Source organism: Serratia sp. PL7, from assembly GCF_945957435.1.
Map to the genome: position 1 here is coordinate 1 of NZ_CAMFLB010000033.1, position 56,286 is coordinate 56,286.

Below are 56,286 nucleotides of genomic sequence, written 5' to 3' on the forward strand. Positions count from 1 at the left end.
TTTGGGAGAGGGTTGGGGTGAGGGGCAGAACGCAACCTCCCATATTGGAGAAAAGAGATGACACCTGAATCGGTAATGGCGCTGGGTACGGAAGCGATGAAAGTGGCGCTGGCGCTGGCCGCCCCGCTGCTGTTGGCCGCGCTGTTCAGCGGGCTGATCGTCAGCCTGTTGCAGGCCGCCACGCAAATTAACGAAATGACGCTGTCGTTCATTCCCAAAATTCTCTCCGTGGTCGCTACCCTGATCGTTGCCGGGCCGTGGATGCTCAACCTGCTGCTGGACTACATGCGCATGCTGTTCAGCAACCTGCCAAACCTGATCGGCTAACCATGCTGACCTTTGACAGCGCCCAACTCAGCGTCTGGCTCAGCCAGTTCTTCTGGCCTCTGCTACGCGTCCTGGCGCTGCTTAGCACCGCCCCGCTGTTCAGTGAAAAGCAGATCTCCAAGCGGGTGAAAATCGGCCTGGGCGGTCTGATCGTTTTGCTGATCGCTCCCACTCTGCCCACCAGCAATATCCCCCTGTTTTCCGTCACCGGCCTGTGGCTGGCCGTGCAGCAGATCCTGATAGGTGTGGCGATCGGTTTGACGATGCAGTTCGCCTTTGCGGCGGTGCGCCTGGCGGGTGAGGTGATCGGCATGCAGATGGGGTTGTCCTTTGCCACCTTCTTCGATCCCTCCGGCGGCCCCAATACGCCGCTGTTGGCGCGCCTGCTGAACCTGCTGGCGATGCTATTGTTCCTAACCTTCGATGGTCACCTGTGGCTGATCTCGCTGCTGGCAGACAGTTTCCATACCCTGCCGATCCAGGCGCGGCCGCTGAACGGCAACGGTTTCCTGGCGCTGACCCAAGCGGGAACGCTGATCTTCATTAACGGTATGATGCTGGCGCTGCCGCTGATCTGCCTGCTGCTGACGCTGAACCTGGCGCTTGGCCTGCTCAACCGCGTTACCCCACAGCTTTCAGTGTTTGTGATCGGTTTCCCGGTCACATTAACCATCGGCATGTTGACCCTTGGCATGATGATGCCGATGCTGGCCCCCTTCTGCGAGCACCTGTTCGGTGAGTTTTTCGATCGACTGGCGGCGGTGATCGGCGGCATGACCCCTTAACGCTGAGGTTACCCGCGAGACAAACTAGCAGGGAAAGATATTTTCCGAGATAAAAAGTTGAAAAAGCGAAATTAACCAGATTTAGCGGCGATTATTCTGCCGGGCTTGAATAATAAAATACCCCCCTTAGAATGGCCTCATTAAATAAATCCCATGCCGTATAAAAAAGCGGTAAAAGACCATTAAATGGGTCACGTGATTTATTAACACTAACGGAACACCAAGAAAATAAAATAACCGCACTTTAGGGCGGCGGAATTTTATTTATCTCAATATAGCCAGGAGCATCAAATGAAAGCGAAAACTAACAGGAAAGCACGCAGAGCCTTGGGCATGGCGCATTGGACCACTAATCGCATTCAGATCACGGCGTCCGCCTGCGGAAAAATCTGGACCGTAGCCAAAAAGAAAAAATAATCTGTTTTTAATGCGTGACGTTAAAAATAGCATGATCGCTTATCCAGCCTGAATATCCTGACGTTTCCCGCCGTTAAATCAGGCTGTGCAAAAACGGCACTGCGCTCTATATCCACGTTATAGGGCGCAGTGCCCTATACCCTGAATATAGACATTATCTAGAATTAATACCCTATGGATTTCAAGCTGCAGCGTTGTTACCTGCAGCTTGAAAGACGACGGGTATTATCGATTCATTTGAAATAGCGACATCCCTTGCATATCGCTGAAGGTCTTATACGATGCCTGCAAGGCCGCCTGTTGCATGTAGTAAGACGAGATCGCCTCCACCACATCCGCCTCAACCAGCGCGGTCAGCTGATTTTTGTTAGCCGTATTGTTTTCGATACCGATGCTGTCCAGCACGTCCAACTCTTGCAGTTGAGTCCCCAGCACCGCGTTGGTGCTCAGCACGTTGTTATAGCTGTTATCCAGACCACGGGTTGCCTTATCGAGCGCCGCCGTCACCTGTGCGCGAGTAGCCTCATCGGCCCCTTGCAGCGGGGTTTTCAACGCTTTCAGCGCCGTGTCGATACTCTCGAACACGTTTGTTTCGGAAACGCTGCCGTCCGGCTCCGGTTTGATATTGCTGGTCAGCGACATAAATATCGAGCTGCCGGTGTGTCCCACTGTCATGGTGCGGTTGGCATCCACTTTCTGCTCAATGGCCGAGTTGCTGCCCTGATAAACCACCTTGCCGCCCTGCTCGACAAACGGGGCTTTGTCATTGGCAAAACCAGCAAAAATGAAACGGCCGTTACCGTCGGTACTGTTGGCCTGGCTGAGTAGCTGATCTTTCAGCCCCTGCAACTGGGTGGCCAAAGAGTCACGGTCATTATCGCTGAGCGTGCCGTCACCGGCGTTGACGATCAGCGTTTTCATGTCCTTGATGCCGTCGGCAGCGCTACGCAGCACGGTTTCTTCCATCGAGATATTCTGACGGGCAAAGGTGCGCGCCAGCGCGTACTGGCTGTTTTCTGACATCGACTGCGAGATCATCACCGCCTGTGACGCCGCTAACGGATCGTCCGAAGGGTAAAGCACGCGCTTGCCGCTGGAAAGCTGCTGCCCGGACTGCATCCACAGAGACTGATTATTGGTGACCCCCGACAGATTCTGCTGGTAGATCATGCTGGTGCTCATGCGCATGGGTTGGATTCCTCACTAAGGGCATCCGCAGCCGGTATACCGGCTGCAGTTAACGGTAAAATCAACGAATATTCAGTATGGCGTCAAACAACGAGCTGGCGGTCTGGATCACCTGCGCATTGGCCATGTAATACTGTTGGAAACGCAGCAATTCGCCGTACTCTTCGTCCAGGTTAACCCCGGAGATGGACTGCTGTTGGGTTTGCAATTGGGTCACAATATTGGTTTGTGCGGTGGCGTTGACCTTGGCGGTAGCGGTCTGGTTACCCACGCTGCTGACCAATCCGGCATAGGCCCCGCTCAAGGTTGCTTTACCCTCCACCACTTTGGCGGTTTGCAGATCGAGCAGTTTCTTGACGTTGTCGTTATCACCCTTACCGCCATCTTCCGTTCCTGCGGCTGCAAACTTGGCCGAGTCGCTGATCGCGACCTTCAGGGTTCCGGCCACATCGCTAACCGGCTTCACGGTAAAGCTGTCATTCTTTTGCGCGTTGCCCGTCACGCCGACCTGCAGGCCATCAAAGCTCAGCGTCGGTTTGCCATCCGCATCAGTGCCTGCGGTGGCAGGCACTTTGACGTTGTCGGACAGGCGCGTAACCTGCCAGTTGGCACCGTCAAACTCCATGCGGTAGTCGCTGGCCTTGACCTTGCTGGTATCGGTAAAGGAGACCGACAGCGAGGCATTGCCGGTGTTATTGGTATTGTTGACCGTACGCCCACCCGAGAAGCTGAAGAAATCTTCCCCCGGATCGCCGTTGATATCAAAGCCTTCGCGATGCTGCTGGTTAAAGCTATCGGCCAGCGCCAGGGCCAATTGCCCCAACTGGTTACGTGCGCCGTCCAGTGATTCACTGCGGAACTTCAGCACGCCGCTGACGCTGCCGCTACCAATCTGACTTTCCGGAATTTCGCTAGCGCCATTGCCGCGATCGTAACCCAGCGTCAGGCGGGACGGGTCTTTGCTGGAAGGCATCGCCGTCACCTGATAGGAGGAGTTGCCTTGCACCAGCGTCAAGCCGTTGGCGAAGGTCACGGTATAGGCATCACCGTCCTGCTGAGTGACCTGAACGCCGACCACTTTGTTAAGCTCTGTCACCAACTGATCGCGCTGATCCAGCAAGGCGTTCGGCTCGCTGCCGCCGCTGCTGGCCCGCACCTGGGTGATTTCGTTATTCAAACGGGCGATCTGCTGGCTGTAAGTATTGATCTGGTTGGCGCTGTCGCTCAGTTGCTGATTGACGCCCGCATCCATATCGCGCAGATATTTATCCGCATTGTTGAACTGATTCACCAGGCCGTTGGCCTTGCCTAACACGGTCTGACGGGCTGCGTCATCCCCGGCATTGCTGACAACGTTTTGCAGGTTTTTAAAGAAGTCTTCCATCCCCGATGCCAGGGTGTTGGTTTTGGACGCCAGCAGGTTGTCAATCTGGGAGACTTTTTCGAAGTAGCTGCTCTGGGCCGAAGCTTCGCTTTGCGCTCCGCGCAGCTGGGTCATGATGAACTGGTTATACTCGCGATTGACCGTAGTCACGGTGGCTCCGTTGCCGATAAATCCGTTCATGGTACCCAGGCCGCCGTTTTGCGCCAGGATCGCGGTCTGGCGGTTATAGCCCGCCACGTTGTAGTTGGAAATGTTATTACTGACGGTGCTGAGCGCAACCTGCGCCGCATTCAGGCCACTCATCGCGGTATTGATTAAGCTGTTGGACATAGAGGTTCCTTATGCTGCGGTGCCAGCGGCCCACAGAGGTCAAAAATTGTGCCGGGCGTTGCCATCCAGCCTGTTTGGGTTATCGGCCATCTGACGGCAAACTTGAGTAAAAAAATGGGCGCTGCATGCAACGCCCGACAGCTAAAACAGATCCTGCAAATCGTGGGTATAGGCTTTGGTTACCTGCTCCCCGGCGTTTTTCATCTGCTGGATCATGCTGACCAGCTTTTTGGCATACAGCGGATCGGTCGCATAACCGGCCTTTTGCAGCGCATGTGCCGCCTGCTCGGGGCTGCTGGCACTGGCAACGTTGGCGTAACGCGGGTTGTTGGTCAGCAATTTGACGTAATCCCCAATCGCTTCCATATAAGAGCCATACACGCGGAAGCGTGCCTTGACCTTCTTCGCCACCCCTTCCTCGAACTCGGTAGTGGTGATCTCCGTCACCGGGCCGTCCCAACTGCTACCGGCCTTGATACCAAACAGGTTATAACTGCGTGAGCCATCCGCCGCCGGGATCTCGCGTTGCCCCCAGCCAGACTCCAGCGCGGCCTGCGCCACAATCAACTGGTGCGGAATACCGCTTTGCTGGCTGGCAACCCGTGCCGGAATGGACAACTGCGCCACAAAGTTGCCGTTGCTCAATGGCAAGGGAGGCGCCGAAGGTATTTTGGGCACTGCCCGGCGGACCATCTGCTCCAATGCCTGACGCGGCAAGGTCTGCAACACTTCGTTGTCCAGCGCCATCGGCACCGTCCCTGCGGTTTCGCTTGGGCGGCTGTTTCCGGCGGAGAGCTGCTTGACCATCATGTCCGCCAGCCCCAGGCCTTTCTGCGACATCTGTTGGGCGATCTGCTGATCGTACATCGAGGTATACAGCCGCGTCTGGTCGCTGCTCAACACGCCATCCTGCGGCAATGCCGCACGCATGCTTTTCAGCATCATCTGCACGAACATACCTTCCACCTGCTGGGCCACCTGCTTGATATTGCCCTGCGGATCGGCGGCAACATCGCGCTTCAAGCCGTTTAGCGACTGGGTGTCATAGGCAGCACCCGACATGGCCATCAGATCGCTGCTCATCAGATAATTTCCAGTTTGGCACGCAGGCAACCAGCGCTCTGCATTGCCTGCAAGATAGACATCAGGTCGATCGGCGTCGCCCCCAGCGCATTCAACGCGCGAACCACGTTATTGAGGTTGGCACTGGCGTTCACTTTTTGCAGCGACCCTCCCTGCTGCTGCACGGAAATCTGGGTATTCGGCGTCACCACGGTCTGGCCACCGCCGAATGGCGTATCCGGCTGGCTGACGGTGTTTTGCCGATCGACCACCACCGACAGGTTCCCTTGTGCCACCGCGCAGGAGTCCAGTACCACATCGCGGTTCATTACCACCGAACCGGTCCGGGAGTTGATGATCACTTTGGCATCCATCGCCCCAACGTTAATGCTGATATTCTGAATATCCGCCAGGAAGCGCACTTGCGAACTATTGCCGCGCGGCACCAATACCTGCACGGTACGGGAATCGAGCGGAGAGGCGGTGCCGCCGCCGCGCTGGCGGTTGATGGCGTCGCTGATCTGTTGTGCCAGGGTGAAATCATCGTCGTTCAGTTGCAGGTTGATCACGCCATCCTGGCCGAAGGTGGTCGGCAATTCGCGTTCGATGGAAGCGCCGTTGCTGATACGGCCACCGGCCAACTGATTGACCTGCACGCTGCTGCCCCCGGAGGACGCACCGGCCCCGCCGACCAGCACGTTACCCTGTGCCAACGCATAGACCTGATTATCAACACCTTTCAGCGGTGTCATCAGCAGTGTCCCGCCACGCAGGCTTTTGGCGTTACCCATTGAGGACACCACCACGTCGATATTCTGCCCCGCACGGGAGAACGGCGGCAGCTTGGCAGTTACCATCACCGCCGCCACGTTTTTTAACTGCATGTTGGTGCCTGGCGGAACGGTGATCCCCAACTGCGACAGCATGTTGCTCAGGCTCTGGGTGGTAAACGGGGTTTGCATGGTCTGGTCGCCAGAGCCGTCCAATCCCACGACGAGGCCGTAACCAATCAACGCATTGTCACGTACGCCTTGTACCGTCACCAGATCGCGGATGCGTTCCGCCGTCGCGGGCAGGCAAACCAGCATCATGGACAGTGTGAGAAGTAACTTTTTCAGCATCGGTCAATCCTTAGAACGGTGAAACATTTAAGAAGAAGCGCTGTAGCCACCCCATGGTCTGCGCTTCATTGATATAGCCGTTGCCGACGTATTCAATGCGTGCATCCGCCACCTGGGTGGACGTGACCGAGTTATTGCCACTGATGGTGCGGGGGTTAACCACACCGGAGAAACGGATGAATTCGGTGCCCTGATTGATGGCAATTTGCTTTTCGCCCACCACGTGCAGGTTGCCGTTGGCCAAGACCTGATTGACCGTGACGGTAATGGTGCCGTTAAAGGTGTTGTTGGCGTTCGCCCCCCCCTTGCCGCCGAAGGTGCTGTCGCCGGAGATATCCATGTCGGCTCGCGCGTTACCAAGCAGCCCTTCGAGGTATCGCGGTGAAGTGGCTACGCCAAATTTGCTGGCCCCATTGCGGCTGGCGTTGGCGGATGAACTCTTGCTGGCACTGACGTTTTCTTGCAGCACGATGGTCAGGGTGTCGCCGATATTACGCGGGCGACGATCTTCAAACAGCGGCTGATAGCCGTAGTTCATCGGCTGTACCGTCTGGAAAATCGAACCGTTCGGCACCGGAGCGCCTGCCGGAGCGGGCTGAGCCGTGGTAGCTCCGTCAACCAGGGGGGTATGCGGAATATAGGCACAGCCGCCGACTGTCAGCATCAGCAGCCCGGCCAGGACGCGTTTGCCTTGCTGCGGCACGCTGGCCGCTAAAAAGGTGGTTACCACGGGTATCGCCTTTGTTGCTCAGGATAAGGATTACGGGCGCAGCCTGCTGCGCCCGTCGATTACAGTTGCGTCAGCTTTTGCAGCATCTGGTCAGACGTTGATACCGCTTTGCTGTTGATCTCATAGGCACGCTGGGTCTGGATCATGTTGACCAACTCTTCCGCCACGTTGACGTTAGAGGTTTCAACATAACCCTGATACAACAGGCCTGCCCCGTTGAGGCCAGGGGTACTTTCGTTAGGTGCGCCGGAGCTTTCGGTTTCCTGGTACAGGTTTTCACCCATGCTTTCCAGTCCGCTATCGTTGATAAAGGTGGTCAACGTCAGTTGCCCGACCTGCTGCGCCGCCGTCTGGCCCTGCTGGGTCACGCTGACGATGCCATCACGGCCCACGGTAATGCTCAGGGCGTTGGCCGGAATGGTGATCGCCGGTTGCACCTGAAAACCACTGGCGGTCACCAACTGGCCATTCTGATCGATCTGGAATGAACCATCGCGGGTATAGGCCTGAGTGCCATCCGGTAACACCACCTGGAAGAAGCCCTGCCCCTTGATCGCCACGTCTTTGCTGTTGTTGGTCTGCGACAGATTGCCCTGGCTGTGGATGCGCTCGGTCGCCACCGGGCGTACGCCGGTACCAATCTGCAAACCGGAAGGCAGCGTGGTCTGCTCGGAAGACTGAGCTCCGGGCTGACGCATGGTCTGGTACAGCAGATCTTCAAACACCGCACGCTGGCGTTTAAACCCGTTGGTACTGACGTTCGCCAGGTTGTTGGCGATCACGTCCATATTGGTCTGCTGCGCATCCAGACCGGTTTTGGCAATCCATAAGGATGGGATCATGATTTATTCCTCTGCACTCAGCTCATTGACAGCAATGAGTTGGCGCGCTGTGCGTTTTCATCCACGCTGTGGATGACCTTCATTTGCATTTCGAACCGGCGAGCGTTGGCGATCATATCCACCATCGTCTCCAGCGGTTTGACGTTGCTGCCCTCCAACACTCCCGGCATGATCCGCACTTCGGGATCGTTCGGTAGTTGGTTGCCACGCTGCTGCTGAGCCTCGGCAGTCAGATGGAACAGGCCGTCGTCCCCGCGCACCACTTCCCGCGCATCGGCCTTCACCAGCTTCAAGCGGCCAATCTGGGAAATGGTGTTTGGCGGATCGCCCGGATTTAACGCCGAGATGGTACCGTCCGCCGCCAGCGTCAGTTCTGCCTGCGGCGGGGCTTCGATCGGCCCGCCATCCCCCATCAGCGGCACGCCCTGCACCATCAACTGCCCGGTGGAGGAGATCTGGATGCTGCCGTTACGGCTGTAAGCTTCAGTGCCGTCCGGCAGCCTTAGCGCCAGAAACCCGTCCTGCTGCAATGCCACATCCAGTGGCCGCCCGGTGTAGTTCAGCGGCCCTTGGCTCATGTCTGCCCCAGGCGTCGAAGCTGCCACCAGCGTACGGGTCTGCATGCTTGGCCCATCAACCGGCACTGCACGCAGTGCCGAAAGCTGTGCGCGGAACCCCGGCGTGGAGGCATTGGCCAGGTTGTTGGCCGTGACCGACTGCTGCTCCAGCGTCTGCCGGGCTCCACCCATCGCGGTATAAATCGCGTGATCCATAAATCAATCCTATTAGCGCAGGCTGACCAGCGTTTGCAGGATCGAATCCTGGGTTTTGATGGTTTGCGCGTTTGACTGGTAGTTACGCTGTGCGACGATCATGTTTACCAGTTCCTGACTCAGATCGACGTTGGAAGACTCCAGCGCTCCGCTGGTCAGTGAACCGAAACCGCCACCGCCCGCCAGGCCTACACGTGGCTGACCTGAAGCACCGGTCTCCTTCCAGACGTTATCACCCTGTGAGGCCAGCCCTTCCGGGTTGGAGAAGTTGGTCAACACGATCTGCCCCAACAATTGGGTCTGCTGGTTGTTGTATACCCCGACCACGGTGCCGTCTTTGTTGATCTGGAAGCCCTGGTATTCCCCGGTGGCATAGCCGTCCTGGGAAATCTTGCTGACAGAGTCACTACCAACGTTCTGTTGCAGGCTACCGGCAAAGCTCAGGTTAAAGTTTTGCGCCAGCGCGCCGTCTTTAGCCGACATTGGCACGACCAGGTTGAATGGCGTGGCGCTTGGTTGGCCCTGCGCATTCAGCGTCCCGGTCAGCGTACCGCTGTTGTCAAAGTTCAGGCTGCCCGCTTTGGCAGACGGAGCACCTGTCACGCTGCCGTCCTGGGTGTAAACGTCCCACTTGTTATCAGCCGTTTTAACAAAGTAGGCGTTGATGTTGTGTGCATTGCCCAGGGTGTCGTAGGTGGTAATGGTGTTGACGTAGTTAAACGAGTCGGTCTTGTTGGGATCGAAAGGCGTCACCGCCGGTGGCTTATGGGTCGATTTCAGGTTGGCCACCATATTGCCGCTGGTGCTGGCTTTGGCGTTCATCATGCCTTCAGGGATGCTCAGCGGTACCGGATCGGCCCCCTGCTGGATGGTTGGCGGCGAACCCGCCGCCGGGTAGCCGGTCAGGCTCAACCCTTGCATGTTGGTGATGTTGCGGTTGGCATCCATGATGAACTGCCCATTGCGCGTATAGAAGATGCCGCCATCGGCGTCTTGCATACGGAAGAAGCCGTTCTGGCTGATGGCGATATCCATTGCCCGGTTGGTGTTGGTGGTAGTACCGCCGTTGAAGTTCTGGGTGATCCCCGCCACTTTCACCCCCAGCCCGACCTGCGAGCCAGCAAACATATCGGCAAAGGATACGCTGCCGGATTTAAAGCCATAGGTGGCGGAGTTGGCGATGTTGTTACCAATCACATCCAGGTTGGTTGCAGCCGCGTTTAAACCGCTGACCGCTTGAGAAAAAGCCATGTCGTTCTCCGAAATAGGTCATTTAAAAAGGTGTCTTCAGGATCGAGCGATCCATTGCCAACGTGGAAAATCACTGCGCTTAGTTTGACGAACCCAGTTTGGACAGGATCAGGCGCACGTCATCCAGCGTTGAGGTCCCCGCCACGCCCAGATCCAGTTTTGCTCCATCCGTACCGCGCGTGACGCCGTTAACCATGGCGAAACGCAGTGGCTGCGCCACCAACTGCTCACCACCGTTTTTGGCGTTGATCGCCACGGTGTAAGAGCCATCGGGCGCATTGGTGCCATCCTCCAGCGAACCGTCCCAGGAGAAGGAGTGCACACCGGCGGTCAGCCCGCCCAGATCGATGGTGCGTACCACTTTGCCGGTGGCATCGCTGATGGTCGCCGTGACCGCATCGGCGGTGCGTTCCAGCTCGATGCCAAACGGCGTGGTGCTGACCTTGCCAGCGTCATTTCCCACCAGGATCTCCTTGCCCGGCACCATCACGCCGTGGCCAATCAGCGAACTGGCCTGGATTGACTGGTTGCCGCTGATCTGGCCGGAGATCGACCCCAGCGTGGTGTTGAGCTTCTCGATCCCGCTGACCGTATTGATCTGGGCCAGTTGGGTCGTCAGTTCGTTGTTTTGCATCGGGTTGGTGGGGTCCTGGTTTTTCAACTGGGCCACCAACAGCGTCAGGAAATTGTTGCTCAGATCCTGGCTGGTATTGCCATTCGCACCGCTTTTGGCGCCGGTACCGGCAATGCTGTTGTCGAGTGATTCATTGGTGGTGGCGGCAATGGCCATAAATAAAAGCTCCGGTTACTGACCCAGCGTCAGGGTTTTCATCAACATGGATTTGGTGGTATTCAACACTTCGACGTTGGCCTGATAGCTGCGCGAGGCCGAGATGGTGTTGACCATTTCCCCTACAACATCGACGTTGGGCATCCGCACGTAGCCTTTGGCATCCGCCAGCGGGTTGCCCGGCTGAAACACCAAGCGCTCCGGCGAGGGATCGTCTACTACCTGCGCAACGCGCACGCCACCGGTCGACTGGCCTGGTGCCGCCGCGACCTCAAACACCACCTGTTTGGCCCGATAAGGCTGGCCATCCGGGCCGGTGGCGCTGTCGGCGTTGGCCATATTGCTGGCGCTGACGTTCAGACGTTGGGATTGTGCGGACAGGGCCGAACCGGAAATATCAAAAATATTCAATAACGACATGGAAATTATCCTCCTTGCAGCACGGACATCATGCCTTTGATCTGGCCGTTCAACAGCGTCAGGTCGGTTTGATATTTCAGGCTGTTATCAGCAAAGTTGGTGCGCTCACGGTCCATATCCACCGTGTTGCCATCCAGGGAAGGCTGATCCGGTACGCGGAACAGAAGATCCAGCGACGGTGGCTGCATATTCTGCGCCGGGATATGGCGAGCCGAGGTCAGGCTCAGCGCAACGCCGCTGCCGTTGACGCGCCCCTGTTCCATGACCTTGTTCAGTTGGCTGGCGAAATCGATATCACGAGCCTGATAGCCCGGCGTATCTGCGTTGGCGATGTTGGCCGCCAGGATTTCCTGCCGCTGGGCGCGCAGGTTCAGCGCCTCCTGGCCAAAACGCAGAGCAGCGTCCAATTTGTCGAGCATGCTCCCTCCGCGAGGTTAGAATTTGGAGCCGACAGCATAAACGCCCTACCTGTCAGCCTATCGTGGGAATAAGGGCAAAATGCGTCGCTATTTGTCTGCTTAGCCTGCGCGCGTAACGGTTACACTTGTCCCCCTGTGGTCGCTGCGTCTGTGAGGCAAAATATGAAAAGGATCCTGCTGTGGGTCGGCTTGCTGATCGGCCTGAACGCGCACGCCGAGGGCCTGGACGGACAGGTGGAGAGCTTTATCAAGTCTCAATTTGCCACCAGTACCAACGTGACCGACGTCAAGGTGCTGGTGCGCACGCCAGCAAGCCGTTGGCCGCAGTGCGAATTGCCGCAGCTTTCGATGCCTCAGAATGCTCGCCGCTGGGGTAACATCAGCATCTCGGCCCGTTGTGGCCAGGAGCGACGCTTTATTCAGGCGCAGGTGCAGGTAGCGGGACATTATCTGGTGGCAGCACGGGGGATCAGTGCTGGCAGCAAAATCACGGCCAATGATATCAAGCTGAAAACCGGCCGATTAGACACCCTGCCGGCGCGTACCCTGACCGATAACGCCAAGGCGATCGGAGCCGTCAGCCTGCGCAATATCAGCCCAGGGCAACCCTTGAACATGGTCATGCTGAGACGGGCCTGGGCGATCAAGGCCGGGCAAACGGTACAGGTGATGGCGCAGGGCGATGGATTTAATATCAGCGGCGCAGGGAAAGCGATGAATAACGCCGCCGCCGAAGACAGCGTGCGCGTGCGCATGGCCTCCGGGCAGATTGTCAGCGGCACCGCCAATGACGATGGCACAATTCGTATTACTCTATAAAAAAATAAAGCTTTGCCAATACTTGTCGATAACCAAGTCATAGCAGCATTTATCCGGCCACCAGGGCCACAGATTTGAATTCCCCGTTGCCTCGGCGACGGTGGTACAGATGGAGATTGAACATGAGTATCGATCGTACCCAACGGTTGCAACCCGTACCCACGGTGCATCCGCGAGAAACACAGACAGACAGCACGTTGCAAGCACGTAAAAAGGTATCGACGGAAACTGCGGTCAGCGGCACCCAGGTTAAGCTGAGTGATGCACAGGCTCGCCTGATGCAGCCGGGTAGCCAAGATATCAATATGGAGCGAGTGGAAAGCATCAAGCAAGCGATCCGCAACGGCGAATTGAAGATGGATACCGGCAAGATTGCCGACGCCTTGTTACAAGACGTGCAAAGCGAATGGCAGTCCGGCGCCGATCGGGGTTAACACCAAGGGTGAGTCATTGATATGGAAAACCTGGCACAACTGCTGGATAAGCTGCTGGACACCTTGCAGGCATTAGGCACGGTGCAGACGGAGGAGCACACTTTACTGTGCTCGAAAACCTTGGCTGGCGTGGCTCTGCAACGCGTGACCGATGCTAAAAGCCAACTGCTGGCGACGGTCAATTATCTGGACCAACAGCGGCTGGAGATGGAGCGGCTGCAATACTGCCAGGCACCTTATGATGGCCAACCGCAGTTGGCGACCCGCTGGCAGCAAGTGCAACAGCAAAGCCTGCAACTGCGCGAACAGAATCACCATAACGGCATGCTGCTCAATCATCATATTGAGCACAATACGCAGGCACTGGCGATTTTAAACAAGCAAAATAAATCGCTGTACGGCCCCGATGGCCAGTCCCGCGCGGGGAGCCTGCTGGGCCGTAAGATTGGGGTTTAAGCACGGCCCCTCACCCTAGCCCTCTCCTAAAAGGAGAGGGGACAGAACGTGCCACAACTCTGCTACTGAGTCTGCATCTCATACCATTTTCCCACAATTTCATTTGCACCTGAACTAGCGCCAGCTGGAATTGGCTCCTGTACCTAACTGTACGAGGATCGCTTTATCGTGGTTGCCAGCCAGTTGCTGGCGCGAGATTTGTTACAACGCGGCGTATTAACCGCGCCGTTCGAGATGTCATTACCCGGTGCCCGCGATTACCTGGTCACCACGGAAGAAAACGCGCAGCGCGCCGATATCATGAAGTTGCGTGACTGGCTGTTAAGGCAAATCGCACCAGGGTGACCGCTCGTCCTCACTCATAATTCACAATCACCTGATTAGAGATCGCCCGCAGCGGAGGATTTAACGCGCCGCGAGACTGCACGTAATAAATGAAGCGGAACTCGCTGTCTGCGGGAAGACCGTTGAAGGCCTCACTACGGCCGCTGCCCGCACCTAGAGGCAAGCAACGTGACGAGGTACAAAGCTGTACCTGTAATCCGGCTGGCGCACCTGCCAGCAACTGATAACGCCAGCTTACGCTGGTCACCCGAGCATCCGCCGCCGGTGGATTAGCTGGCCGCAGGCTGGGGGAAACATCACGCACGCTCCCCGTTTCCAGCGTGACGCCGCTGGCATCGGCGGCCCAAGAGCCCGACACCGCCTGCGCAGCCAATGGAGCGAACAACACTAACAAAGGAAGGAAAGTTTTCATCAGGCGGCTCCTATGGTTGAGGTCATGCGGATCTGACGTTCGTCGTTGATTTCCAGGTTCGACAGCACCACCAACTGCGGCAAGGTGCGGCGCAGGAAGCGGGCCAGCAGGGCACGTAACGCATGGTTTACCAGCAGCACCGGCGGTGCACTGAGCATTTCCTGACGCTGCAGCGCCTGTTTGGCCTGATCCAACAAGCGGTCCGCCAGACCCGGTTCAAGACCTCCGCCCCCCTGCAGAGCCTGCAACAGCAGGCGCTCAAGCGGCGTATCCAGACCAATGACCTGGATCTCACCGTTACCAGGGAACCACTGCTGGGTGATGGCCCGCCCAAGAGCCACGCGCACCACGGAGGTCAGTTCGAAAGGATCGCTTTGCGTTGGCGCATGTTCCGCCAGCGTTTCTATAATGGTACGCATATCGCGAATCGACACTCTTTCGGCCAGCAGATTCTGTAGCACCTTGTGCAACGTGGTCAGCGAAACGACTCCTGGTACAAAATCCTCCGTCAGCTTCGGCATCTCCTGCGAGACACGATCCAACAACTGCTGGGTTTCCTGGCGGCCAAACAGCTCGCTGGCAAACTGACCAAGCAAATGGTTAAGGTGAGTGGCGACTACGGTGCTGGCTTCCACCACCGTGAACCCCTGGATCTGCGCCTGTTCACGCAGTGCGCTATCGATCCACACCGCCTCCAGCCCGAAGGCCGGATCGACGGTTTGGTCACCGGCCAGCTCACCCACCGCATTGCCCGGATTTATCGCCAGCCAGCGCCCCGGATGTGCTTCACCGCTGCCGATCTCCACCCCTTTCATCAGAATGCGGTAACTGGCCGCCGACAGTTCGAGGTTGTCGCGAATATGCACCACCGGCGGCAGATAGCCGGTATCCTGAGCAAATTTTTTACGGATGCCACGAATACGCCCCAGCAGCTCGCCGTTTTGCTGAAAGTCCACCATGGGGATCAGGCGGTAACCGACTTCCATGCCCAACGGATCCTCCAGCTGTACATCTGACCAACTGGCCTCCACCGCCTGCGGATTTTCCTGCGGCAGCGGCGGCTCTTTGACTTTCGGCGCCTGCTGTTCACGCCCGCGTAACCGCCAGGCCAGCGCCAGCAGTGCCGCCGTGAACAGCAGGAACACCAGGTTTGGCATACCAGGAACCATCCCCAACAGCCCCAATACCCCAGCACTCAACACCATCACACGCGGATTGTTGAACAGCTGGTTGACCATCTGCTCGCCAACGTCTTCATCGGTCGCTACGCGGGTGACGATCACACCGGCCGCCGTCGAAATCACCAACGCAGGGATCTGGGCGACCAGGCCATCACCGATGGTCAGTAAGGTATAGGTTTCAGCCGCGGTACCCAACTCCATACCGTGCTGGATCACGCCGACCAACAGGCCACCCACCACGTTAATCACCATGATCATCAAGCCTGCTACCGCGTCACCGCGCACAAACTTGCTGGCACCGTCCATCGAACCGTAGAAATCCGCTTCCTGCGTCACTTCGGAGCGGCGCTTTTTAGCCTCGTCTTCGCCGATCAACCCGGCGTTCAGATCGGCATCGATCGCCATCTGTTTGCCCGGCATCCCGTCAAGGACAAAACGAGCGCCCACTTCGGCAATACGCCCGGCCCCTTTGGTGATCACCATAAAGTTGATCAGCACCAGAATGATGAACACCACGATACCAATGGCAAAGTTGCCGCCCACCAGGAAGTGACCGAACGCTTCAACCACCCGCCCCGCGGCCGCCGCGCCGGTATGCCCTTCCATCAGGATGATCCTCGTGGAAGCGACGTTCAGCGATAGGCGTAACAGAGTTGAGAACAGCAGAATGGTCGGGAAGGCGGCGAACTCCAGCGTCCGCTGGGTAAACATCGCCACCAACAGCACCATAATCGACAAGGCAATATTGAAGGTAAACAGCAAATCGAGGATAAATGCCGGTAACGGCAGCACCATCATCGACAGGATCATCAGGATCAGTATCGGGCCAGCCAGCACCTGCCACTGCGTATCTTTAAAATTACCCGGCAAACGAAGCAGGGAGGCCAAATTAGCCATCTGAGTTATTCTCTCCAGCAAAATCCAGTGCTTCAGGCACCGGTAAACGTTGAGGTTTTTTCGGGATCAGGCCACCTTCACGCTGCCAACGGCGCAGCTGGTAGACCCAGGCCAGGACCTCGGCCACGGCGGCATACAAGGTCGTGGGAATGTGTTGCCCAATCTCACTGTGACGGTATAGCGCCCGCGCCAGCGGCGGAGCTTCCAGAGTCGGGATACGGTGTTCATTCGCCAATTCGCGGATACGCAAGGCGATCTCCCCAGCCCCTTTGGCAAGGACTTTTGGCGCGCTCATGTTCTTGTCGTTGTATTGCAATGCCACGGCGTAATGTGTCGGGTTGGTGACAATCACGTCGGCCTTCGGCACGTCGGACATCATGCGGCGGCGAGAGATGGCCCGCTGTTGCTGGCGAATACGCCCTTTGACATGAGGATCGCCCTCCTGCTGCTTATGTTCGTCGCGGATTTCCTGCTTGGTCATCTTCAATTTCTTGAAGTGGCTCCATAGCTGATAAAACACGTCGAAGGCCACCATCGGCACCAGCCCAAGGACGATCAGCATGCCGCAGAAGATCACAATCTGTAGCGCATTGCGCAGTGCGTCCTGCGGTTGCTGAGTGACCAGATGCAGCATCGCCGCCCAGTTGTGCCACAGGTAAAGCCCGGCTACCCAACCCACCAGCGTCGCTTTGAGAATGGCCTTCAACAACTCTGCCAACACCTGGGTGGAGAACATCCGTTTTAATCCGGAGATCGGGTTCATGCGCTTGGCATCAAACTTAAGGCTGAAGCCCACGCCACCCAGCAGCATCGGGGCCGACAGCGCCACCAGCACCAATCCAGCGAGGATCGGCATCAGCGCCCACACCGCCTGACGCAGCAGCATGGCAAACTGGCGCAGCATCTGCTTATCGTTGCTGACCATGTTGTGATCAAAATGCAGCCCTTCCGATAACATCCTCGCCAACTGTTGCGCGATATGGCCGCCCGCTACCCACAAGATCGACAACCCCGCGATCAGCATCAGGATCGAAGTCAGTTCACGCGAACGCGCAATCTGGCCCTCTTCACGCGCCTTTTCCAGCCGGTGGGGTGTGGGGGCCTCAGTTTTTTCCATATCACTGTCTTCGGCCAAGGCGAGGGTTCCCATGCGTGCGAAGAATAGAATTGCCGCCAGCATGCCAAAAAAATGCAGATTTCATTGCGGGAACAACGGCGCAAAAGGCCGGTTATTTCGGGGATGGGCTAGCGAAAAGATTTAGGGCGCAGGGTGCGCCCTAATAAATGATCAAAAACCCAGGCTGTCGAGCAGATCGTCCACCTGGGCCTGATTGGCAATTACGCCAGCCCCGTTCTGATCCAGCTGCGGGCCATTGAGCAGACTGTCGTTCGGCCTTTTCTCTTTGGCAGGCTGATCCGGGATGTTTTCCATCAGTACCATCAGCAGCTGCTTTTCAATCTCCTGCACCACGTCCATCATGCGCTTGATCACCTGGCCGGTGAGATCCTGGAAATCCTGCGCCATCATGATCTCCAGCAACTGGGCGTTGGTGAATGCGGTGTGCTCCGGCACCCGATCCAGATACTGACGGGTATCCGTCACCAGTGAACGGGCATCTGCCAGCTCGATAGGGTTGGCAAACCACTCGTCCCAGCGCCCTTTTAGCGTATTGGCCTGCGACTCCAACTCCGCCTGACGGGGTTGTGCCGCCTCCACGCAGTTGAGCGCCCGCTCCGCCGCCTGCGCCGTCATGGTGACAACATAATCAAGACGGTCGCGCGCGTCCGGGATCGCTTCGGCAGCCTGAGCGATAGCCTGATCTAGCCCCAGCTCACGCATGCTGTCACGCAGCATGCGGGTCAGTTGACCGATGCGGGAGATGATCTCACCCGCTGTCGCTGCATCGCTGGCAGGCATTGGAATATCTCTCATCGCCCTCTCCTTTTTTACATGCCCAGTTTTTCAAAGATCTTGTTGAGCTTCTCTTCCAGCGTCGCCGCCGTGAAGGGTTTCACCACGTAACCACTGGCACCCGCCTGAGCGGCAGCAATGATGTTCTCTTTCTTGGCCTCTGCCGTCACCATCAGCACCGGCATAGATGCCAGCGCACCGTCGGCGCGGATGGTTTGCAACAGCTCGAGGCCATCCATGTTCGGCATATTCCAGTCCGATACCACGAAATCGAAGCTGCCGGCGCGCAGTTTGTTCAACGCATCCGCCCCGTCTTCCGCCTCTTCGACGTTGTTAAAACCCAGTTCTTTCAGCAAATTTCTGACGATGCGGCGCATGGTAGAAAAATCATCCACCACCAGAAATTTAAGGTTTTTGTCTGCCATTATTGCTCCTAAGGTTAATCATTCTTGCCCCGTGGTTAGGGGCATAACATCAAATACGCAGCGCCTGACCACCCGCGATCTGCGCCAACATGCGTTGGCTCATGCGCTCCAATTCCACCACTTCATTGACTCCGCCGGTGGCAATGGCCTCACGCGGCATGCCAAACACCACACAGCTGGCTTCGTTCTGCGCCAGGGTGTACGCCCCGGCACGGTGCATTTCCAACATGCCTGCCGCACCGTCATTCCCCATGCCGGTGAGGATCACCCCCACCGCATTGCGCCCCGCAAACTGGGCCACCGAACGGAACAGCACATCAACCGAAGGACGATGCCGGTTCACCGGCGGGCCATCATGCAGCCGAACCTGATAGTTGGCACCGCTGCGCGTCAGCTCCAGATGACGATCTCCCGGCGCAATATAGGCATGACCAGGCAACACGCGCTCGCCGTCTTCGGCTTCTTTTACCGTGATCTGGCATAGCTTGTTGAGCCGCTCGGCAAACGAACGGGTAAACCCTGGCGGCATATGCTGGGTGATCAATAACGCCGGGCTGGTAGCCGGTAACGGCTGCAAGACGTGGCGGATTGCCTCGGTACCGCCGGTAGACGCCCCGATAGCGATCAGCTTCTCACTGCTCAACAACGGCGTATGGCTGAGGATCTCCGGAGCCGGTGCCGTTGAACGCTGCGGCAGGCGCGCCTTGGCTGCCGTGCGGATCTTTTCGGCAATCAGCTCGCTATAGGCCAGCATGCCTTCGCGGATCCCCAACTGCGGCTTGGTGACAAAATCCACTGCGCCCAATTCCAACGCCCGCAGGGTGATCTCCGATCCCTTTCCGGTCAGCGACGACACCATCACCACCGGCATCGGCCGCAGGCGCATCAGTTTTTCCAGAAAATCCAGCCCGTCCATACGCGGCATTTCGACGTCCAGCGTCAGCACCTGCGGGTTGAATTTTTTGATCAAATCACGCGCCACCAGCGGATCGGGGGCGGTCGCCACCATCTCCATATCGGGATGGCTATTGACAATCTCGGTCATCAGCTGCCGCATCAGGGCAGAGTCGTCTACGCTTAATACGCTGATTTTATTCATTACCTCTCCTTGGTCAGGCCATACACGGTCTGCCCACGCAAGTAGAAATCCCGGCTGAGCTGGCTAAAGTTTTCGGAATGGCCAGCAAACATCAGGCCCCCCGGTTTAAGCAGCGGCACAAAGCGCCGCAAAATGCGCTCTTGTGTTTCCTTGTCAAAATAGATCATGACGTTACGGCAAAATATCGCATCAAATTGCCCCGGCAACGCCCATTCAGGGGCCAGCAGATTGAGCGGCTGGAAATGCACCTGTGCCGCCAGTTCTGGCCGAACCCGTACCAGACCATGGTGAGGCCCGGTCCCTCGCAGGAAATAACGCTGCATCTGCGCCGGTGTCAGGGTGCGCAGATCTTCCTGGCGATACACCCCCGCTTCGGCCTTTTCCAATACCTGAGTATCAATATCGCTGGCCCACACCTGCGTCCCCGTCGCCCGCTGCCCCAGCGCCTCATTCAAGGTAATGGCGATCGAGTAAGGCTCTTCACCGGTCGAGGCGGCGGTACTCCACACGGAGTAACCGTTGGGTCGCGAACGCGCATGTTCCGCCAGGATCGGGAAATGGTGCGCCTCACGGAAGAACGCCGTCAGGTTGGTGGTCAGGGCGTTGACGAATGCCTGCCACTCGGCGCTGTTGGTGTCACTTTCCAGCAGCACCAGATAACTACCAAAATCGGGTATTCCCAGCAGCCGCAGACGGCGAACCAGACGGTTGTAAACCATCTCGCGTTTGTGCTCGGCCAACACAATACCGGCACGCTGATAGATCAACTGGCTGATCCGTCGGAAATGCACATCCGACAGGGGCAGCCGTTGCACCATCTGAGTCAGTAAAGACGCAGGCTCTTTATTGGTGGGTGAAGAGGAACTACTCATAGCCCTTCACCCAATGGGTTGTTACTTGCCATACAATTCGACACTAGTTGCTTCCTTTGCCACTGATAAAACTCCGTTGTTAAGACTTTCTGATAAGGTGATGTTGTCGTCCGCCAGGCGGAATACCGCTACCGCATCGGCCAGCGTAATAGCCTGCTCTTCCAATGCCGCCGCCGCAGAGGCCGCTTGTTCCACCAGCGCGGCGTTCTGTTGCGTCACCTGATCCATCTGGGTCACGGCCTGAGTGACCTGCTCGATACCGCGGCTTTGCTCATCGGAAGCCGAGGAGATCTCGCCCATGATGTCGGTAACGCGGGTCACCGAACGCACGATATCCTTCATCGTGGCACCGGAGTTTTCGACCAACACCGACCCTTGCTTAACACGGCCGACCGACTCATCGATCAGCACTTTGATTTCTTTGGCTGCCTGGGCGCTACGCTGTGCCAGATTGCGTACCTCTGCCGCCACCACGGCAAAGCCCCGCCCTTGTTCACCCGCCCGCGCCGCTTCAACCGCCGCGTTCAATGCCAGGATATTGGTCTGGAAGGCAATACCGTCGATCACGCTGGTAATGGCGCCAATTTTCTGCGAGCTGCTGGCAATATCGTGCATGGTGGTTACCACATCGTCGGCCATTTCCCCGCCTTTGGCCGCGGTGGCTGAGGCATCGCGCGCCAGCTTTGAGGCCTGGCGGGCGTTGTCGGCATTCTGTTTCACCGTGGCGGTTAACTGCTCCATACTGGCGGCAGATTCTTCCAGCGACGCGGCCTGCTGTTCGGTGCGGGAAGAGAGATCGTTATTACCTTCCGAAATCTCCTGTAGCCCGATCAGGATCGACTCGGCACCTTCGCGCACCGCACCCACTGTGCCAATCAACGAGTTCTGCATGCGGTGCAGGCTGGCAAACAGCTGGCTGATCTCGTTGCGGCCATACACCTGGATCGGCGCGGCCAGGTCGCCGTCGGCGATACGGTCAAAGTGGCTGCGCATAATATTCAGCGGCTGAACCAGCATATTGCGCAACCACCACATGGCGCTGGCGGTCACCAGGATCAGCATCAGCACTGCGCCGCACACCAGCCAACCGGCCAGCGTGAAGGAGCGCTGGTTGGCCGCATTGGCCTGGGCGATATTTTCGTTGACCAGTTGCAGGTACTGGACGAAGTCGGCTTCGAACAGGTCCTGCATTTTCTGCGTGGGTTGATCCATAAAGCCCTGCAGGTTGCCACCTTCCAGGAAGACGACTAACTCACGCAACGCACCGCGTAGCCGCTCATAGCTGGCTTGGGTGGTTTCTGTCAGTTGCTGCTCCTGGTCGCTGTTACGCGAAACGGCCAGGAACTGATTAAAATAGAGATCGGCTTTCTGCAACGAACTGCGGGCGTTGCCCATCAGAGCATCGACCTGCTCTTGCGGCAATTTCAACGCTGCACGGGTGCCGGCCCGGTTCAAGGTGTTGCGCGCCTGTAGCAGGGAAACCCAGCTCAGGCTGAGAGCATCACGCTGCTGGCTACCCAGACTAATCAGATTAAGATTTTGGTTATCGGAGCGGGAAGCGGTATACGACAAGCCGGTGCTAACCAGTTGCATCAGGCAAAAGGTCAGCAGTAATAAAAACAGACTGGTAGAGATACGGACTCGGTTAAACACGATAAACCTCCAGGTAGCCGCGGGTTAACACGGCTTAGGACGGAAAAAAGGGCCACGCCTTCACGGAAGAACGCAGCCCAATGCCGGTTAGAACGTTTCCCAGTTCTCCTGCGGATCGCTGGCGCTCATTTTTTTATGATTGATTACCGGGGTAACGACTTTACTGTTGGCGGATGACTTGAACTCGTTTTGGCCTTCCGCTTTCAGTCGGAATACCGCAACGGACTGGGTCAGGCGGCTGGCCTGCTCTTCCAGAGCTGCCGCCGCAGAAGCCGATTCTTCAACCAAAGAGGCGTTTTGTTGGGTGACACGATCCATTTCTGCTACCGCCTGGCCAACCTGATCGATACCACGGCTTTGTTCGTCGGAGGCCGAAGCGATTTCACCCATGATGTCGGTAACGCGGGTGACGGCATTGACGATATCGCCCATGGTTTCACCGGCGCTTTCCACCAGCACCGAGCCCATATCAACACGGCTAACCGAGTCTTCAATCAGGCCTTTGATCTCTTTGGCTGCCTGCGCGCTGCGGCTTGCCAGGTTACGTACCTCACCGGCAACCACGGCAAAGCCACGGCCCTGTTCACCGGCACGGGCAGCTTCTACTGCCGCATTCAGCGCCAGGATATTGGTCTGGAAGGCGATGCCATCGATCACGCTGGTGATATCGGCAATTTTCTGCGAGCTGCCAGCGATGTCGTGCATGGTTTGCACTACGTTGGCGACCACTTTGCCGCCTTTCTGCGCGGTTTCTGAGGCGCTCAACGCCAGTTGGCTGGCCTGACGGGCATTTTCGGCGTTCTGTTTCACCGTCGCGGTCAACTGCTCCATGCTGGCGGCGGTTTCTTCCAACGAGGCGGCCTGCTGTTCGGTACGGGAAGAGAGATCGTTGTTACCTGCGGCAATCTCGGAAGCACCGCTGTAGATGGCATCGGCCCCCTGACGCACGCCGCTGACGGTGTCGATCAGTTCGCCTTGCATATGCCGGAGGCTGGCTGCCAACACGCCCATTTCGTTGCGGCTATTGACGTCGATCTGGTGAGTCAGATCGCCTGCGGCGATCAGTTTGATGTGCTCAATCATACGGTTGAGTGGGCGCACCAGAATATGGTGGATGCCGAACCAGACCATAGCGATCACCGCAACCACCAGTACCAGCACCACGCCCAGAGTCCAAACGGCGAATTCGAAAGAGCTGTCGCCATCTTCGACCGCGATCTGGTATAGCTTGTCGTTCTGAGTCAGGTAGCGGTTATAGAGCTGTTCAAATTCAGTCTGATAACGCTGAGTGGGCTGTTCAAAGAAGGCATCCAGCTTGCCGTCACCCAACAGCGGGATCAGTTCCGACAGTGCAGTGTGCAAAGTGGTATAACGCTGCTTGAGTTCGTCTGCCGCTGCGGCATCCTGGCGAGCATCCAGAGGGATTTTCTCATAGGCAGCGTAGTGCTGTTCCGCCATGCTCAAGGTGTTTTTCGCCGAGACCAGCAGTTCATCAACGGTGGCACCGGTGCCCGCTTTATTGAGGTCCATCATGTAGCGGATACCGGCACGATTGAGGGTATTGCGGGTTTGCAGCAGGTTTACCCAGCTTTCATTCAGCTCTGACTGCTGCTGTCGGATAGTTTGCAGTACGGTAAAATTTTCTTTGTTATCTTTCAGCGAAGTGAAAAACAGCCCACCGGAAACCAGCTGCAAGGCACCGAATAACACTAGCACCAGCAATAAGCTGGTGACCACCTTCATACGATTAAACATTTTTACCCTTCTTGGAAGCCCGCACAGACAAGCGCTGTGTACGTTAACTGTCTGGGTTATCGGCGTGGCAGAAGAGAACTTTAAGAAAAATCTGTAACTATTTTTTTGTATTGTGCGGGGGGTAAGATTTTAGCTCGGCGAAGGGATGGCCCCCTCACCCTAACCCTCTCCCACAGGGAGAGGGAACAGAACGTGCGACTGATTAGTACCGTATGCGTCCTTCACGTCATCCCGATCACAGCTTTCCCAAAGGGCAAAGGAAACGAAAGTACCACTGATTAACTACAGCCAATATCGCACGTTTTACAGATTAGCTTCTGCACCTGAACACAGCGCCGTACCAGCTCCCTCTCCCTGTGGAAGAAGGAACAGAACGTGCGACTGATTAACTACAGCCAATATCGCACGTTTTACAGATTAGCTTCTGCACCTGAACACAGCGCCGTACCAGCTCCCTCTCCCTGTGGGAGAGGGTTGGGGTGAGGGGAACTGACGCCAATACGCCTCACCAGTTACACCATCACACACAGCAACTTAGTCAATCAGCGGTGCATTTAAGGCAATCAGGCGCTTTTTGCTACGTTGTCTACCAGCGACATCTCTTCGCTGCTCAGCAGCTTTTCGATATCCACCAGGATCAGCATACGTTCACCGAGCGATCCCAGACCGGTGAGATATTCCGTTGCCAGCGTGACCGCAAACTCGGGGGCCGGGCGGATCTGATCCGCCGTTAACGACAGCACATCAGACACGCCATCCACCACGATCCCCACCACCCGCTGGCCAAAGTTCAGCACGATCACCACGGTGTTTTCATCATAAGAGACGTCCTGCTGGGCAAACTTCACGCGCAGATCGATAATCGGCACGATCACCCCACGCAGATTGGTCACGCCCTTGATAAACGCCGGGGTATTGGCGATACGCGTTACCTGATCGTAACCGCGGATCTCCTGAACCTTGAGGATATCAATGCCATACTCTTCGTTACCCAAGGTAAAAATCAGGAACTCCTGACCTACCGTTTCGCCCGCCAGTTTGCTGACGGCTGCCAGTCCTGCCATTTCGATCACCTTTAAATCAGTCGGTTAATAATTATGCGGCAGCGTCCGTCAGACGCTTTTCCCGGTTCAGCGTTTGCAGCGCCGATACATCTACAATCAGCGCCACGCTGCCATCCCCCAGAATGGTTGCGGCGGAAATCCCCGGCACCTTGCGATAATTGCTTTCCAGATTTTTCACCACCACCTGGTGCTGACCGATCAACTGATCGACCAGCAGCGCATAGCGACGGCCTGCACTTTGCAAAATCACCACGATACCCTGGGTGGCTTCGGTTTTGGCTCCGTCAACCTCAAACACCCTATACAGCTCAACCAACGGTAGATATTCGCCGCGAACCTGAAGCACACGCTCCCCACCGGCCAGCGGATGCAAATCCTCGGCCTGCGGTTGCAATGACTCCATCACGGCATTCAATGGCAGAATGAACACTTCCTCATTCACCTTGACCGACATGCCGTCAAGAATGGCCAGCGTCAGCGGCAGTAAAATGCGGATTGAGGTGCCTTTCCCGGCCTGGAAATGGATTTCGACATGGCCCCCCATCTCCTGAATATTTCGCTTCACCACGTCCATGCCCACTCCGCGCCCGGAGACGTCGGTCACCTGCTCAGCGGTGGAGAAACCCGGGGCAAAGATCAACATGCCGACCTCTTCATCGCTCATGTTGTCACTCACCGCCAGCCCCTGTGAGGCAGCCTTGGCGAGAATTTTCTGGCGGTTGAGACCAGCACCGTCATCGGTGACTTCAATGCAGATATTGCCGCCCTGATGTTCGGCGGACAGGATCAGATTACCGACTTCGGCCTTACCGGCGGCCAGGCGCGCAGCAGGTTCTTCAATACCGTGATCCAGGCTGTTGCGCACCAGGTGTGTCAACGGATCGATAATGCGTTCAATCAGGCTCTTGTCCAGTTCGGTAGAGCTGCCCCGTAGCGTCAACTCCACCTGCTTGTCCAGCTTACTGGCCAGATCGCGCACCAGACGTGGGAAACGGCTGAAAACGTACTCCATCGGCATCATGCGGATCGACATCACCGACTCTTGCAGGTCGCGAGCGTTACGCTCCAACTGGCTCATGCTGTTAAGCAGATCGCCGTGGTTGACCGGATCCAGGGAGCCTGAACGCTGGGCCAACATCGACTGAGTGATCACCAACTCACCCACCAGGTTGATCAGTTGATCGACCTTTTCTACCGCCACGCGGATGCTAGTGGACTCGCTAGCCTTGGCTTTGGGCTTCGGCGCTTCTGCCGCCGGAGCAGGCGCGGTGGGTGTAGCAACGGCCACGGGTTCCGGCGTGCTAACTTTCGCCACGGCCTTCGGCGGTGTGGAAAAGGCAATCTGCTCCGGTTCCAACACAAAGCACAGCACCGCGCTGATATCCTCCTCACTGGCAGAAGTCAGTAAAGTCACCTCCAGGCTGCTCTCGGTCTGCTGCGGGTTTTCCACCTCGCCCAAATTGCCCAACTCTTCCAGCATCAGAGGAATTTCATTTGGCTTCAGGCCGCTCAGGCTGATCCGCATCCCGCCTTCGATCGCGGCCGGAGCAGCGGCATGAACCACCGGTGAGGTTACCGTTACCGCCGCCGCAGGAGCATCCTGCTGTTGCGCTTCCAAAGCCAACTGCCGCAATGCCTGACAAATATACTCAAAGCTCTCGCTATCAGGCTGTTGCGACGTTTTATAGGCGTCCAGTTGCTCCTGCATAATGTCTTTGGTTTCCAGAAACAGGTTGATAATTTCAGTGCTCAGGCTCATTTCCTGACGCCGGGCACCGTCCAGCAAATTCTCCAGCAGGTGGGTAGTTTCCTGCAGTACGCTAAAGCCGAAGGTGGCCGCTCCCCCCTTGATCGAGTGGGCAGCGCGGAAAATCGCGTTCAGTGTTTCAATATCCGGGGCCAGCGGGTCCAGCTCCAACAGATGTTGCTCCATATCGGCCAGCAGCTCGTCTGCCTCATCAAAAAAGGTCTGATAAAAAGCGCTAATATCCATGCTCACGGGGTCACCTCTGCTGTGAGTCGCTGTTAGTCGGTGAAGTGGCGGAAGGTGCCGCCGGAATAGCCGCTGTCGGCCCGGTGTCTGCGGCTTTCACCGCTGCCGGAGGTTGCTCTGACGTCCCCTGCGTTGCCGGCAGTTCGGCGGTTGGAGCAGGTGACGACGGCGGTAACTCTGGTGTCGCTATAGCCGGTGCCGTCGCCTGCGGAGCCAGCTGCTTCAGGCCTTCCGGCTGGTCGATTTCCGTGGCGCTGCTCTCCGCATTCTCGTGTTCTATCCCCTGCTGGGTTGCTTTGTTCAGCACCAGAATGGTGATCCGCCGGTTAACGGCATCATCACCGCCGTGCTGTTTCAGGTTCATGGTCGAGGCCATCCCAACCACCCGCAATACTTTGCCTTCGGCCAAACCACCGGCGATCAGTTCACGCCGCGAGGCATTGGCACGATCGGCGGACAGTTCCCAGTTGCTGTAATAACGCTCACCGGTAGCATAAGGCAGATCGTCGGTATGGCCCGACAGGCTGATTTTGTTAGACAATCCATTGAGGATCGGCGCTATCCCGCGCAGGATATCGCGCATATAGCTTTCCACCTGTGCGCTACCGGTCTTGAACATAGGCCGGTTCTGGCTATCGATAATTTGAATGCGTAATCCTTCGTCCATCATGTTGATCAGCAAATGTGGCCGCAGCGCTTTCAGGCGCGGGTCCGACTCAATCAGCTCATCGAGTTTCTCGCGCAGCTTGTTCAGGCGCAGCTCTTCCGCACGCTTTTCCGGTGAATCCATCTGCTTTTTGACCAACCCTTGCTGCTGGGTTGGGTCGTCCCCACCGCCTGGGATTGGGCTGCTTTCCGAGCTGCTCTTGTCGCCGCTGGTCAGCGCCACCTTCAATGGGGTACGGAAATATTCGGCTATCTGCGTCAACTCCTGCGGGCTGGCAATCGCCAGCAACCACATCACCAGAAAAAATGCCATCATCGCCGTCATAAAATCGGCATAGGCAATCTTCCAGGAGCCGCCGTGATGACCGGCATGATGGGCTTTGCGTTTTCTGACCAGAATAACCGGGTGATTCTGTTTCATGCGTCCTGCTCTTCCGTCGCCTGCTGTGCCGGAGCTTTCACCTTACGCACATGCTCTTCCAACTCAACGAAGGAAGGGCGCTCCGTGGTGTACAACGTTTTACGGCCAAACTCGACCGCGATCTGTGGAGCATAACCATTCAAACTCGACAGTAAGGTGACCTTGATGCACTGCATCATCTTGGTGGTTTCGGCACTCTTCTGGCGCAGCAACGTGGCCAGCGGCGAGATGAACCCATAGGCCAACAGAATGCCGAGGAAGGTGCCCACCATCGCATTAGCGATCAGTGCCCCCAATTCCGCCGCAGGCCGGTCAGCCGAAGCAAGCGCGTGCACTACCCCCATCACGGCGGCCACGATGCCGAAAGCCGGCAACGAATCGCCGACCATCGCCAGGCTCCCAGCGGGTACCTCGCTCTCCTGTTCGAAGGTTTCGATCTCTTCATCCATCAACGCTTCGATCTCAAAGGCGTTCATATTGCCGCTCACCATGAGCCGCAAGTAGTCGGTAATAAATTCCACCAAATGGTTATCGGCAAGAATGCGCGGATAATTAGAGAAAATTTCGCTTTCCTGCGGATTATCGATATCAAACTCAAGCGACAACATGCCCTGCTGGCGGGATTTGGCCATTAGCCGATACAGCAGCGCCATCAGATCCATATACAGTTCTTTGTTGTATTTTGAGCGGCGCATCAGCTTGGGAAGAGCGCGCAGCGTGGATTTGATCGCTTTACCGTTGTTGCCGACGATAAAGGCCCCCACACCGGCCCCCCCGATGATCAAAAATTCGGCAGGCTGATAGAGCGCACCGAGGTGCCCCCCGACAATCATATAGCCGCCAAACACGGTTCCCAGAACCACGAGATAACCCAAAATAACTAGCACACGTATTCCTTAAATTCACAATGTGGATGGAAGGTGAGTCAACGCGGATGAAATTCGGCTACAGCACGGGCCGCACCAAAGGGCTCGGAGTACCGAGCCCTTGAGTTTCACCAGTCTGTGTTGTTGCTTAGCCTGCAAACAGGCTCAGACCACGCGTTTAACCTGCTCGTCCAGCAGTTGTGGAATAATATCGGCCAGTTGCGGAGAAAGTTTACGTCTTTTTACTGCGCGGGATGGGGGTTGGCATAAACTGCAGACAAAACTGTTAAGCGGCTGGTGCGCGTGGGTGATAAACGTCCCACCACAGCAACTGCAAGCGGAAAGCTGTAACATACCGCTGTCGACAAAACGCACCAGCGTCCAGGCCCGAGTCAGCGCCAGCAACGGGGGTTCGCCTGGCTGCTGCGGACACTGTTCCAAATACAGTCGATAGGCTTTGACCACGGCTTCAACCCCGTGGCACTGACCGCATTTGAGCAGGAACTGATAAGCATTGAAAAACATCGACGAGTGGATGTTTTGCTCCCAGGTCATGAACCAGTCGGTCGAGAATGGCAGCATGCCTTTGGGCGGCGGACTGCCGCGTAATTCTTTGTACAGTTTGATCAATCGCCCACGGCTAAGCTGCGTTTCGCTCTCCAACATCTGCAAGCGCGCGCCCAGCGTGATCAGTTCCATGGCGAGTTGAATGTCCTTGGCTTCCTGAACAATACTTTTCTCACTCATCATCAGGCTCTTTTCTTCGTCACACTACCGCCTTTACCCGATAGTTCTTTGAGTAAATGGCTCGATAGCAAAATGCCGGTGTGGATCTGTTGCAGATCGTCCACGCGGGATTCTTTCGTCAGACGCTCGATAGTATTGTGGTCGTCGAAACGGAAGTGGCAAACCAGTTGATTAGTTTCTGCCAGTTTTACCATTTGTGGCAACGTGAGCTGCGACAGCGCATCCGCCATCGAGTTATCAATACCCAGACGAAACATTGCCGACGCTTTTTCATCGTTAATCAGACGCTGTGCCAGAAGCAAATATGACAAGTTAATGTCATAAATATGTTTAAGTAGTTCAGACGTACCCATATTCCCATCCCGACAGACTATGTTTAAAAACATACGCTGGGTGATAAATTATCGCCCATGACTTGGGTTCATTCCCAAAGTTGGCAAACAAATCCCTGTACGCCAGCCGCGATAACTGCGCGACTATACACATTTCGGGTTGTTACTCAGTATTTGATATACATGTAATTACATGTATGGATATACAGCATCCTGCTTCAAAAGTGTGTTTTTCGTAAGACTATTTTTACAAAAATAATAAGATTAATCTTAATAACAGCGCAACTCTACCCCTGATCACTTAGCCCACACAACGTAAGTGACACGCAATTTTAAAAACAATGTGACACACATCACAAAAATAAAAAATATCCAGCTTAAAAAGGCCAAAATGTGACCATTTATTAACCTCTGAGCTGTGCAATAAACACACTAAAGTAAGAAAAGGTCTTAAAAACCAGCTTTTATAGCCTAAAAACACCCATTTTTAGATCAATTCGAACAAAAGCTTAACTAAAGCCAAATCGCAGAGAAAAAATCTGCCACCCCGCCACCATGGCAGATTAAAATTCTGTTTATCATTTAAAACCAGTTCCTTATGAATAAAATTACCCACTATCCTCCCCTCGACTGAAAAGTCAGATTTAACTTGGGTGGCTGTTTCAATTTTCGACAGAGCAGATCCTGTGGTTAAAAGGCGCAGTATTATGGGCTTAACAAGTTAATAGAAGTAACAATGTGTTTCGTAGTGAGGGGGGCGGGAAGAACGTCGTTAGGGGCGAGTCAAAAAATTAATGTCAACTCGCCTTGGTCAGTAAGGAAAGCAGCAAATTAATTTTTACTTAGCACTTTAATTATTATTTAGGGCATCCGAACTATTATATGGAAAATTCCTAATCCCAGTGACGTCGTTCAAAAAGTGCATTAGGTCATCCATGCTTTATTTTTTGGCTATTTTTTCAGCGTTGGAGAGATTATGCTTGAGCCGGACATCTCTTCAGCAAAATTTTTGAATGTTTACCATGCAAATACATCGAGTATCCACTTTACGGCGTTGCCGCCAAAACCACTCCCGTTATCATTTGCTTTGCCATAGCCAAAGAAGCGCAGAGCTATGCTGGCAAACTTTCCCCCAGAGCCAATAAGGTAAGATTCCCCCTAATTGATAGTTTATCTGTCGAGATATATTGCCCAGACGCTCGGCACATATTATCATTCGGTAGTGCCTCCCCCCTGGCAAGGGTATTTTGGCTACGCGAGTTCCATTTACTCACTTTTCTTTTATTTTGCCTGGCGACATCTCTTCATCTTATCGCGATTTCTGCGAACATGTGAGATTCTCTTTCCGCTTTAATACTATTAATAGGCTATGCTTCAACTATGACAAGTACCATCGATTACCTGATGACGTTTCGCAAATGTTCCAGCCTGGACAGCCTGGAAAAAGTCTACGACAAGCTGAATTACTCACTGACGGATGACAATGAAATGAGCAACATGTACCGTGCTGCGGATCATCGCCGTGCGGAACTGGTCTCTGGCAAACTGTTCGACTTGGGTAAAGTGCCAAAGTCACTCTGGGCGCAGGTGCTTTAATCCCCCAGATCGTTATGCGCGCATCTTTTTATCTTTTATGGCGGAATCTCTTCCTTGCCCTGAGATTTAGCGTTGCGCGTGATACAAACCACATTTATTGCGCAGGCATTGATCTACCCTTTTAGCACACACGCTCAGGCAACGGGAGTAGAACATGGGATATCGCAACGTGCTGGTTACGGTGGCGGTCGCAGCGGACAGCCAGAGGCTGGTAGAGAAAGCCGTCTCCATCGTGCGCCCCTGTGATGGAAAAATCACGCTAGTCAGTATCATTGCCAATACAGAGATTTTCCCCGCCCCCATGCTGGGCGACCTGCGTGCGTTGATGGAGGAAGAGACGCTGCTGTTTATGGAAGAGCTGTGCCTACGGGCAAACTATCCCAATATCGCAACGCGGATCATTCACGGCGAGTTGGGTGACTGCCTGACCTACGCCAACCAGAAGCAACCCTTTGATCTGGTCATCTGCGGCAACCATAGCGATAGCATGATGAATAAGGTAGCCTGCTCTGCCGCACGCTTTATCAATAGCAGCAGCATTGACGTGCTGATCGTTCCGCTATAACACACACTCATGACTTCCAGTTTCCTATTCAAGGCGTAACTCTTTTTTCTTGATGCAAATTAAGAAGCTTGTTAGAAATACCTGATCGCCAACGAAGTATCGCTTATGCTACAGCCTAGCCTGAATACTATCGCCAACGCCCCTATATGACATCGGAATTTTCGCAAGACCATCAATATACCCAACATTAAATATCACTGCCAGTTATGGTTTATCATTATATTTTTGGCGTTATTTTTCTTCACGATATAAGAAAGCTCAACGAACACTCAGTCACCGCAAATATTACGCAATATTTTTCAACAAGGGCTCCCACCATACTTATTACGTTTTCGCGTACATGCGCACACAACGCTATTTTCCACTACGGCAGATTAACTAGACTAACCTGTACCTGAACCCCATTAGTTCAACACCGTCGCCAAGGAGTCATCGATGTCTCAGCAAACGCATCATCGTCGTTTTGTTTTAGCTTCACGCCCGCACGGGGAACCGCAGGCAGACAATTTCCGTCTGGAAACCAGCCCCATCCCACAGCCCGCTGCCGGGCAACTGTTGCTGCGCACGGTTTACCTTTCATTAGACCCCTATATGCGTGGCCGTATGAGCGATGCACCCTCTTATGCTCCCCCGGTACAGATAGGTGAAGTGATGGTCGGCGGCACCGTATCCCGCGTGCAGGCTTCACAACATCCAGACTTTAACGTTGGAGATTGGGTGCTAGGCTACGACGGGTGGCAAAGCCATGCGTTGTCAGACGGCAGCGGCCTGCGCAATCTGGGCACCAAGCTGGATCACCCTTCCAGGCTCCTTGGCGTGTTAGGTATGCCAGGTTTTACCGCCTATATGGGGTTGCTGGATATCGGTCAGCCACAGGCAGGCGAAACCTTGGTGGTCGCGGCAGCCAGCGGAGCCGTAGGTTCCGTGGTAGGTCAAATTGCCAAGTTGAAAGGATGCCGCGTAGTGGGCGTGGCAGGCGGCGCAGAGAAATGCCGCTATGTGGTGGAAGAACTGGGATTTGATGCCTGTATCGATCACCACTCGGCCGACTTTGCAGCTCAGTTGGCGGCAGCCTGCCCCCAGGGCATTGATATTTACTATGAAAACGTCGGCGGCGCGGTATTCGATGCGGTTATTCCTTTACTCAATACCAAGGCACGTATCCCCGTCTGTGGCATGATCGCCCACTACAGCGCGACCGAGTTACCGCCAGGCCCAGATCGCTTGCCGTTGTTACAAAGCCTGATCCTGCGCAAACGCATCAAGATGCAGGGTTTTATCATCTTCGATGATTACGCAGAAAACTTCGGCGAGTTTCTACAACAGATGGGGGAATGGGTCAGCCAGGGCAAGATCAAATTCCGCGAGGACGTTGTCGACGGGTTAGAAAATGCCCCTCAGGCCTTTTTCGGGCTGCTGAAAGGGAAAAACTTCGGCAAGCTGATTATCCGCGTCGCCGAGGAGTGATCCTCTAATCAGGGCGCTGTGCGCCCTGAACCCTTTACGCAGCCTTCAGAACTTGGTTACCGACTGGCAAATCTCCAGATCAAAGTAGCCATCAGCCACACAATCATTGAGATAATGTTCATAGCAAACACCCTCAGACGGCCGATAGCCACTGGCGGGTAATAGCTGCTGGTAAAAATTACGCCAGGGGGTAGCGAAATCCCCATCGGTGATCCGCACCCGGTAAACGGCGTACTCCCCTGCCGGCAGGGTTTGTATCACCATTTTTTCACTGCCGGCAGGTAGCACAAAATCATCGGCAACGGTAAACACCACGTCGGCACGCAGGTTTTCCGCTGCGACCTGGTTCGGATCGTCCCAATAGAGTACCAGCCATTTCCCCACGGGAATGCCTTGCCGTTGTTGCCAGGCCATCAGTTGCTGAAAACCCAGTGGGACTGATTGCGCATAAGGCCCTACAACCCGCACGCCAACGGCCTTTTCTGCCGGTTTTTGCTCAATGCTTACCGCCATTGTCATCACTCCTCTCGCTTATGTCCGGAACGGTAGAGTCAAGCGCCAATTTCGGTTCGTACATCCAGCAATTCAGGGAAAAATGTCAGTTCTAACGCCTTCTTCAAGAAGCTGACGCCGCTGGAGCCGCCGGTACCCGATTTAAAACCAATGATCCGCTCGACCGTTTTCATATGGCGAAAACGCCATAGATGGAAGCTTTCCTCGATATCCACCAGCTTCTCGGCCATTTCGTAGGCCGCCCAGTAGGTTTGCGGATTATCGTAAATCAGTTTGAACACCGGTAACAGCTCTGGATTACGCTGGTAAGGCTGGGTCCAGTCTCGTTCGATACATGCCTGAGGCACCGCAAGACCATGGCGGGAAAGATAGCGGAGGAATTCGTCATACAGGCTCGGGGCTTCGAGGATCGCTTTCAGCGCGGCATGTTTTGGCGCATCGTCGCTGAAGACGGCCAGCATGGCGGCATTTTTGTTACCCAACAAAAACTCGATCGAACGATATTGATGAGATTGGAAACCCGAAGAGTTACCCAGCACGCCACGGAACTCCACATATTCCGACGGAGTCAGCGTTTCCAGCACCGCCCATTGCTCAAACAGCAGACGCTGGATCTGCTTTACCCTGGCCAGGATCTTGAAACAGTGGCTGAGCTTATCCTGCTGCACCAGAGTCCTGGCCGCCTGCAGCTCATGCAGCATCAGTTTCATCCACAGTTCCGAGGTCTGATGTTGCACCACAAACAGCATCTCATCATGATGCTGCGGGCTGGAAAGTGGCTGCTGACAATCCAGCAGTCGATCCAGGCACAGGTAATCACCATAGCTCATGCGCTTGGAAAAATCGGTGACAATGGCGCTTTCTAGTTCCCGCTGATTCATGTTCTCTCTCCGTGTCGCTCACGCCTTTGGCAAACGTGACGCGCGTTGCTGGTTCGCAAGTGAAGAGAAAACAATAGTCTATCCCAGCAACATTAACGTAACAATTAACGAGAGCTGCCTCGCAGATCCGGTGCTGACATCGGATTTAACGGGCGCAGCAGCGCCCCTACACCGGACACTTAAAGCACATCAAGCAGCCATTTTTGTGCCGGAGTCAACCGTCTGGCCGTTTCTTCCTTCAGCCAGCGGCGCTGATCCTGCTGGGCGGTATCTGCACGGTCAATATAGAGTGCGTGCAACACCCGCCGCCGAGTACCGATCCTGTTCTGAGTACCTCCATGCCAGGTGTGCGCGTTGTAGATCATCACGCTACCGGCAGGGGCGGCAAAAACAATTTCATCAGGATGTGCCAAGTCGGGATCGGCCAACACATCTTCCGGCAGTTCCGGCCGCAGGTGCGTTCCGGCGATAATCCGCGGCGCGCCATTTTCCGCACTTAGGTCGTCAATCGCCCATATCGCATTGACCAAATGGACTGTTGGAAAGTCGGGACGCGGCTTTTTCCAGTCGGCATGCAGAGGCTGATGGCCGCCACCGTGCAAGGCTTCGCGGGCATTGAGGCTAGAGACTTTGAACTCACCGTTGAAAATATAGCGGCAGGCAGACAGGATCAGCGGGTGCGACCACACCTTTTCCCATACCACACCTTTATTCACCATGTTGGCTATGCGAGTTGCTGTCGCTTCCTGATGGTGCTCAATGGCCAGGTTATCCCCTTCTTTCTCCACCAGCTCGTCAATAAGATTGCGCATTGCCACCAGCCAGTCAGGATCGGCCACGTTGTGCACCACGGTATATCCCAACGTATCAAGCTCCTGCTTCATCTGTGCCGTTAACTCGATGCTGGCTCCTAAAGCCTCCAGGTATATCTCAGATTGACGTTGCATCATGATTTCTCCATTTACTTTTTGATAACATAACGGCAAATTTACTGGAAGCCTGGGCCAAAAACAGGGGGCTTTTACTACGAAATACTGGACACAGATGTACGCCAGCCAAAAATGTGACCAGGGTCATAAATGCGTAAAAGACCCATGAATGCAGGGAGATATCACTTTAATTGCGCTGCCCGCTTGGGTTTACCATCATTCTCAAATGCATCGTTAACCGCCGAAGCGCACTGGAGATCGCGATGTCTGAAACGCTTGTTACCCTGCTTAAACAGCTGATTGCCCACCAGGATGCGATCCAGGTAAGGTTCCCTGAACCCACGTTTCCCGCCCCGCCACTGGCCTTCTGCGTGCCTTTTCCACGGCTTGAGATAGTGCTCGAAGGGGAAGTTGAAGATCAGTGCCTGCCTTTGGCAAATAACACGCTCTCCAGCTATCAGGTGCTTTATGTCCCTGCGGGCAAATGGAGTTTTCCGCAATGGACCCAGCCAGCCACCACGCTGAGCATCTTGTTCAGTAAGCAAAAGCTGGGTTTCAGCCTGCAAAGATGGGACGGGAAAACGCTGTGTGAAACGCAAAAACAGCACGTGGCGCGGCGTGGGCCCAGAGTCGGCTCATACCTGCTGCTGGCGATGAATGAGGTTTTGCTGCAACCGGATGCATTGACCTCGCAGCTGATCTTTACCGGGTTGGTCAGCCACTGCCTGGAACAGCTCGCAGGCCAGGGGCAAACCGTCAGTAAAAGCCAGGAACTGCTGCTGGCCATACAGGATTACCTTGATGACCACGCCGGGTTGCCGTTAACGCGGGAAGGCGTTGCCAAACGATTTCATATTACCCCTAACTATCTGTCCCACCTGTTTCAAAAGTCAGGCCCAGTCGGTTTCAATGAGTACATCACCGGGGTGCGCCTCGAGCGGGCGAAAAATCTATTGCGTGGCTATGATCTGAAGATCAAAGAGATCGCTCATAACTGTGGGTTCGACGACAGTAACTATTTTTGCCGGATATTCAAAAAGCATACCGATCGTTCCCCCTCTGAATATCGCAGGCATTGCCGCAGCCTGTAGTCGCACACACGTGTGCGCCTCAGCTTGATGACAAAGTAGCAATCTTGCCGAATTTGTAAGGTGGCCGCACATGTTCGGTCGAGGGTGCGCTGCAAGATGCTGCGCACCCTCGAAACGGGCCGATTGAGGTTTATCACCGGGCATAACGCCCGGTGCAAAAGTAGATTAGAACCACTTGCCAAAGCGGCGGATGTAGAAACGCTTCATCAATTGCGCCACCACACAGTAGCTGACCAGAGTGGCCACCAGCCAAGGGAAATACTCCCACGGCAGCGGTTGCAACCCGACCCATGCCCCGAGCGGCGAGAACGGAATATAGATACCGAGTGCCATAATAATCCCGGTGGTCAACAACACTGGCAGCGCCGCCGTGCTCTGAATGAACGGGATTTTCTGGGTACGTAGCATATGCACTACCAGCGTCTGAGACAGCAAGCCTTCGATAAACCAGCCGGACTGGAACAGCGCCTGATGCTCTACGCTATTGGCGGCAAACACGAACCACATCAACGCATAGGTCGTGATGTCGAAAATCGAAGACGTCGGCCCAATCCACAGCATAAAGCGACCAATATTCTTGGCATCCCACTTGCGCGGTTTACGCAGGAATTCTTTGTCCATCTTGTCCCACGGCAGGGAAAGCTGGGAGATATCGTACATCAGGTTCTGTAACAGCAGGTGGATCGCCAGCATCGGCAGGAACGGAATAAACGCACTGGCCACCAGCACCGAGAACACGTTGCCGAAGTTGGAGCTGGCGGTCATGTTCAGATACTTGATGATATTGCCGAAGGTTTCACGCCCTTTGATCACCCCTTCTTCCAGCACCATCAGGTTCTTTTCCAACAGGATGATATCTGCGGACTCCTTGGCAATATCGGTACCGGTATCGACTGAAATGCCCACGTCGGCATCACGTAACGCCGGGGCGTCGTTAATGCCATCCCCCAGGAAGCCCACGGTGTGGCCATTAGCCTGCAACATTTTCAGCACGCGTGATTTTTGCAACGGCGTCAGCTTGGTAAATACCGTACGTTGCTCAACTTCACGCATCAGATGGGCATCGTCCATCTGTTCAATCTCCAGGCCGGAGAGCGGCTCTCCTGGCTCCAGGCCGACATCGCGGCAGATTTTACAGGTGATCACCGGGTTGTCGCCGGTCAACACTTTCACCGCCACGCCATTTTCCTGTAGGGCAGCAATCGCTTCACGAGCGCTCTCTTTTGGCGGATCGAGGAAGGTCAGCAGGCCTTCGATCACCAGATCGCGTTCATCCACAATGCTCAGTGGCAAAGTACAACCTTCCAGACCCAGATCTCGCGTTGCCAGCACCAGCACGCGGAAACCATCTTCATTGTACTGGCAGGCCAACGCCTGCAAATCGGCACGGCGAGCCTCGTCAAGCGCCAACACCTGCTGCCCAACGCGGACGTGGGTGGCGATCTCCAACATCTCTTCAACTGCACCTTTGCAAATCAGCAGTTGGCGCTGTTGTTCATCCTGTACCACGATCGACAAGCGACGACGTATAAAATCAAACGGCAGTTCATCAACCTTGCTGTAGCGCCCCAATGCCTCAACGCCTGGCTGGCCCTGGCCAAAACGGATCACCGCCTGATCCATCAGGTTCTTCATGCCACTCTGATGGAAGCTGTTCAACCAGGCTAAATGCAGCACGTGGTTATCTTTGCTGCCATTCACGTCCAGATGGTGTTCCAGAATGATGCGATCCTGCGTCAGAGTGCCGGTTTTATCGGTACAGAGCACGTCCATCGCGCCAAAGTTCTGGATCGCATTCAACCGTTTGACCACCACCTTGCGGCGCGCCATGGCAATTGCGCCTTTCGCCAGGTTCGAGCTGACGATCATCGGTAGCATTTCCGGCGTCAGCCCCACGGCGACCGCCAAGGCAAACAGTGCCGCCTCCGTCCAGTCTCCCTTGGTAAAACCGTTAATCAGCAAGACGATCGGCACCATCACCAACATAAAGCGGATCAGCAGCCAGCTAACGCTGTTTACCCCACGGTCAAAGGCAGTTTGCGAACGGGTACCAACGATCGACTTCGCCAAAGAGCCAAAGTAGGTGCGGCCACCGGTCGCGACTACCACCGCCGTCGCCGTTCCGCTGGCCACGTTGGTGCCCATCAGGCAGATATTGGCTAACTCCAGCAGTTCGCTTTCGCTGGAGGCATCAATCTCGCTGGACTTTTGGCTCACGCCGGCCAAAGCATCGTATTTTTCGATCGGAATAGCTTCGCCGGTCAAGATGGCCTGGCTGATAAACAGGTCGCGTGAGCTAAGCAAGCGGAGGTCTGCGGGTATCATGTCCCCGGCGGAGAGCTGAATAATATCGCCCGGAACCAACTCACGAATGGGAATTTCCACCGCTAACGCCTGGGTGCTGAAATTACTGCGGCGCAACACCGTTGCCGTGGTACGCACCATCGATTTGAGTGATTCGGCCGCTTTATTGGTGCGGTATTCCTGCCAGAAGCGCAGCAACCCGCTCAACGTAACCATAATCAGGATAATGATGACGCCGGTAAGATCGGTTTCCTCACCGTTTTGCATGGGCAACCAGTAATCGGTAAAGAAACTGATCCCTGCCAGCACCATCAACACAAAGATAAACGGGTTGTTAAACGCGCTGACTAACTGTACCAGCGCATGCGGTGCCTTCTCATGGGCAACCTGATTACTACCGAAATACTGCAAACGCTCCTGGGCATCTTCCTGAGTTAATCCGATGCGGTTACAGTTTAAATTAGCCAACGTTTGATCGAGGCTGTTCTTTGCCTCGAGAGCAATGGCATACGGCTCGCGCTGTTTATCACGGCGACGGCTATTTTCTTTAATATGGGTCATGACGCTATTCTCTTTTTTTACTTTGCACACAGGGTTACCCCGCCCGTAATAACGGGTGAACATGCACAAAGTGGAATTTATTTGGTTTACTTCATTAACGTAATGCTTATTCCATTAATATACCTTTGAATTTCAAGTTGTAGCTAGGCGACAAGCTTACTCATCCCCAGGAGCTTACTTTTGGGTAAGTGACTGGGGTGAGTAACTGCAGGAAACAACACTACAGCTTGAAAGACGACGGGTATACGCAGAATAATAAAATCTCTGGGGGGTGCTTGCATAACACATCCTTATCACCTTATCGGTGAAGGTTATTTATGGTTAAACGGGTAATTCTGACGCAACACGCCAATGCACGGCACTCACGCTGCGTTCTAAACTAATACGGCAGACAATGCCCTCAATCTCTTTTTGCGCGGCCGGGTTAGCCACAATTTCCGCACAGACTTCCAACTGGCCAGGAATGGCAATATCGGCGCTACGCAGCGATTGCAGGCGTAATGCCACGCCGTTCAACGCCTGTAGGATCAGGGTACGAACCAGGATTTCATCCTGCTCACCGCAGGTCACCTGGACACGATAACGCAGCTCCAGATCCACCGCCTGCTGCTGGGGTTGCAGGTTAATGCGCTGCGCCGCTTCACGCAGCAGGATATTGGCACACAGGATCACCAGGGTGGCGCAGACGGCCTCCCAATGCTGCCCCAGGCCACATAGCACACCGATGGCCGCAGAGCACCACAAGGTGGCCGCCGTATTCAGGCCGCGGATATTCAGCCCTTCTCGCATAATCACACCGGCACCGAGAAAACCGATACCAGAAACGATCTGCGCCGCAATACGCCCCGCGCTGGAAGGCTCGGTGTCAAAAGAGCTCAGGATAAAAACGGCGGCGCCGGTCGCGACCAAAGAATTGGTACGCAAGCCCGCCATACGCTGACGCCATTGACGCTCGGCACCAATAACGGCACCCAGGCCCATTGCCAGGAATAAATTCAGAATAAAAGGAGTCATAGCCATGATCTTCCCCTTAATTAATCATTGAGGTTGAATCATGTGCCGTTAAGCACACGCGAAATCGCGCCGATAATTAATCAGCGGGTCTGCGTTTGGGTGCCCGGAGGGAAAAGGCCGTGGTGATGGTTAAATACCATAATCATATCCGAATCAATACGCCCAATGCGCAAGCGCCTCGGGAAAACTTTCATGTTCGGGTTTGCACAGCTCGGAATAACGAGAGAGGGGTGCTGCCCGCCGTGTTCGGCAAGCAACAAATCACAGGAGATTGGTCAACTTGCCTTTATTATTTCGCTACTACTGCAACTGTCCAATTGGTTATCTCCTCGGTAATTTTGGCTGGAGTATAGTGACATGAGGTTGTGAAGTAAAGGTTATATTAGTAAACGAAAGCTAAACAGAATATTCCCCTTATAGAGATATTGTTATAGGTACAATAATAATCGGGCGCAGCAGCCTCTACGTAGTGAGCAACGTTGTTTAATTTGTAGGGTGCCCCAAGACGCAGCACAAGGGATCCGGTTGAGCGATTTAGTTTAGCTGTTGCTGTAACCAGTTCAGTAACGCTACCACCTCAGGCGTTAAACCGGCGGCTTGTGGCCACACCAGATAGACATCGCTATCATTCAAATGCAGCGCGGCCGCCAGCGGCACCAAGCGCCCTGCTGCAATCGCATCCTTCGCCAGCACGGCCTTCACCAGCGCAATACCAAACCCCTGCTCGGCTGCACGCAACAGTAAACCCGCGTCGTTGAACAGCGCCAACTGCTGCCCACCGCCAATTCTCCCTACGGCGCTAAACCAGCTATGCCAGGGAGTGGCGTCATGCTCAAGCAGCGGGACCTGTGGATCTCCAGCATCAAATGCCTCCTGCCATTGCCTGGCCAGTGCGGGAGTCGCTACCGGCAGCACTACTCCTGAGGCGATACGCTGAGCCTGAACGCCTGGCCATTGACCATCACCAATACGGATCGCGGCATCAAATCCTTTACGGTCTAGATCCTGTATCGCCAGCGAGGCGTCAATATCCAACCGGATCCCAGGGCAAGCACGATGAAACTCCGCCAATCTGGGCAACAACCAGTAATGCGCAAAGGAAGGCAGCACGCTGATGCGCAACATCTGGCTTACCGCTACCCGTCTGGCTCGGTCAACGCCCTGTTGCAAAGCGAGCAAGGCAGGTTCAGTTGCCGCCAGCAGTTCGCGCCCCGCAGCATTTAGCCGAACCCCACGCCCGGAGCGTTCAAAGAGTGGATAGCCAATAGCCTGTTCGAGCAGTTGGATTTGTTGGCTAACGGCACCATGAGTCAGGCTGACGCGTTGTGCCGTGGCACGCAAATTCTCCAGCCGGGCAGCAATCACAAAGGTTGGCAAAATATGCAGGGGAAGACGCTCATTCATTGCTGGTTAGCCTTGCTATCCAAAAGGGTCATTTTTTATCGATATTAGCACTAATCAGGTTCGCCTATAGTGCAAACATACTGACCCCTAACTCAAGGCATGACCATGCATCCACGTTTGCAGCAGGATCTCGACGATTTACCCCGCATACTTGACCATACCAACCAATTGGCGCAGGGCTTCCTTGCCAGCTTGAGCCAGCGGCCGGTATGCCCGCCCCTGGCCGAACAACAGTTGCAAACCGGTGACGATCGGCTAACCGAAGAGGGTTGCGGTGCGTTAGCGGCGTTAGACGATTTTTGGCAACGCTATGAGGCTGGCCTTTCCGGCAGTGCCGGGCCGCGTTACTTTGGTTTTGTCACCGGCGGTAGCACTCCTGCGGCGCTGGCTGCCGACTGGTTGGTTAGCACTGCCGACCAGAATAGCCAACTGAGCAATGATACCGTGGCGGCTGCGATCGAGCTGGCGACAATTGAGCAACTGAAAACCCTGCTGCAACTGCCCGCCGACTTCAGCGGTAGCTTTGTCAGCGGTGCCACCATGGCCAACTTCACCGGGATCGCCATCGGCCGCCAGTGGTTAGGGCAACAGCGCGGGATCGATGTGGCACAGTTTGGCTTGGCCGCCTTGGGGCCGATTCAGGTCCTTTCCGCCAATGCCCATGCCAGCAGCGTGAAAGCGCTCAGCATGCTCGGTATTGGGCGTGAAGCGTTAAGGTCTATCGCCAGCCAGGCTGATTGCGAAGCCATTGATATCGAGGCACTGGAGCGTCACCTTGCCGCCACGCCAGATATCCCGACGATAGTGCTCGCCAGCGCAGGTACGGTAAACACCGGCGTTTTCGACGATCTGCCCCGCCTGCTGGCACTGCGTGCACGCTATCCCTTCTGGCTACATGTTGATGCCGCCTTTGGGGGGATTGCGGCCTGTTCTCCCCGCTTGGCTCATCTGCTGGACGGTTGGCATCAGGCGGACTCAATCACCGTAGATGCCCATAAATGGCTGAATGTCCCTTATGACAGCGCCATTCAATTTACCCGTCATCTGGCATTGCAGATGCAGGTGTTCCAGAATCACTCGACCTATCTGGAGGCCCCCACGTTGCGCCCAGATAACTATTTGCACCTGACGCCCGAGAATTCACGGCGTTTTCGCGCCCTGCCCTTATGGATGGCATTGAAAGCCTACGGCAGCAGTGGTACGCGGGAGATCGTCGAGCGTAACGTAACGTTGGCGCGACGTTTAGGTGACGGATTGGCGGCCAGTGAAGGCTTCCGCCTGCTGGCCCCGGTGAATCTGAACATCGTATGCTTTGCGCTGAAGGGCGTTACAGGCGATGCCACCGCCGCACGCAACCGCTTCATCGATCGCTTGGATCGGCATGGCGTGGTGCGCTGCACGCCCACCAGCTATGCGGGCCAACCGGGTATCCGGGCTGCCCTGGTGAATTGGATGACCGAAGAGCAGGATATTACTTTGGCGCTGGCATCGATGCAGGCTTGTCGGGTCGAAGCCTGAAAGTCGCGAGGCGCTGCTTCTGTTGGCCGTCGGCTGAGATATTCTGAGGCGATAGCCAGGCAGCAAACGCCTCGCGCAATACTGGCCATTCACCATCGATGATGGATAACCAGTCCGTGTCGCGGTTGCGTCCCTTTCTGGTCATCGCCTGACGAAAAGTCCCCTCAAAGGTGAAGCCCAGACGCAGTGCAGCCTCGCGAGAGGGGGCATTCAGACGGTCGCATTTCCACTCGCAACGGCGGAATCCCAAATCGTCAAAAGCGTGCTTGAGCATCAGAAAGATGGCTTCACTCCCCATCGCTCGCCGCTTCATCAAGGGTGACCAGTTGATCATCCCCAACTCAACCACCCCGTTGGGTTGGTCGATGTTCAAGAAAGCGCAGGTGCCGACCGCTTTACCGCTAGTAGCATCGATCACCGTCAGGGTGTTTCTCCCCTGGGTTGCCAGCTGTCGCTGCAAATACTGCTGGAAAACAGGCAACTCCGTGGGGCGTTCACTAGACAGATAGGTCCAGTCGCGTCCGTCTTCCGCCAGTTGATAGGCATGAAATAACTCATCAGCACGGCGCGCGATATCCATCGGCTGCAAGCAGCAGAAACGCCCTTGGAGACTCTGTTTTCCCGGTTCACCCGCAGGTTGCCAGCCCTCAAGCGCTGTACCAATGGGTTGCCCAAACTGATTGTGATCCACCCGTCCTCCTGATTGTGAGTTGAAATCGCATCTAGCAGCATTTCGTTGTCTCTGCGCAGTAAGATACGTCAGGAAAATCGATATGTCGCGGATAAGTTATTCACTGACGAATAATTAACAAATGAAATAATTTAACATTGTTATTGAATTAACGACCACATGGTTAGCAGAACTACTTATTTTGACTTGATTCCGATCATAAGCTCCTTCCTCAAGCGCATGAAAGTAACTAAGAATCGTTACCATTTGAGCCAATACATTGATACAATCAATTGAATAAGCATACTTAATGGCGTTTAGTGATGAATCAGCAACTACACTATCAGTCACAAAACCGCCAACTCTGGCGTCATTACGAGCTATAAGAGGCTCTTAAGAATCATCTGATTAGCGGGAAATAGTACCACGATGAAAATAGCTAACCATAGCAGCAAATTTAAGGCTGATTACCCGGCGTCCACTGATAATTTCCAGCCGCAAAATCGCCACAGCATAATAAGTCGACTTAAGCTAAACTGATGCTTTTGGTAGATTAAAAAATATAATTCGAAAAGACGTTGAGTCATGCCGGTTTTATTGATAGAAAGTTGCATTCATAAGATGTGATTTTTTTATAACTTTTAGCCTTTTATCTTCGGGCTTTTGTTTTTATAACCGCGTGGAAACGGACTTAAGTGGGAGGCTCTATGCCAATAATCATTATGGATTCATGCAGTTACACTAGATTAGGATTAACCGATTACCTGACGTCGCACGGGGTGAAAAAGCGTCAGATTAGCGCTGTCCATCATATCGACGGCCTGCATGAGAAGTGCGCAAAACTTAAGCCTAATATGGTATTCCTGAATGAAGACTGCTTCATTCATGAAGCGGATGCGACAGAAAGAATAAAACGCGTGATCTCTCTTAATCCCGATACTTTATTCTTTATTTTCATGGCCATCACCAACGTACATTTCGACGATTATTTATACGTCCGCAAGAACGTGATCATCTCGTCAAAATCGATTAAACCGCAAACCATGAGTCAGTTGCTCAACCACTACCTCGAAAGAAAGCTGGTTCGCCCGGAAAAAAGCTCGCTGGATCAGACACCTGTCACACTAAGCCAAACCGAGTCAAACATGCTGCGCATGTGGATGTCCGGCCAAGGCACCATCCAGATCTCCGATCAAATGCAGATCAAGGTGAAAACCGTCTCTTCCCACAAGGGAAACATCAAAAGAAAGATCAAAACCCACAATAAGCAGATCATCTACCATGTTGTCCGCCTGACCGACACGCTTACCAGCGGCATTTTCGTCAACAGCCGTTGATTAAAGCGACAGCAGAACACGTTGGTTTAGAGTACGACAGAAAAACGCCCGTTTTCAGCGGCAATGATGCCGCTACGGGTATTTTGGCAAGTTTTCAACACCGCGTAACTGTGCGGCCAGGTTTCAGCCCACCAGCCAGACCGGCGGCAAGCTGTTAATTGCAGGAAAAGATTTAATCCTGTTCAGCACTACGCAGCTCTACAAAGGTACCATCGCGGCTATCGATCTCATTGAAGAACCACACGCCCGCCGGGTAATCTTCCAGTGACACCAGATACATGGTGCCTTCATTAAACACTTCAACTTCCAGCACGACCCCTTCCCGACGAGGGCCGCCGTCGGTCTTTACCGTCACCAGATCGTTAACTTTCATGCTCTACCTCGTTATTTATCCCGGATATCAGTCTATTACAGTTGACGAAAAGAACCCACCATGGCGTAATCCGTTGCCCCTCTGAGCCATCTTACGACGATGGCTAGTAAAGCTTAGCAGAATGTCAGGCTGACCTTTCAGAGCGCCTGGCACACCACCGTGAACGGTTTTTCCGCCCACTGGCTCAAATCACAGACACAAAAAAACCCGCCTTGGCGGGTTTTTGTTAATCAGCGAGAGGCCGATTAGATAGCGGTAACGTTAGCCGCTGACGGACCTTTAGCACCGTTCTCGATAGAGAACTGTACGTTCTGGCCTTCAGCCAGGGTCTTGAAGCCTTGATCCTGAATTGCAGAGAAGTGTACGAACACGTCTTTGCTGCCGTCTGCAGGAGTGATGAAACCAAAACCTTTAGACTCGTTGAACCACTTCACTTGACCTTTGATCATGTTAGACATGTTGAATTCCTTCAATAAAAAATTTAAGCCACCATGGGCATGAAATAGCCGGTCATCAGTTACTTATGGAGGCACTAGAAAGGAAATTCGTCAGTGAAGAGCTATCAAGGATAACGCTTTAAATTTGAACTACTTTACTCAAAATGTCGTGCATAAATAGGTCTGTACCACAGGCCGAGAATCATTAACTCATGTCGGGCGTATAATAGCAACTCTTTTTATCTCGTGAGGCTGGAAAGGGAGATCGAACGCACAGAATTTGCTCCCCGCTGGCGAAATTATCGGCGTTATCTTGCGGATTTCACTGACAATGGTGGTAACGTAGCGCCACAATATTTACAAAACTTCGCCTCGGCTTCATGCCCGCCACGGTCGCATTGTGCGCAATGGCGCTGTTCCCGATAGCGCTGCATCTCCTGCGACATGTAGGCGGTCAGGATCCCCGTAGGCACCGCAATAATCGAATACCCTACCAGGATCAGCACCGAAGCCAGCATCCGCCCTAATGGCGTGTGGGGCACAATATCGCCGTAGCCCACGGTGGTTAACGTAACTACCGCCCAGTACATTGATGCGCCAAGGCTGGTAAATCCACCACTGCCTCCCTCCACCGCGTACATCAGGCCACCAAATACGCACAGCATCACGCCGACAAAGCCAAAGAACAGGGTCAGCTTATGGCGCGCCAGCTTGATGCTGCGCCAGACAATGCTCATCTCACTCATGTAGCGCAACAGTTTCAACACCCGCAATACGCGCAGGATCCGCAGTACACGCAGCAGAGCGATATATTCCACCGCCATATGCGGGAATATCCAGATGATATACATCGGCAACATCGTCAGCAGATCGACAATGCCAAAAAAGCTGATGGCATAGCGCTCTTTACTCGGCGTGCACCACAGCCGCAACAGATATTCCACAGTAAAAAGGGTGGTGAAAAAGACCTCCGCCAAAAACAGCTGATAAAGCACTTGAGCATTGGGGGTATACAGCGAGCTGCCGCCGGGTTCGATAAACAGCAACAGCACACTGAGCAGCGCCGTACTCACCCAGAATAGCTGCATCCTGCGCCCCGTTCGGGTTTGATTGCTGAACAACAGCTGATAGCTACGCTGGCGCAGGGGTTGTTTTCGTACTTTGTTGATCATAATCCGATGTCTGGTCAAAAGGTTTACACGCATACTAAATCCGAACCTGCACACCACCAAATTTACCCCATGACAGGATCAGGAGAAAATGAGCGCCAAGCCGCAAAATGGTCCAGCGTCATATTTCCATCACAAAAATGTCACAATCCAGCCATATGATGGCTAGCGATTATCCGCTCCGGGTTAACACCAAGGATTTCGCCTATGAACACCGTAAAAGCCATTAATCACCAGCAGGCAGAAACGCTGATCCGCTCAGGATCGGCGAAAAAGATTGAGCTGGCCTATGACATTGACAGCGACGATTTTTTCCAGCTCGCCAGCCTGTGGTGCGATCAGGGTGCCAAGATTTCCAAAGGTAAAAAACACTTTATCGTCTCGCTGAAAGGTTTTCGTATTCCGCCAAACGACTGATCCTCTGCCCCCTCTGCGGCGGTATCTCTGCTTGTCTAGATAAAACCGCCCTTTCGCACACATGCCAACTCTGTTATCCCTATAAGATAATCCAGCCGGGAATATCCCGAATACGCAGATTGATCAAGGAGAACGGCATGTCAGCCAACGCACAACTACCTGAAAACATGAAGGTCATCGAAATTAGCCAGCCGGGCGAGCCAGAGGTTCTGGTGAGTGCGGAGCGCCCGTTACCGGTATTAGCCCAGGGTGAAATACTGGTGAAAGTCGCTGCCGCCGGCGTCAACCGCCCAGATGTTATGCAACGCCGTGGGCAATATGCCCCACCGCCGGGCGCCTCGGACATTCCAGGGTTGGAAATTGCTGGCACGGTGGTGGCCGTTGGCGTTGGTGTACAACGCTATGCCCCCGGTGACGACGTATGTGCGCTGATCGCCGGTGGGGGCTATGCCGAATATTGCAAGGTGCATGAAAGCAATGCGCTGCCGGTCCCTCAAGGCTTCAGCATGATAGAAGCCGCCGCCATGCCAGAAACCTTCTTCACCGTTTGGGTCAACGTATTTCAACGGGGCCATCTTCGGGCCGGGGAAACCGTGCTGATCCACGGAGGCACATCTGGCATTGGCACGGTTGCCACCCTGTTGGCCAAAGCCTTCTGCGCCTATGTCATTACTACCGTTGGCTCTGAAGATAAGCGTGAGGCCAGCCTGGCGTTGGGGGCTGACGTCGCCATCAACTACCGCACCGAAGATTTTGTCGAACTGACAAAAACCGCCACCAATGGGAAAGGGGCCGATGTCATCGTCGATCTGATCGCGGGGGATTACGTGGAGAAGAACTACCGCGCCGCCGCAATGGATGGGCGTATCGTTCAGATCGGCACGCAAAACGGCGTAGTGAAAGAATTGAACCTGATGCCATTGCTGCTTAAACGCCTGACCCATACCGGCTCAACGCTGCGGGCGCGCAGTGTGGAAGATAAAGCCCAGATCGCTGCCGAACTGGAGCTGAAAGTGTGGCCGTTGCTGGAACGCGGGGAGTTAAAGCCACAGATTTTCCAGACGTTCCCATTGGAACAAGCCGCGCAGGCCCATGCCTTGATGGAGTCCAGTGCGCATATCGGTAAAATTATGCTGACGCTGTAATGGAAACCCTCCGGCCAGAAACCGGAGGGCTAGGCTGTGTCCCTCAATTGACCCTGGTGCCTTGCAACGCGTCCAAATGACCTCTAGCGGCACTCACGTGCAATTAAGGGACACAGCCTCATATCAGCCGAACAGTTTGCCTTTCAGCAAATCCATGCCGGCGCTCATCAAATCGCCGCCCTGTGGCTCCTGACCATTAGGTGACAGTTTGTCGGTGATCATCGGCAAATACTGGGCAATCAGGGCAGAAGCCTGCGCCGGATCGATCCCCAACTTACCGGCCAACTGTGCAATGGCATCGGTGCTCAACGCCTGCTCAACGTGTTCGCCGCTGATTGTCTGATTTTCACCCGTGCCGATCCAGGAGGCGACCACGTCCGCCAAATTTCCCTGACGGAATTTATCCAGAATGGCCGGCAAGCCCCCCTGCTGCTCAACCCACTGCAAGATGGCGCTGTAATCCATACCTTTACCTCCGCTCAATGCCCCAACTAACCCATCCAATAATCCCATCGCTATCCCCCTTCTCAAACGCTGTACGTTTGTCGTATTTAAAAGAAAAGGGCCGCCTTAGCGACCCCTGTTGATCGAACCCGGCTTAGCTTCTGATCTTTCTGTAGACAAAAAGCACCACCAGAGCACCGACAACGGCAACTACAAAGCTGCCCAGGTTAAAGCCATCAACCCGGCCCATACCGAAGAAGGTACTGATATAGCCGCCGACAACCGCACCCACCACACCCAGGATCACGGTCATGATAAAACCGCCGCCGTCTTTACCCGGCATGATCCACTTGGCCAGAATACCGGCGATTAACCCAAAAACGATCCAGGAAATAATACCCATTTTTACTCTCCCTCATTGACCCGTTGCCCGAAATTGCTGGCAATACCGTTATCAAAACGTTCTCCGTCAGCGACCACCCACTGACAGAATTAACGCCTCTGTACCTTATTACTATAGTCAAAAATCAGCGGGTTACCTACATCTTGTAGTCTGAAAAACTGCGCATAAAAATTGTGCGATTTTCATCCAACTGTCATGTTGCGTGGCGATAATCAGCTATACTGAATAATGCTCAACTGAACTTCGACCGAGGATAGCGTCATGAGCAACCCTCCTTTCATGCTGTTTTTGGTTTTGGTCTATTCCTTGGCCGCCGTGTGGGATGGTTCCGCCGCGTTGTTGTTTATGTGAACGTGTCCGACCAGGCTAGCCATTCCTGACCAAGGCGCTGTTTTTCTATTTTGGCGCTCCTCGGCCCAGCAGTTAAGCGGGCGCAGCATGCGACTCCCCTAAGTTCGGACATGCTCACCCCCTACAAATTCAGCAACCTTGTCGGGCATGGGATTGAAGAGGAGGAACTATGTTGATTCAACCCTATCTGTTTTTTACCGGTAACTGTGAGCAAGCGGTGAATTTTTATGCCCAGCAGCTAAACGGCAATATAGAAATCATGATGCGTTACAAAGATATCCCGGCAGAGGAGCAGCAAAATGGGCCGCCCAATGCCGATCCTGACTCGATTATGCATGCCAGGCTGGTGATCGGGGATAACGTGATTATGGCATCGGATGGGTGTCCGGCCGACCCTACTGGCCCGGCACATAGCGGTTATTCACTGTCGATCCGCAGTGAGAACGTCGAGCAAGGCCGCGAGGTATTTAACCGGCTAGCCCAAGGTGGCAGCATCACCATGCCTTTCCAACCGACCTTCTGGGCCAAGGGCTTTGGCATGCTGACCGATAAGTTCGGTGTCAACTGGATGGTCAACGTCGAGTAGCCACATGATGCAGTGCCTTGCTGTGAGGGTAGGCACTGCCCAGTGCTAACGATGCCAGCTTGAAGCCACCAGAGAGAACAAGACAAACAACACCAGCAACAAAACCAGAGCCAACCGCCAGAACGGTGTTTTACGCCGCTGATAGGCGATAATCATCAACCCGGCCAACGCCAGGAGCGTTAACGGGTAATATACCGCCAGCATCAGTAAAACCTGCATCATAGCGTCAGATAGTGCTGCCATGCGCCTCCCCGGCACCAATTTATGCTGAACATATCCTGGAAATATAACGGGACATGCAAGATGGAAATAGAAGGGTTAAGATTGTTCGCAATACCCGTCCCCAACTGATTCCATGACAGGAATGCTATGCCAGCACCCCAGCTCCCGCCCCAAAAACAGCCATTATCCGGGAAAAACAAAAACTCGCCGTTACTCTATCAGGCTGGCGTGTTCGTTATTATCGTCGTGCTTACCCTGATCATGTTCAACGCCTGGCAAATCTGGAACGCTCATCAACGCAACCTGCAAATTGCCGAAAATGACTCGCAGAATCTGGCCCGATCGCTGGCACAGCACGCCGAAGATACCTTTGCGCAGGTAGACAGTAACCTGGCCGATCTTAGCGAACGGATTGAAACCGATGGCTTGGGCCAATCCCAGCGTTTACGCCTGCAAAAAATCATGCAGACTCAGGCCAGTAACTTTCCGCAACTGCATGGCAGTTTTATCTATGATGCCCAGGGCAACTGGATCCTGACGTCCAACGGTAAACCCCTCAGCCATGCCAATAATGCCGACCGGGCGTATTTTAAATACCACGTCACTCATAACAATAATATGATTTATATCGGCGAGGTGATCCGCAGCCGCTCGACCGGCGATTTGGTTATCCCGGTGTCGCGCCGCCTGAACCATGCGGACGGCAGCTTTGCCGGCGTGGTCATTTCGACGCTGTATGTCGATTATTTCCGCCAGTTTTACAACACCTTTGCCCTTAACAACGACGCCTCACTCAGCCTGATACTGGCCGACGGCTCCATTTTGTACCGCCGCCCTTACAATGAGGATGCCATCGGGAAAAACATCTCCCACAGCATTTTTTTCCGTGAAGTTCTGCCGCACTCGTCCTTTGGCAACGTCACCATGGTCTCGCAGTTTGACAATGTAGAAAGGGTTTATGGTTATTCGCAGGTGGAGCGTTATCCGCTGGTGATCACCGCCGGGCTGTCGAAAAAAGACGTTCTGGCCGACTGGCGCAACGATGCGTCACTTTTTGCACTCGGTGGAGGAGTCCTGCTGTCCATACTGTTGGCCCTGGGGTTGGTGCTGATACGTCAGATTAACCAAAGCGTACAGACCGAAGTCGAGCTGGTGCGCACCCGTGATCAACTGACGCTGATGAACCACACGCTGGAAGAACTGGCTTTGCTAGATGGCTTGACCGGCCTGGCCAATCGCCGTCAGTTTGATATCGCGCTAAAAAACGAAATGACGCGAGCGGCGCGCAACGATCGCAGCGTTGCCCTGTTGATGCTGGATATTGATTATTTTAAACAGTTTAACGATATCTACGGCCATGTGGCTGGGGATCAGTGTTTGCAGCAGTTGGGCCGCATGTTGCAAGGCATGGTCAACCGTCCTGGCGATCTGATGGCGCGTTACGGCGGTGAGGAGCTGGCAATTATTCTGCCGGATACCGATCTTCAGGGCGCAATCGCCTTTGCCGAACGGGTTCTGGAGGGCATCCGGCAGTTGAAGATCGCCCACACAGGCAGCCCGCTGGGGATTATCACCGCCAGCATCGGTGCCAGTGCTAAAATCCCGCATCCGTATAACGATACGCCGCTGAGCCTGGTCAGCCTGGCGGATAACGCCCTGTATACGGCGAAAAAAAGCGGCAAGAACCGGGTTTGCAGCCTCTAGGCTCAGAATAGTTAGGGTAGATCATTTCAGCAAATAATGGGCATCTTAACATGATGCCCCTGACGATCCAGCCTTAGTGCACCGTGTTGAAGTCCCCTTCCTGGCGCGCCACCAGCGTCAGAATGCTATACAGCGCCACGGCCTGCTGATGCTGATTGAGCACCTGCACATCCCAGACCACCACGCCATGCGGACGATCCTCAGCGGTTTTTTGCGGCTTGCGGATTTTCTTTTTACAGGTCAACCGCACCTGAATGGTATCGCCAATTTTCACCGGCTCGATAAAACGCAGGTTTTCCATGCCGTAGTTGGCAATCACCGGCCCGACGCCCGGATCGACGAACAGCCCGGCGGCGGCAGAAACCACAAAGTAACCGTGGGCCACTCGCTCACCAAACAGTGATTCTGCCGCGCCGATCTTGTCCATATGCGCGTAGAAATGGTCGCCGCTCAGGCAGGCAAAGTTGACGAGGTCGGCTTCGGTAATGGTACGGCGGGCGGTCAGCAAGCTTTCGCCAATCTGCAACTGCTCAAAGTATTTGCGGAACGGGTGTACCTGTTCCTCCACCACGTCGGCACCTCGTACCCATTCACGGCTGATGGCCGCCAGCATCGACGGGCTGCCCTGGATCGCCGTGCGCTGCATATAGTGTTTTACCGCCCGTAACCCACCAAGCTCTTCCCCGCCGCCAGCTCGCCCTGGCCCACCATGTACCAGCAAAGGCAATGGTGAACCGTGGCCGGTCGATTCCGTAGCCGCATGGCGATCCAGCACCAACATGCGGCCATGGGCGCAGGCGGTTGCTCGAATAAACTGTGAAGCCAACTCCGCATCAGCCGTCACCAACGATCCGGCCAGACTACCTTGCCCCAGCAACGCCAACTCAATGGCCTGTGCGGTAGTTTGATAAGGCATCAGCGTCGCCACCGGGCCAAACGCCTCGGTGCCATGTACGGCCTGATGGCGGAACGGATCGGCGCAGTACAGCAGGGTGATCGGATAAAAAGCACCTGATTGAGCGCCATCGCCCACCACCTTCAACTTATCCAGCGTTGCACCACAGAGTGGCTCACAGCCATTGCGCAGCAGGAATTCCACCTTTTTCTGCACGTCGTCACGCTGTTCCTGATTGACCAACGCTCCCATCCGCACCTGCTCCAGCTGTGGGTCACCAATCTTTACGCCAGCCAGGCGCTGCAACAGCGCTTGCTGTACCTCGGCAATGCGGGCCACCGGAACGATAATGCGCCGGATAGCGGTACATTTTTGCCCCGCCTTGCTGATCATTTCGCGGCTGACCTCTTTGATAAACAGCGCAAACTCCGGCATTTCTGGCGTCACGCCCTCCCCTAGCACGCAACAGTTTAACGAGTCCGCTTCCATGGTAAAGGCGATCGATTTCTCCAGCAGGCGCGGATGAGAACGCAGCTTCTGCCCGGTTTGCGCCGAGCCGGTAAAGGTGACCGCATCCTGATAATCGAGGTGATCGAACATATCACCCACGCCGCCGCAGATTAGCTGTAACGCCCCTTCAGGCACCAACCCGCTGTCGATAATCAGCTTCACCATCGCCTGGGTTAGCTGTGCCGAAGCGGTGGCGGGTTTGATGATGGCAGGCATCCCCGCCAACCAAGTGGGTGCCAGTTTCTCCAACATTCCCCAGCAAGGGAAGTTAAAGGCATTGATATGCAGTGCGACACCGGGGCGAGAAGTCAGCACATGGCGTGCGGCAAACTGTGACTGCTTGGAGAGTGGGATCAGCTCATCTTCCGGCCACAGCGTATCGTCCGGCAGTTCGCGCCCTGCCAATCCCGCATAGGAGAACAGCGTGGCAATACCACCTTCGATATCAACCCAGCTGTCATTACGCGTAGCACCGGTTTGATAGGAGATCTGATATAGCGCTTCTTTATTAGCCAGCAGGTGTTTAGCCACCGCTTTCATCATCTGAGCGCGCTGTTGAAACGTCATATTTGCCAGCGCCGTGCCACCCAGCTTGCGGGCATAGCTCAGGCTGGCAGCCAACGGCAGCCCGTCGGAGCAGACCTGATACAAAGGCTCGCCGGTAACGGCATGCTGGATCTCGCGGGATTGACCCTGTCCGTACACCCAGGCGCCAGAAAGGTAACTGGTTAACTGCTGCATTTGCTCCTCCGGAATTCATAAATAGACACTATCAAGATTAATGATGTATCACATAATTTCCACTTTACGCCAGGTTAAAATTTAACAAAAGCAAAACAAAATCATTAAATCGCAAAGTTAACACCACCGTTATCGATAGATACCAAAAATAAATAGTCATTTAAATCAACAAAATAATAAAACGCATTGTGATGCTCATCGCAAAACCACAGCATTTGCATTTGATCTTGTTGTTATCAACTTGTAGCTTTAAGGTTAGTTAAAGTGATTCACATTTTTGGTTTTAATGTGAAAAACATGAATCACCAAGAGGCAAGCATGACAACTGACACACAATTTCAGCAGCACTTTGACGACAAGATCGCCGCCGATATCTCCATCGAAGCCAAAGACTGGATGCCGGATGCCTATCGCCGCAATCTGATCCGGCAAATCGGCCAGCATGCGCATTCCGAGGTGGTCGGCATGTTGCCAGAAGCCAATTGGCTGACCCGTGCCCCTTCCCTGCGGCGTAAAGCGGTGTTACTGGCGAAAGTCCAGGATGAGGCCGGGCATGGCCTTTATCTGTACAGCGCGGCGGAAACCCTCGGCTGCACCCGCCAGGATATCTACCAAAAGATGCTCGCCGGTCAGATGAAATACTCCTCCATCTTCAACTACCCAACGCTGAACTGGGCTGACATTGGCGTGATCGGCTGGCTGGTAGACGGTGCAGCCATCGTCAATCAGGTAGCCCTATGCCGTGCCTCTTACGGCCCCTATGCCAGAGCGATGGTGAAAATCTGTAAAGAAGAGAGCTTCCACCAGCGTCAGGGCTATGAAGCCGTGATGGTGATGGCCCAGGGCAGCGA

General features: G+C 54.7%; 57 protein-coding genes and 1 pseudogene (1 of these 58 only partly in view). 18 read left to right on the plus strand and 40 right to left on the minus strand.

Features of this window, described 5'->3' with window-relative positions:
* Nucleotides 1-57: 57 nt before the first annotated feature.
* The 3 genes from fliQ to sra all read left to right on the plus strand — a co-directional run bounded on the left by fliQ (nucleotide 58) and on the right by sra (nucleotide 1,529).
* Nucleotides 58-327, plus strand: coding sequence for a flagellar biosynthesis protein FliQ (fliQ, locus tag N6G83_RS48655; RefSeq protein ID WP_021180950.1), 270 nt, complete (start codon nucleotides 58-60; stop codon nucleotides 325-327).
* A 2-nt stretch (nucleotides 328-329) separates the two neighbouring features.
* Nucleotides 330-1,112, plus strand: coding sequence for a flagellar biosynthetic protein FliR (fliR, locus tag N6G83_RS48660; RefSeq protein WP_211136244.1), 783 nt, complete (start codon nucleotides 330-332; stop codon nucleotides 1,110-1,112).
* A gap of 291 nt (nucleotides 1,113-1,403) precedes the next feature.
* Entirely contained in the window at nucleotides 1,404-1,529 is a 126-nt protein-coding gene (gene sra, locus N6G83_RS48665; protein WP_098930689.1) for a stationary-phase-induced ribosome-associated protein, read from the plus strand.
* Between the two features lie 225 nt (nucleotides 1,530-1,754).
* Here sra and flgL read toward each other — a convergent pair whose 3' ends face one another.
* The 11 genes from flgL to flgB form a co-directional block, all read right to left on the minus strand.
* A complete protein-coding gene (gene flgL / locus N6G83_RS48670) occupies nucleotides 1,755-2,717 on the minus strand; it encodes a flagellar hook-associated protein FlgL (RefSeq protein ID WP_211136243.1) in 963 nt (320 codons plus the stop codon).
* 61 nt (nucleotides 2,718-2,778) lie between these two features.
* On the minus strand, nucleotides 2,779-4,431 hold the full coding sequence (gene flgK, locus N6G83_RS48675; protein ID WP_024528897.1) for a flagellar hook-associated protein FlgK: 1,653 nt from the start codon (nucleotides 4,429-4,431) through the stop codon (nucleotides 2,779-2,781).
* Nucleotides 4,432-4,572: 141 nt separating this feature from the next.
* On the minus strand, nucleotides 4,573-5,514 hold the full coding sequence (flgJ, locus tag N6G83_RS48680) for a flagellar assembly peptidoglycan hydrolase FlgJ (protein WP_074028529.1): 942 nt from the start codon (nucleotides 5,512-5,514) through the stop codon (nucleotides 4,573-4,575).
* A complete protein-coding gene (locus N6G83_RS48685; RefSeq protein ID WP_021180945.1) occupies nucleotides 5,514-6,614 on the minus strand; it encodes a flagellar basal body P-ring protein FlgI in 1,101 nt (366 codons plus the stop codon). The genes flgJ and N6G83_RS48685 overlap by 1 nt, the downstream gene beginning before the upstream one ends.
* Before the next feature lie 10 nt (nucleotides 6,615-6,624).
* Nucleotides 6,625-7,278, minus strand: coding sequence for a flagellar basal body L-ring protein FlgH (locus N6G83_RS48690; protein ID WP_051363241.1), 654 nt, complete (start codon nucleotides 7,276-7,278; stop codon nucleotides 6,625-6,627).
* A 125-nt stretch (nucleotides 7,279-7,403) separates the two neighbouring features.
* On the minus strand, nucleotides 7,404-8,186 hold the full coding sequence (gene flgG, locus N6G83_RS48695) for a flagellar basal-body rod protein FlgG (RefSeq protein ID WP_021180943.1): 783 nt from the start codon (nucleotides 8,184-8,186) through the stop codon (nucleotides 7,404-7,406).
* Between the two features lie 17 nt (nucleotides 8,187-8,203).
* Entirely contained in the window at nucleotides 8,204-8,959 is a 756-nt protein-coding gene (locus N6G83_RS48700) for a flagellar basal body rod protein FlgF (protein ID WP_024528900.1), read from the minus strand.
* A 12-nt stretch (nucleotides 8,960-8,971) separates the two neighbouring features.
* A complete protein-coding gene (gene flgE / locus N6G83_RS48705) occupies nucleotides 8,972-10,210 on the minus strand; it encodes a flagellar hook protein FlgE (protein WP_211136242.1) in 1,239 nt (412 codons plus the stop codon).
* 79 nt (nucleotides 10,211-10,289) lie between these two features.
* Nucleotides 10,290-11,000 (minus strand): flagellar hook assembly protein FlgD, encoded by a 711-nt coding sequence (gene flgD, locus N6G83_RS48710; RefSeq protein WP_024528902.1) that lies wholly within the window; start codon nucleotides 10,998-11,000, stop codon nucleotides 10,290-10,292.
* A 15-nt stretch (nucleotides 11,001-11,015) separates the two neighbouring features.
* Nucleotides 11,016-11,420 (minus strand): flagellar basal body rod protein FlgC, encoded by a 405-nt coding sequence (gene flgC, locus N6G83_RS48715; protein WP_021180939.1) that lies wholly within the window; start codon nucleotides 11,418-11,420, stop codon nucleotides 11,016-11,018.
* A gap of 5 nt (nucleotides 11,421-11,425) precedes the next feature.
* The gene (flgB, locus tag N6G83_RS48720) at nucleotides 11,426-11,839 is read right to left on the minus strand and encodes a flagellar basal body rod protein FlgB (RefSeq protein WP_211136241.1); all 414 of its coding nucleotides are present in this window, start codon (nucleotides 11,837-11,839) and stop codon (nucleotides 11,426-11,428) included.
* A gap of 162 nt (nucleotides 11,840-12,001) precedes the next feature.
* Here flgB and flgA point away from each other — a divergent pair, with 162 nt between their 5' ends.
* The 4 genes and pseudogenes from flgA to N6G83_RS48740 all read left to right on the plus strand — a co-directional run.
* Nucleotides 12,002-12,658 (plus strand): flagellar basal body P-ring formation chaperone FlgA, encoded by a 657-nt coding sequence (gene flgA, locus N6G83_RS48725; RefSeq protein WP_211136240.1) that lies wholly within the window; start codon nucleotides 12,002-12,004, stop codon nucleotides 12,656-12,658.
* A 122-nt stretch (nucleotides 12,659-12,780) separates the two neighbouring features.
* Nucleotides 12,781-13,092, plus strand: coding sequence for a flagellar biosynthesis anti-sigma factor FlgM (gene flgM / locus N6G83_RS48730; protein ID WP_024528905.1), 312 nt, complete (start codon nucleotides 12,781-12,783; stop codon nucleotides 13,090-13,092).
* A 21-nt stretch (nucleotides 13,093-13,113) separates the two neighbouring features.
* Nucleotides 13,114-13,548, plus strand: coding sequence for a flagella synthesis protein FlgN (locus N6G83_RS48735; protein ID WP_211136239.1), 435 nt, complete (start codon nucleotides 13,114-13,116; stop codon nucleotides 13,546-13,548).
* A 165-nt stretch (nucleotides 13,549-13,713) separates the two neighbouring features.
* Nucleotides 13,714-13,893: pseudogene (locus tag N6G83_RS48740) on the plus strand (LysR family transcriptional regulator); the annotation flags it as partial.
* A gap of 10 nt (nucleotides 13,894-13,903) precedes the next feature.
* On the opposite strand, the gene N6G83_RS48745 reads toward N6G83_RS48740, so the two are convergent.
* From N6G83_RS48745 to flhD, 15 genes are all read right to left on the minus strand, one after another.
* On the minus strand, nucleotides 13,904-14,305 hold the full coding sequence (locus N6G83_RS48745; RefSeq protein ID WP_211136238.1) for a flagellar protein FlhE: 402 nt from the start codon (nucleotides 14,303-14,305) through the stop codon (nucleotides 13,904-13,906).
* Nucleotides 14,305-16,383 (minus strand): flagellar biosynthesis protein FlhA, encoded by a 2,079-nt coding sequence (flhA, locus tag N6G83_RS48750; RefSeq protein WP_211136237.1) that lies wholly within the window; start codon nucleotides 16,381-16,383, stop codon nucleotides 14,305-14,307. The genes N6G83_RS48745 and flhA overlap by 1 nt, the downstream gene beginning before the upstream one ends.
* Complete coding sequence (gene flhB, locus N6G83_RS48755; protein ID WP_065684263.1) at nucleotides 16,376-17,518, minus strand: flagellar biosynthesis protein FlhB; 1,143 nt, start codon at nucleotides 17,516-17,518, stop codon at nucleotides 16,376-16,378. Before flhB ends, flhA begins: the two co-directional genes overlap by 8 nt.
* A 153-nt stretch (nucleotides 17,519-17,671) precedes the next feature.
* Nucleotides 17,672-18,316 carry a protein phosphatase CheZ gene (cheZ, locus tag N6G83_RS48760; RefSeq protein WP_024485789.1) on the minus strand — a complete coding sequence of 215 codons (645 nt, stop codon included), beginning with the start codon at nucleotides 18,314-18,316 and terminating at the stop codon, nucleotides 17,672-17,674.
* 14 nt (nucleotides 18,317-18,330) lie between these two features.
* Nucleotides 18,331-18,720 carry a chemotaxis response regulator CheY gene (gene cheY, locus N6G83_RS48765; RefSeq protein WP_021180929.1) on the minus strand — a complete coding sequence of 130 codons (390 nt, stop codon included), beginning with the start codon at nucleotides 18,718-18,720 and terminating at the stop codon, nucleotides 18,331-18,333.
* 49 nt (nucleotides 18,721-18,769) lie between these two features.
* Nucleotides 18,770-19,819, minus strand: coding sequence for a chemotaxis response regulator protein-glutamate methylesterase (locus N6G83_RS48770; RefSeq protein WP_021180928.1), 1,050 nt, complete (start codon nucleotides 19,817-19,819; stop codon nucleotides 18,770-18,772).
* Nucleotides 19,819-20,691, minus strand: a complete 873-nt coding sequence (gene cheR, locus N6G83_RS48775) for a protein-glutamate O-methyltransferase CheR (RefSeq protein WP_199063350.1) — start codon at nucleotides 20,689-20,691, stop codon at nucleotides 19,819-19,821. The genes N6G83_RS48770 and cheR overlap by 1 nt, the downstream gene beginning before the upstream one ends.
* A gap of 21 nt (nucleotides 20,692-20,712) precedes the next feature.
* The gene (locus tag N6G83_RS48780; RefSeq protein WP_074031590.1) at nucleotides 20,713-22,344 is read right to left on the minus strand and encodes a methyl-accepting chemotaxis protein; all 1,632 of its coding nucleotides are present in this window, start codon (nucleotides 22,342-22,344) and stop codon (nucleotides 20,713-20,715) included.
* Nucleotides 22,345-22,431: 87 nt separating this feature from the next.
* Nucleotides 22,432-24,099: a methyl-accepting chemotaxis protein gene (gene tsr / locus N6G83_RS48785; protein WP_024528912.1), complete on the minus strand. Its 1,668-nt coding sequence runs from the start codon at nucleotides 24,097-24,099 to the stop codon at nucleotides 22,432-22,434.
* Between the two features lie 563 nt (nucleotides 24,100-24,662).
* On the minus strand, nucleotides 24,663-25,163 hold the full coding sequence (gene cheW, locus N6G83_RS48790) for a chemotaxis protein CheW (protein ID WP_024528913.1): 501 nt from the start codon (nucleotides 25,161-25,163) through the stop codon (nucleotides 24,663-24,665).
* Between the two features lie 31 nt (nucleotides 25,164-25,194).
* Nucleotides 25,195-27,162 (minus strand): chemotaxis protein CheA, encoded by a 1,968-nt coding sequence (gene cheA / locus N6G83_RS48795; protein ID WP_024528914.1) that lies wholly within the window; start codon nucleotides 27,160-27,162, stop codon nucleotides 25,195-25,197.
* Nucleotides 27,163-27,166: 4 nt separating this feature from the next.
* Nucleotides 27,167-28,243, minus strand: a complete 1,077-nt coding sequence (gene motB, locus N6G83_RS48800) for a flagellar motor protein MotB (protein ID WP_024528915.1) — start codon at nucleotides 28,241-28,243, stop codon at nucleotides 27,167-27,169.
* On the minus strand, nucleotides 28,240-29,130 hold the full coding sequence (gene motA / locus N6G83_RS48805; protein ID WP_024528916.1) for a flagellar motor stator protein MotA: 891 nt from the start codon (nucleotides 29,128-29,130) through the stop codon (nucleotides 28,240-28,242). Before motA ends, motB begins: the two co-directional genes overlap by 4 nt.
* Before the next feature lie 144 nt (nucleotides 29,131-29,274).
* On the minus strand, nucleotides 29,275-29,859 hold the full coding sequence (gene flhC, locus N6G83_RS48810) for a flagellar transcriptional regulator FlhC (protein WP_152529929.1): 585 nt from the start codon (nucleotides 29,857-29,859) through the stop codon (nucleotides 29,275-29,277).
* A complete protein-coding gene (flhD, locus tag N6G83_RS48815; protein ID WP_024528918.1) occupies nucleotides 29,859-30,209 on the minus strand; it encodes a flagellar transcriptional regulator FlhD in 351 nt (116 codons plus the stop codon). The genes flhC and flhD overlap by 1 nt, the downstream gene beginning before the upstream one ends.
* Nucleotides 30,210-31,568: 1,359 nt before the next feature.
* Between flhD and ydgT the strand changes: the two genes are divergently transcribed.
* From ydgT to N6G83_RS48830, 3 genes are all read left to right on the plus strand, one after another.
* Entirely contained in the window at nucleotides 31,569-31,784 is a 216-nt protein-coding gene (gene ydgT, locus N6G83_RS48820) for a transcription modulator YdgT (protein WP_021180917.1), read from the plus strand.
* 154 nt (nucleotides 31,785-31,938) lie between these two features.
* Nucleotides 31,939-32,349 (plus strand): universal stress protein UspC, encoded by a 411-nt coding sequence (gene uspC, locus N6G83_RS48825; protein ID WP_024528919.1) that lies wholly within the window; start codon nucleotides 31,939-31,941, stop codon nucleotides 32,347-32,349.
* Between the two features lie 435 nt (nucleotides 32,350-32,784).
* Nucleotides 32,785-33,816, plus strand: a complete 1,032-nt coding sequence (locus tag N6G83_RS48830) for an NADP-dependent oxidoreductase (RefSeq protein WP_211134733.1) — start codon at nucleotides 32,785-32,787, stop codon at nucleotides 33,814-33,816.
* 45 nt (nucleotides 33,817-33,861) lie between these two features.
* Here N6G83_RS48830 and sbmC read toward each other — a convergent pair whose 3' ends face one another.
* The 3 genes from sbmC to N6G83_RS48845 form a co-directional block, all read right to left on the minus strand.
* Nucleotides 33,862-34,329, minus strand: coding sequence for a DNA gyrase inhibitor SbmC (gene sbmC, locus N6G83_RS48835; protein ID WP_074031588.1), 468 nt, complete (start codon nucleotides 34,327-34,329; stop codon nucleotides 33,862-33,864).
* Nucleotides 34,330-34,367: 38 nt separating this feature from the next.
* Nucleotides 34,368-35,210, minus strand: coding sequence for a tryptophan 2,3-dioxygenase (gene kynA / locus N6G83_RS48840; protein WP_211134734.1), 843 nt, complete (start codon nucleotides 35,208-35,210; stop codon nucleotides 34,368-34,370).
* A gap of 179 nt (nucleotides 35,211-35,389) precedes the next feature.
* A complete protein-coding gene (locus N6G83_RS48845) occupies nucleotides 35,390-36,157 on the minus strand; it encodes a phytanoyl-CoA dioxygenase family protein (RefSeq protein ID WP_211134761.1) in 768 nt (255 codons plus the stop codon).
* Between the two features lie 245 nt (nucleotides 36,158-36,402).
* Here N6G83_RS48845 and N6G83_RS48850 point away from each other — a divergent pair, with 245 nt between their 5' ends.
* Nucleotides 36,403-37,230: a helix-turn-helix domain-containing protein gene (locus N6G83_RS48850; RefSeq protein WP_211134735.1), complete on the plus strand. Its 828-nt coding sequence runs from the start codon at nucleotides 36,403-36,405 to the stop codon at nucleotides 37,228-37,230.
* Nucleotides 37,231-37,395: 165 nt separating this feature from the next.
* Here N6G83_RS48850 and mgtA read toward each other — a convergent pair whose 3' ends face one another.
* The 3 genes from mgtA to N6G83_RS48865 all read right to left on the minus strand — a co-directional run bounded on the left by mgtA (nucleotide 37,396) and on the right by N6G83_RS48865 (nucleotide 42,513).
* Entirely contained in the window at nucleotides 37,396-40,095 is a 2,700-nt protein-coding gene (mgtA, locus tag N6G83_RS48855; RefSeq protein WP_199061878.1) for a magnesium-translocating P-type ATPase, read from the minus strand.
* 321 nt (nucleotides 40,096-40,416) lie between these two features.
* Nucleotides 40,417-41,115 carry an MgtC family protein gene (locus N6G83_RS48860; RefSeq protein WP_021180910.1) on the minus strand — a complete coding sequence of 233 codons (699 nt, stop codon included), beginning with the start codon at nucleotides 41,113-41,115 and terminating at the stop codon, nucleotides 40,417-40,419.
* Nucleotides 41,116-41,643: 528 nt separating this feature from the next.
* Nucleotides 41,644-42,513, minus strand: coding sequence for a LysR substrate-binding domain-containing protein (locus N6G83_RS48865; protein ID WP_024528926.1), 870 nt, complete (start codon nucleotides 42,511-42,513; stop codon nucleotides 41,644-41,646).
* Between the two features lie 105 nt (nucleotides 42,514-42,618).
* Here N6G83_RS48865 and N6G83_RS48870 point away from each other — a divergent pair, with 105 nt between their 5' ends.
* A complete protein-coding gene (locus N6G83_RS48870; RefSeq protein WP_211134736.1) occupies nucleotides 42,619-44,031 on the plus strand; it encodes a pyridoxal-dependent decarboxylase in 1,413 nt (470 codons plus the stop codon).
* Here N6G83_RS48870 and N6G83_RS48875 read toward each other — a convergent pair.
* A complete protein-coding gene (locus N6G83_RS48875) occupies nucleotides 43,985-44,722 on the minus strand; it encodes a GNAT family N-acetyltransferase (protein WP_211134737.1) in 738 nt (245 codons plus the stop codon). The genes N6G83_RS48870 and N6G83_RS48875 overlap by 47 nt on opposite strands.
* 686 nt (nucleotides 44,723-45,408) lie before the next feature.
* On the opposite strand from N6G83_RS48875, the gene rcsA reads away from it, so the two are divergent.
* A complete protein-coding gene (rcsA, locus tag N6G83_RS48880) occupies nucleotides 45,409-46,038 on the plus strand; it encodes a transcriptional regulator RcsA (protein ID WP_173409065.1) in 630 nt (209 codons plus the stop codon).
* Nucleotides 46,039-46,210: 172 nt separating this feature from the next.
* Here the strand turns inward: rcsA and dsrB are convergent, their stop codons facing one another.
* The 3 genes from dsrB to N6G83_RS48895 all read right to left on the minus strand — a co-directional run bounded on the left by dsrB (nucleotide 46,211) and on the right by N6G83_RS48895 (nucleotide 47,936).
* On the minus strand, nucleotides 46,211-46,411 hold the full coding sequence (gene dsrB, locus N6G83_RS48885) for a protein DsrB (RefSeq protein WP_021180904.1): 201 nt from the start codon (nucleotides 46,409-46,411) through the stop codon (nucleotides 46,211-46,213).
* Nucleotides 46,412-46,656: 245 nt separating this feature from the next.
* Complete coding sequence (gene cspE, locus N6G83_RS48890; protein WP_004946278.1) at nucleotides 46,657-46,869, minus strand: transcription antiterminator/RNA stability regulator CspE; 213 nt, start codon at nucleotides 46,867-46,869, stop codon at nucleotides 46,657-46,659.
* A 287-nt stretch (nucleotides 46,870-47,156) separates the two neighbouring features.
* Nucleotides 47,157-47,936, minus strand: a complete 780-nt coding sequence (locus N6G83_RS48895) for an ion transporter (protein WP_080673349.1) — start codon at nucleotides 47,934-47,936, stop codon at nucleotides 47,157-47,159.
* 288 nt (nucleotides 47,937-48,224) lie between these two features.
* On the opposite strand from N6G83_RS48895, the gene N6G83_RS48900 reads away from it, so the two are divergent.
* Both N6G83_RS48900 and N6G83_RS48905 read left to right on the plus strand, forming a co-directional pair.
* Nucleotides 48,225-48,434, plus strand: a complete 210-nt coding sequence (locus N6G83_RS48900) for a hypothetical protein (protein ID WP_021805739.1) — start codon at nucleotides 48,225-48,227, stop codon at nucleotides 48,432-48,434.
* Nucleotides 48,435-48,571: 137 nt separating this feature from the next.
* The gene (locus tag N6G83_RS48905) at nucleotides 48,572-49,579 is read left to right on the plus strand and encodes an NAD(P)H-quinone oxidoreductase (RefSeq protein WP_211134738.1); all 1,008 of its coding nucleotides are present in this window, start codon (nucleotides 48,572-48,574) and stop codon (nucleotides 49,577-49,579) included.
* A gap of 123 nt (nucleotides 49,580-49,702) precedes the next feature.
* Here N6G83_RS48905 and N6G83_RS48910 read toward each other — a convergent pair whose 3' ends face one another.
* Together N6G83_RS48910 and N6G83_RS48915 are read right to left on the minus strand one after the other, a co-directional pair.
* Nucleotides 49,703-50,092 (minus strand): YidB family protein, encoded by a 390-nt coding sequence (locus tag N6G83_RS48910; RefSeq protein WP_211134739.1) that lies wholly within the window; start codon nucleotides 50,090-50,092, stop codon nucleotides 49,703-49,705.
* Nucleotides 50,093-50,177: 85 nt separating this feature from the next.
* Entirely contained in the window at nucleotides 50,178-50,426 is a 249-nt protein-coding gene (locus tag N6G83_RS48915) for a GlsB/YeaQ/YmgE family stress response membrane protein (RefSeq protein WP_021180898.1), read from the minus strand.
* A 520-nt stretch (nucleotides 50,427-50,946) separates the two neighbouring features.
* Here N6G83_RS48915 and N6G83_RS48920 point away from each other — a divergent pair.
* Nucleotides 50,947-51,363, plus strand: a complete 417-nt coding sequence (locus N6G83_RS48920; RefSeq protein WP_024528932.1) for a VOC family protein — start codon at nucleotides 50,947-50,949, stop codon at nucleotides 51,361-51,363.
* Between the two features lie 45 nt (nucleotides 51,364-51,408).
* On the opposite strand, the gene N6G83_RS48925 is transcribed toward N6G83_RS48920, so the two are convergent.
* Nucleotides 51,409-51,606 carry a hypothetical protein gene (locus N6G83_RS48925; RefSeq protein ID WP_074031581.1) on the minus strand — a complete coding sequence of 66 codons (198 nt, stop codon included), beginning with the start codon at nucleotides 51,604-51,606 and terminating at the stop codon, nucleotides 51,409-51,411.
* 126 nt (nucleotides 51,607-51,732) lie between these two features.
* Between N6G83_RS48925 and N6G83_RS48930 the strand changes: the two genes are divergently transcribed.
* Complete coding sequence (locus N6G83_RS48930; protein WP_211134740.1) at nucleotides 51,733-53,289, plus strand: GGDEF domain-containing protein; 1,557 nt, start codon at nucleotides 51,733-51,735, stop codon at nucleotides 53,287-53,289.
* Nucleotides 53,290-53,362: 73 nt separating this feature from the next.
* On the opposite strand, the gene paaZ is transcribed toward N6G83_RS48930, so the two are convergent.
* A complete protein-coding gene (gene paaZ, locus N6G83_RS48935) occupies nucleotides 53,363-55,435 on the minus strand; it encodes a phenylacetic acid degradation bifunctional protein PaaZ (RefSeq protein ID WP_211134741.1) in 2,073 nt (690 codons plus the stop codon).
* Between the two features lie 318 nt (nucleotides 55,436-55,753).
* Here paaZ and paaA point away from each other — a divergent pair, with 318 nt between their 5' ends.
* On the plus strand, nucleotides 55,754-56,286 hold the 5' portion of the coding sequence (paaA, locus tag N6G83_RS48940) for a 1,2-phenylacetyl-CoA epoxidase subunit PaaA (RefSeq protein ID WP_024528936.1). Its footprint extends 406 nt past the window's final position; the window shows 533 of its 939 coding nt (coding positions 1-533); the start codon lies at nucleotides 55,754-55,756; the stop codon falls past the right edge of the window.

What these genes read in the sequence shown, in the direction of transcription:
- flhD (WP_024528918.1), bottom strand. Translation starts at nt 30,209, where the DNA reads ATGGGTACGTCTGAACTACTTAAACATATTTATGACATTAACTTGTCA.
- flhC (WP_152529929.1), bottom strand. Translation starts at nt 29,859, where the DNA reads ATGATGAGTGAGAAAAGTATTGTTCAGGAAGCCAAGGACATTCAACTC.
- tsr (WP_024528912.1), bottom strand. Translation starts at nt 24,099, where the DNA reads ATGTTTAATCGTATGAAGGTGGTCACCAGCTTATTGCTGGTGCTAGTG.
- sbmC (WP_074031588.1), bottom strand. Translation starts at nt 34,329, where the DNA reads ATGGCGGTAAGCATTGAGCAAAAACCGGCAGAAAAGGCCGTTGGCGTG.
- N6G83_RS48930 (WP_211134740.1), top strand. Translation starts at nt 51,733, where the DNA reads ATGCCAGCACCCCAGCTCCCGCCCCAAAAACAGCCATTATCCGGGAAA.
- paaZ (WP_211134741.1), bottom strand. Translation starts at nt 55,435, where the DNA reads ATGCAGCAGTTAACCAGTTACCTTTCTGGCGCCTGGGTGTACGGACAG.
- N6G83_RS48920 (WP_024528932.1), top strand. Translation starts at nt 50,947, where the DNA reads ATGTTGATTCAACCCTATCTGTTTTTTACCGGTAACTGTGAGCAAGCG.
- flgJ (WP_074028529.1), bottom strand. Translation starts at nt 5,514, where the DNA reads ATGAGCAGCGATCTGATGGCCATGTCGGGTGCTGCCTATGACACCCAG.
- motB (WP_024528915.1), bottom strand. Translation starts at nt 28,243, where the DNA reads ATGAAACAGAATCACCCGGTTATTCTGGTCAGAAAACGCAAAGCCCAT.
- N6G83_RS48865 (WP_024528926.1), bottom strand. Translation starts at nt 42,513, where the DNA reads ATGAATGAGCGTCTTCCCCTGCATATTTTGCCAACCTTTGTGATTGCT.
- flgK (WP_024528897.1), bottom strand. Translation starts at nt 4,431, where the DNA reads ATGTCCAACAGCTTAATCAATACCGCGATGAGTGGCCTGAATGCGGCG.
- N6G83_RS48830 (WP_211134733.1), top strand. Translation starts at nt 32,785, where the DNA reads ATGTCTCAGCAAACGCATCATCGTCGTTTTGTTTTAGCTTCACGCCCG.
- cheZ (WP_024485789.1), bottom strand. Translation starts at nt 18,316, where the DNA reads ATGAGAGATATTCCAATGCCTGCCAGCGATGCAGCGACAGCGGGTGAG.
- N6G83_RS48770 (WP_021180928.1), bottom strand. Translation starts at nt 19,819, where the DNA reads ATGAATAAAATCAGCGTATTAAGCGTAGACGACTCTGCCCTGATGCGG.
- ydgT (WP_021180917.1), top strand. Translation starts at nt 31,569, where the DNA reads ATGACAAGTACCATCGATTACCTGATGACGTTTCGCAAATGTTCCAGC.
- N6G83_RS48735 (WP_211136239.1), top strand. Translation starts at nt 13,114, where the DNA reads ATGGAAAACCTGGCACAACTGCTGGATAAGCTGCTGGACACCTTGCAG.
- rcsA (WP_173409065.1), top strand. Translation starts at nt 45,409, where the DNA reads ATGCCAATAATCATTATGGATTCATGCAGTTACACTAGATTAGGATTA.
- fliR (WP_211136244.1), top strand. Translation starts at nt 330, where the DNA reads ATGCTGACCTTTGACAGCGCCCAACTCAGCGTCTGGCTCAGCCAGTTC.
- flgB (WP_211136241.1), bottom strand. Translation starts at nt 11,839, where the DNA reads ATGCTCGACAAATTGGACGCTGCTCTGCGTTTTGGCCAGGAGGCGCTG.
- flgM (WP_024528905.1), top strand. Translation starts at nt 12,781, where the DNA reads ATGAGTATCGATCGTACCCAACGGTTGCAACCCGTACCCACGGTGCAT.
- N6G83_RS48900 (WP_021805739.1), top strand. Translation starts at nt 48,225, where the DNA reads ATGAACACCGTAAAAGCCATTAATCACCAGCAGGCAGAAACGCTGATC.
- flhA (WP_211136237.1), bottom strand. Translation starts at nt 16,383, where the DNA reads ATGGCTAATTTGGCCTCCCTGCTTCGTTTGCCGGGTAATTTTAAAGAT.
- N6G83_RS48690 (WP_051363241.1), bottom strand. Translation starts at nt 7,278, where the DNA reads ATGCTGACAGTCGGCGGCTGTGCCTATATTCCGCATACCCCCCTGGTT.
- flgC (WP_021180939.1), bottom strand. Translation starts at nt 11,420, where the DNA reads ATGTCGTTATTGAATATTTTTGATATTTCCGGTTCGGCCCTGTCCGCA.
- cheR (WP_199063350.1), bottom strand. Translation starts at nt 20,691, where the DNA reads ATGAGTAGTTCCTCTTCACCCACCAATAAAGAGCCTGCGTCTTTACTG.
- dsrB (WP_021180904.1), bottom strand. Translation starts at nt 46,411, where the DNA reads ATGAAAGTTAACGATCTGGTGACGGTAAAGACCGACGGCGGCCCTCGT.
- uspC (WP_024528919.1), top strand. Translation starts at nt 31,939, where the DNA reads ATGGGATATCGCAACGTGCTGGTTACGGTGGCGGTCGCAGCGGACAGC.
- fliQ (WP_021180950.1), top strand. Translation starts at nt 58, where the DNA reads ATGACACCTGAATCGGTAATGGCGCTGGGTACGGAAGCGATGAAAGTG.
- N6G83_RS48685 (WP_021180945.1), bottom strand. Translation starts at nt 6,614, where the DNA reads ATGCTGAAAAAGTTACTTCTCACACTGTCCATGATGCTGGTTTGCCTG.
- flgA (WP_211136240.1), top strand. Translation starts at nt 12,002, where the DNA reads ATGAAAAGGATCCTGCTGTGGGTCGGCTTGCTGATCGGCCTGAACGCG.
- mgtA (WP_199061878.1), bottom strand. Translation starts at nt 40,095, where the DNA reads ATGACCCATATTAAAGAAAATAGCCGTCGCCGTGATAAACAGCGCGAG.
- N6G83_RS48845 (WP_211134761.1), bottom strand. Translation starts at nt 36,157, where the DNA reads ATGCAACGTCAATCTGAGATATACCTGGAGGCTTTAGGAGCCAGCATC.
- flgD (WP_024528902.1), bottom strand. Translation starts at nt 11,000, where the DNA reads ATGGCCATTGCCGCCACCACCAATGAATCACTCGACAACAGCATTGCC.
- N6G83_RS48870 (WP_211134736.1), top strand. Translation starts at nt 42,619, where the DNA reads ATGCATCCACGTTTGCAGCAGGATCTCGACGATTTACCCCGCATACTT.
- N6G83_RS48915 (WP_021180898.1), bottom strand. Translation starts at nt 50,426, where the DNA reads ATGGGTATTATTTCCTGGATCGTTTTTGGGTTAATCGCCGGTATTCTG.
- N6G83_RS48925 (WP_074031581.1), bottom strand. Translation starts at nt 51,606, where the DNA reads ATGGCAGCACTATCTGACGCTATGATGCAGGTTTTACTGATGCTGGCG.
- flgG (WP_021180943.1), bottom strand. Translation starts at nt 8,186, where the DNA reads ATGATCCCATCCTTATGGATTGCCAAAACCGGTCTGGATGCGCAGCAG.
- N6G83_RS48860 (WP_021180910.1), bottom strand. Translation starts at nt 41,115, where the DNA reads ATGGCTATGACTCCTTTTATTCTGAATTTATTCCTGGCAATGGGCCTG.
- flgE (WP_211136242.1), bottom strand. Translation starts at nt 10,210, where the DNA reads ATGGCTTTTTCTCAAGCGGTCAGCGGTTTAAACGCGGCTGCAACCAAC.
- N6G83_RS48700 (WP_024528900.1), bottom strand. Translation starts at nt 8,959, where the DNA reads ATGGATCACGCGATTTATACCGCGATGGGTGGAGCCCGGCAGACGCTG.
- flgL (WP_211136243.1), bottom strand. Translation starts at nt 2,717, where the DNA reads ATGCGCATGAGCACCAGCATGATCTACCAGCAGAATCTGTCGGGGGTC.
- N6G83_RS48850 (WP_211134735.1), top strand. Translation starts at nt 36,403, where the DNA reads ATGTCTGAAACGCTTGTTACCCTGCTTAAACAGCTGATTGCCCACCAG.
- N6G83_RS48910 (WP_211134739.1), bottom strand. Translation starts at nt 50,092, where the DNA reads ATGGGATTATTGGATGGGTTAGTTGGGGCATTGAGCGGAGGTAAAGGT.
- cheY (WP_021180929.1), bottom strand. Translation starts at nt 18,720, where the DNA reads ATGGCAGACAAAAACCTTAAATTTCTGGTGGTGGATGATTTTTCTACC.
- N6G83_RS48905 (WP_211134738.1), top strand. Translation starts at nt 48,572, where the DNA reads ATGTCAGCCAACGCACAACTACCTGAAAACATGAAGGTCATCGAAATT.
- N6G83_RS48745 (WP_211136238.1), bottom strand. Translation starts at nt 14,305, where the DNA reads ATGAAAACTTTCCTTCCTTTGTTAGTGTTGTTCGCTCCATTGGCTGCG.
- cheW (WP_024528913.1), bottom strand. Translation starts at nt 25,163, where the DNA reads ATGGCAGGACTGGCAGCCGTCAGCAAACTGGCGGGCGAAACGGTAGGT.
- kynA (WP_211134734.1), bottom strand. Translation starts at nt 35,210, where the DNA reads ATGAATCAGCGGGAACTAGAAAGCGCCATTGTCACCGATTTTTCCAAG.
- cspE (WP_004946278.1), bottom strand. Translation starts at nt 46,869, where the DNA reads ATGTCTAACATGATCAAAGGTCAAGTGAAGTGGTTCAACGAGTCTAAA.
- sra (WP_098930689.1), top strand. Translation starts at nt 1,404, where the DNA reads ATGAAAGCGAAAACTAACAGGAAAGCACGCAGAGCCTTGGGCATGGCG.
- N6G83_RS48895 (WP_080673349.1), bottom strand. Translation starts at nt 47,936, where the DNA reads ATGCAGCTATTCTGGGTGAGTACGGCGCTGCTCAGTGTGCTGTTGCTG.